Origin of the sequence: Ruania alkalisoli (assembly GCF_014960965.1) — a bacterium.
Classification (GTDB): domain Bacteria; phylum Actinomycetota; class Actinomycetes; order Actinomycetales; family Beutenbergiaceae; genus Ruania; species Ruania alkalisoli.
Map to the genome: position 1 here is coordinate 3,797,240 of NZ_CP063169.1, position 56,008 is coordinate 3,853,247.

Consider the following 56,008-nt stretch of genomic DNA (forward strand, 5'->3'; position numbering starts at 1 on the left):
TGCGCCGGTCGCCGTCGGCCAGCAAATCCGGATCCAGCCGGGGATCGTCGGGCCACTGCTCCGGCCCGCCGGGCCACGGGCCGACGCCCACCTCGGGTTCCATCAGTCCAGTATCGCTGGTCCTGACCGTCGCCCTCATGGGCCGAACAGTCGACCCCTGAGCCCCTCAAGGGCCGAAAGTTCGGCCCCCTCTCCGGGTTGACCCCGAGTTTCGGACCCGAGAACAGCGGTGAGCTGATCACACCCGGGCGCCATACTGGAGCCATAGCCCCCTCTCACCCACCACCAGTGCCGGAGAACACGATGCCCGAGATCACAAACTGGCTCACTGATATGGACGGCGTGCTGGTGCACGAGGAGGAGGCGCTCCCGGGCGCAGCCGAGTTCGTCGCGGCGTTGCGTGAGAAGGAGATCCCGTTCCAGATCCTCACGAACAACTCCATCTTCACCCCGCGCGATCTCGCCGCCCGACTGCGCGGCTCCGGCATCGACGTGGACGAGTCCTCCATCTGGACCTCAGCCCTGGCCACGGCCACCTTCCTCTCCGACCAGGTGCCCCAGGGCAGTGCCTTCGTGATCGGCGAGGCTGGGCTGACGACAGCGTTGTACGAGCAGGGTTACACCCTCACCAGCGCCAACCCGGACTACGTGGTACTCGGGGAGACCCGCACGTACTCCTTCTCCGCGATCACGAAAGCCATCCGGTTCGTGGCCGCCGGTGCCCGGTTCATCGCCACCAACCCGGACGTCACAGGACCTTCATCGGAGGGTCCGCTGCCTGCCACAGGATCGGTGGCCGCGATGATCACGGCCGCGACCGGCCGCAAGCCGTACTTCGTCGGCAAGCCGAACCCGGTGATGATCCGCACCGCCCTGAACCGGATCGATGCCCACTCCGAGAACACCGCCATGATCGGCGACCGGATGGACACCGACGTCGTCGCCGGGATGGAAGCCGGGCTGCGCACCTACCTCGTGCTCAGCGGCTCCACGAAGGCCGACCAAGTCGAGGACTACCCGTACCGGCCCTCCCACGTGGTCAACGGGATCGGCGATCTGCTGGACCTGCTCGACGGCTGATCACCTGCGAGCCACCGACGCCATGATCGCCCAGCCCCACCCTCGCGCGCACCCAGACGCGCATCCCCAGACACGCCAAAGGCCGGGTTCGTTCACAACGAACCCGGCCCTGCGCCGTCCATGGACTCCGCGAAGCGGAACCCTCAGGGCTGCTGCGGGGGCTGCTGACCGTACCCCTGCCCGGGCTGCTGCGGCGGTGCCGGCGGCTGCTGACCGTAGCCGCTCGGCGGCGGCTGGTACCCCTGCGGCTGGCTGCCCGGCTGCACCGGGGAGTCGGTCGGCATCGGTGCACGGGTGGGCTGCTGCTGGTTGTAGACGCCCACGTGGCCGGCCTGGTCTTGGAACGACACCTGCGGCGCCGTGCGCACCGCCGGGTCGGTGACCTCGAAGTACTCGGCCCGGGAGAAGTTGAACATCCCGGCGATGATGCTCGGCGGGAACGTCTCCACCTTGGTGTTGAGCGAGCGCACGTTGGCGTTGTAGAACCGGCGTCCGGCGGCGATCCGGTCCTCGGTGTTGGTCAGTTCTGCCTGCAGCTGGGTGAAGCTCTGCACCGACCGCAGCTGCGGGTAGTTCTCCGCGACGGCGAACAACCGGCCGATCGCACCGGAGAGCGCGTCCTCCTGCGCCGCCTGCTGAGCCGGCGTGGATCCTGGCTGGGCGGCCTGAGCACGCGCCCGCGTGACCTCGTCGAAGACGGCCCGCTCGTGCGCGGCATAGCCCTTGACGGTCTCGATCAGATTGGGGATCAGGTCATAACGCCGGTGCAACTCGACGTCGATCTGACGCCACGCCTCCTGCACCAGGTTCCGCAGCTTCACAAAGCCGTTGTACGTTGCCACCGCCCAGATCAGGACGATCACCACGAGCGCCAGGACGATGAGCAGGATCACGATGCCGACATCCATCGCGCACCTCCGTTCTTCCTCGTTCCGGGCGGGTGTCTCCCTCCCCGGGTGGGGCATGGGTGGCCCCGGTCCGGTTTGAGCCTACTGGTGTGTCAGGCCGAGGTCAGTAGCGGAGAGCACCCACAGGTAGGGGAGTTCTGCCCCTTCCACCGCTTCGCGTGCGCCGGTGTCCCGGTCCACCACCGAGGCCACGGCGGCCACCTCGGCGCCAGCGTTGCGTACCGCCTCGACTGCAGTGAGCGCACTGCCACCGGTGGTGGAGGTGTCTTCGAGAATCACCACACGCTTGCCTGCGACGTCGGGACCCTCGACCTGTCGCTTCATCCCGTGGCCCTTGGCTTCCTTGCGCACAAGAAAGGCATCGAGGTCCAGGCCGCGGCTGGCGGCGGCATGCTGCACGGCGCACACCACCGGGTCCGCACCGAGCGTGAGTCCCCCGACGGCGTCGATCTCCCCCGGGCCATAGCCCGCCTCTTCGAGCCGGTCCAGCAGGAGGTGCCCGATCAGCGGGGCCGCTTCGTGATGCAACGTCACCCGTCGCATGTCGACGTAGTAGTCGGCCTCCTTGCCGCTGCTGAGAGTGACGCGGCCGTGGACGACGGCGTGGGTGTTGACGAGCTCGGCGAGGCGCTGGGCGGGGCTGGATGCGTTGGTGGTCACGGCCGTCAGGGTAGCGCCCCTCACCCCGGCCGCTCGGCCGCGACCGCCGGGTACTCTGCCGGCGAGCGCTGAGATATTCGGCGTCCGGCGCCTCAACGCCGAACAACTCAGCGCTCGGCAAGGCCCAGGGGCCCGTGGCGGTCCGGTGGGAGCGGACCCCACGCGGCGGGTTACGGTGTCCGGCGTGCGCATCGCCAGCTGGAACGTGAACTCCGTCCGCGCCCGTGCCGAGCGGGTCGTCGCCTGGCTCGAGCGCGCCGACGTCGACGTCCTGCTCATGCAGGAGACCAAGGTCAAGGACGAGGCGTTCCCGTACCTGCCGTTCGAGGCGGCCGGCTACGAGGTGGCCCACCATGGCGTGAACCAGTGGAACGGCGTCGGGATCTGCTCACGGGTGGGCCTGGAGGACGTCGAACGTTCCTTCGCGGGACAGCCCGAGTGGAAGGACCAGGTCGAGGCTCGCGCCATCGGAGCAACCTGCGCGGGGATCCGGCTCTGGAGCGTGTACGTGCCGAACGGACGCACGCTGGACGATCCCCACTACGCGTACAAGCTCCAGTGGCTGGCGGCGCTGCGCGAGGCCGCGAGCGCATGGGCCGGCGACGGGTCACCAGTCGGACTCCTCGGCGACTGGAATGTGGCACCCCAGGACACCGACGTCTGGGACATCGACGTCTTCGACGGCGCCACGCACGTCTCCGCCGCCGAGCGCCAGGCGTTCGCCGCGTTCGCGAGCGCGGGGTATCGCGAGGTCACACGTGAGCATGTCCCGCAGGCGTACACCTACTGGGACTACCAGCGGCTACGTTTCCCGAAGAACGAGGGGATGCGGATCGACTTCGCCTGGGCGTCGGTGCCGCTGGCCGAGCGAGTGCGGGGCGTGAGGATCGACCGGGACGAGCGCAAGGGCAAGGGCCCTTCCGATCATGTGCCCGTCGTGCTTGAGGTGGAGTGATCGTGGGTCCGCACCTCGGCGGGTGAATCACCGCTTCATGGGTCGAACATTTGCCCCTTGAACCGTTCAAGGGTCGAAAGTTCGGCCCCTGGAGGGTGACGACGCCCCAGCCAGCACCCACGACGGTGGCCTGAGTGTTGCAGACACGCGCGTCCGCGACACTCGGGCCGCCCTCGTCGGGCCGGGTCGCTCAGGCCCCCATCTCCGCACCGGTCTCGAGCAGGGTCTTGAGACCGGAGAGGCACCAAGGCCATCCGCCGCCACCCTGCGCCGGTTCCCCACCGCCGGCCACCTCGGCCGCCAGCTCGGGGGCCGCGGTCAGGTCGTGGGTGAGCACCACCTGAGTGAGACCGGAGGGGTATTCGGTCAGCTCCCAGGTGAGGCGGGTGGGTGCCTTGTCCGGGTGCCAGGCCGGTGACCAGTCGAGTACGAGCCGGGTCGGCTCGTCGGCCTCGATGACCGTTCCGGTGACGGCGACCTCTCCCATCCCCATCTGCTTCATCTCATCTGTGGTCAGGTTGCGATAGGTGCCGCCTGGGCGCAGGTCGTACTCTGACTCGCCTCCGTAGCCCCAGCGGGTGGTGTATTCCGACTCGGTGATGGCCTTCCAGATGGTGGCGGCCGGAGCGTTGATGTAGATGCTGTAGACCTGGATCAGGTTGTCACTCATGACTCGTCTTTCGGTTCGTGGCCGGGCCGTTTCGGCTCGTCCGGAGATTGCTCGAGGTGTTCCTTCATACCGAGCAGGACGGAGGCGATGCCGGCCCGCTCGGTGTACTTGCCGATCCACCGCTGGTGGATCTGCTGGATCGGCACGGGGTTGAGGTAGTGGTGCTTGGTCCGCCCGCGCTTGCGCGTGAGGACCAGGCCGGCGTTCTCCAGCTGTCTCAGATGCTTCGACACACCGAACCTGGTCATCTCGGTGTGCTCGTTGACCGCCGCGTCGAGCTCACCGAGGGAGCGCCCGTCCTGCGCAAAGAGCAGGTCGAGAAGGAGCCGGCGAACAGGATCCGCCAGCGCCTTGAAGACTGGGTCGTCGTCGAGCACGATTCGTACAATAGGTGACTATTTGGTCACATGTCAATCAATGGTCGATCCCGGCTATCGTCGTGGCCATGAGCAATCCCGGTGACCACCCACCGGCACCGGGCACACCGCCCGAGCCGGAGCCATGGGCCGCGCCCAGCGCCTGGGGCGCGCCCACGGGACAGTCGCCCGCACCGTGGCAGACGCCAGCACGCGGCCCGGACGGGACGACACCCGCGGTCCCACCGCTGCCCGCACCGCCAGCGCACACCCCCCAGCCAGGACCGGTCGGGCAGAGCATGTACGGCTCCCGCCCAGCCTCACCCCAGCAGGATCAGGGCTCCTACGGCCAGTTCACCTTCCCGGTGATGCAGCGCGCCAAGGTGGAACCGACAGCGGTGGCCTCCGTCGCGACCGCACTGCTCGGGCCCGTCGCCATCTTCCTCGGCGCACTGGCGCGCACGCGGATCAAGCGCAATCGGCGCCGCAGTATGGCGCTCGCCTGGACCGGGATCGGCTTGGGTTCGCTGTTCACGATCGCGTGGGTGCTGACCACGGTGGTGCTGGCCGGGAATGGCACGATCGACCGCCTCACCGAGAGCCCTCAGGCCGGGGACGTCGAGACCGCCCGGACCGTCGGCGCCTCGAACGTGGCCGTGGGCAACTGCATCGAGTTCCTCCCACCGGGCGAGCAGGTGGGAGAGGTCCGGCTGGTGCCGTGCGCGCAGTCACACATCGCGCAGGCGATCTCCAGCCACGAGCTGACCGGCGACTTCCCCGGGGCGGAAGCCGTTGCCGAGGAGGCGCTGGCCACCTGCGAGGCGGACGTTTCGGCAATGGAGAACGACAGCGTGCCCGAGTCGGGGTTGACCGCCTGGTACCTGGCTCCCACCGAAGAGGCATGGGACCAGGGCACCACCGCGATCTTGTGTCTCGCGCGCGGCAGCACCGGACCGTTCGACGGAGACCTGCTCGGCGGATGAGGTCTGCCTGCCCGGCCCCGGGGGAGACCCGGAGTGCGCACGCCGTCATGGCTCGTTCTAGGGTCAGCGCATGAGTACTCCGGACCCGAGCGCGCCCCGGCGCGATCGTCAGCGTGGCGATGGCCGTCGCCTGGCGCCTGCTCGGGGGCGGCACGCAGGTTCATGGGCCGGCTTCGGGCAGAGCCCGGGGGCCGATCCCTCCGAACGCTCTCCGGCGGCAGACCGCCGATCGACGACGTCCGTTCCGATGATCGCCGCGGTGGCTGTCGGGCTCGCCCTGGTGCTCATCGTGGGGACCCTAGGCTTCCGCGCCCTGTTCCAGGACGATCCAACGCCGACGCCCCCGGCGACGGACCCTGCCTCGGCCACGCCCACCCCGACGGGAGAGCCTCCCACGCCCACGACCTCGCCCGGGGCGGTGTCCGAGTTTGATCTCACGGTGGGCCAATGCCTGGACGGGTACGAGCTCGGCGACCCGGAGATGCCGCTCGCCGACTGCGCCGACCCGCACCGGTTCGAGGTGTTCGCCCAGGATGAGTCCGCCGAGGAGGACTACCCGGGAGAGGGCGAGATGACGACGGCGGCAGACGAGTTCTGCCGAGAGTCGCTGCTCGCAGAGCTGCCCGAGGATCTCGATACAACGCCCGTGGTGTACCGGACGATCGCCCCCTCCCCCGAGACCTGGGAGACCGGCGACCGGACTCTGACCTGCATCGCCGGCGTGGATGAGGGATACACGATGACCGGCAGCTTCACGCGTGGGGACGAGGTCGTGGTCGCCGGATCGTGAGACCGGCTCGACCAGTTCGACCGGTTGCGGCCAGTTTCGGACGCAAACCCTCGCAGAACGCGCTGGCGCCACGGTCGAGCGGGCTTCTAGAGTCGTTGCCATGAGCGCACCGTGGGATCCTCACCAACAGCCCGGCCCTCCGGGCCCGGAACAGCCCGGCTACGGCCAGCAACCAGGTCAGCAACCCAGCTACGGCCAGCAACCGGGGCAGGGTCAACCCGGCTACGGCCAACAGCAGCCTGGCCCGCCGACCCAGCCCGGATACAGCCAGCCTGGCTACGCTCCACAGGGCGGCTACGGGCAGCAGCCTGGCTACGGAACACCCCAACCAGGCTATGGCGGCCCCGGGGCCGGCTACGGGGCCGGAGGGCAGGCACCATTCGGGGCGCCGCCGTCGAAGAACAGGGCCCCGCTGATCATCGGGATCGTCGTGCTGATCGCGGTGGTCGCCGTCGGTGGCTTCTTCGCGCTGCGCCTCCTAGATGGCGGGAACGAGCAGCCGACCGCCGGCCAGACGGCCGATCCGCTGAGCCAGCCGGAAGAGGTGGCCGATCTGAACCTGCTGCCCGGGCACTGCCTGGAGGTGCTGGAGTACATCTACACCGACGACAACCTGCTGCCAGCGGTGCCGTGCGCGGATCCGCACGCGCTGGAGGTGTACGCCGAGGAGATCCTTGACGACGCGGAGTACCCGGACTTCCCCGGTGAGGACGTCTTCGGCGACGCCTCCGACGAGTTCTGCTTCGCCGAGCTCGACTCGATGTTGCCGGCCTCGTTCGACACCACCAACATCGGCTACCACTCGCTCTACCCCACACAGCAGACCTGGGATGCCGGCGACCGGAAGTTCACCTGCCTGATCTCCGCGAATGACGGGTACAGCCTCACCGGCAGTTTCATCGCCGGCGACGACGTCTCCATCTCCTGACCCCTAGCACCGAAATCGCTCGTCGATTTGGCCGTGCGTCAACGACCAGATCGACGAGCGATTCCGTGAGATGAGTGTCAGGGGGCCGGGGCTCAGGCGGCGCGTAGCACCAGTCCCGGCTCCTCGAGCGACTCCGGCCGGTCGACCGTCACGGATCCGCCGTCCGCCACCTCCCCGGCGAGCAGCATCCGGGCGAGCCGGTCTCCGATCTCACGCTGCACGAGGCGGCGCAGCGGCCGGGCACCGTAGGCAGGATCGTAGCCCTCGATGGCGAGCCACTCCCGGGCGGCCGCGGTGACCTCGAGGTCAAGGCGGCGGTCGGCGAGCCGCGCGGCCATCCGCTCCAGCTGCAGGTCAACGATCTTGCCCAGCTCGTCCAGGTTCAGGGCGTCGAAGACGACGATCTCGTCCAGGCGGTTCAGGAACTCGGGCTTGAACGACGCCCGCACGGCTTCGAGCACCCGATCACGCTTGACCGCGGCCTCCAGCGAGGAGTCCACGAGGAACTGCGAACCGAGGTTGGAGGTGAGCACCAGGATCGTGTTGCGGAAGTCCACGGTGCGCCCCTGACCATCGGTGAGCCGGCCGTCGTCGAGCACCTGCAGCAGGATGTCGAAGACCTCCGGGTGCGCCTTCTCCACCTCGTCGAGCAGCACGACCGAGTACGGACGGCGTCGCACGGCCTCGGTCAGTTGCCCGCCCTCTTCGTAGCCGACATAGCCGGGAGGAGCCCCGACCAGCCGGGCGACCGAGTGCTTCTCGCCGTACTCGCTCATGTCGATGCGCACGATCGCGCGCTCGTCATCGAAGAGGAAGTCCGCGAGCGACTTCGCGAGCTCGGTCTTGCCCACACCGGTGGGCCCGAGGAACAAGAAGGATCCGGTCGGCCGGTCCGGGTCGGAGATCCCGGCACGCGAACGCCGCACCGCATCGGAGACGGCACGCACGGCCTCGCGCTGACCGATCAGCCGCTCGCCGAGCACGTCCTCCATGTGCAGCAATTTCTGTGTCTCCCCCTCCAGCAGCCGGCCGGTGGGGATGCCCGTCCAGGCGCCGACCACCTCGGCCACCTCCTCGACACCGACGTGGTCGGCGATCATGGGAGCCTCGCTCGCGGACTCCACATCGTGCTCGGCGGCCTCCGCCTCGGCGATCTGGCGCTCGACGGCGGGGATCTCCCCATACAGCAGCCGCGAGGCCTTCTCGAGGTCACCCTCACGCTGGGCACGTTCGGCGTCGGTGCGCATCGCATCGAGCTGAGCCTTGAGGTCACCCACCCGGTTGTGGCCGGCCTTCTCCGCCTCCCAGCGGGCATTCAGTCCGGCCAGCTCCTCCGAGCGGTCGGCCAGGTCGGCGCGCAACTTCTCCAACCGGTCCCGCGACGCATCGTCGGCAGACTCCGACAGGTAGGCCTCCTCCATCTTCAGCCGATCCACGGCCCGGCGCAGCTCATCGATCTCCACCGGCGAGGAGTCCAGTTCCATCCGCAGCCGAGAGGCCGCCTCGTCGATCAGGTCGATCGCCTTGTCGGGCAGCTGCCGGCCGGGGATGTACCGGTCGGAGAGCTGCGCGGCGGCCACGAGTGCACCGTCGGCGATGGTCACCTGGTGGTGGGCCTCGTACTTCGGTGCGATCCCGCGCAGGATCGCCACCGTGTCCTCCACCGAGGGCTCCCCCACGAACACCTGCTGGAACCGGCGCTCCAGTGCGGGATCGGACTCGACGTGCTCGCGGAACTCGTCCAGCGTGGTCGCCCCGACCATGCGCAGCTCACCGCGGGCGAGCATGGGCTTGAGCATGTTCCCGGCATCCATCGAGCCTTCGGAGGCCCCGGCCCCCACCACGGTGTGCAGCTCGTCGATGAAGGTGACGATCTCGCCGTCGGAGCTCTTGATCTCGTCCAGCACTGCCTTGAGGCGCTCCTCGAACTCGCCTCGGTACTTCGCCCCGGCCACCATCGCGGCCAGGTCGAGAGAGATGAGGCGCTTGTCGCGCAGCGAGTCGGGCACGTCGCCGTCCACGATGCGCTGGGCCAGACCCTCCACGACGGCGGTCTTGCCGACACCGGGATCACCGATCAGCACCGGGTTGTTCTTCGTGCGACGGGAAAGCACCTGCACCACACGGCGAATCTCGGAGTCGCGCCCGATGATGGGGTCGATCTTCCCCTCGCGTGCTGCCGCGGTGAGGTCCAGGCCGTACTTCTCCAGCGCCTGGAAGGTTCCCTCCGGGTCCGGGGACGTCACACGTGCAGACCCACGCACCTGCGGCAGCGCGGCGAGCAGCTGGTCCCGGGATGCCCCCGCTCCTCGCAGCGCCTCGCCGACGGCACCGGCGTCCTTGGCCAACCCCAGCAGCAGGTGCTCGGTGGAGACGTACTCATCACCAAGCGCCTTCGCCTCGTCCCCGGCAGCACCGGTCACGGTGAGCATCGCCCGCGACATCCGCGGCTGACTCACCGAGGATCCCGCGGCCGCGGGGAGGGCGGTCTCGATCCCCTGGGCCTGCTGGGTCAGGTGGGCACGGTCGGCGCCTACGGCACCGAGCAGGGCGACGGCGACCCCGTCCGTCTGCGCGAGCAGTGCACTGAGCAGGTGGACCGGTTCGAGTTGCGCGTGCCCGGCACGCGCAGCGGCCTGAACGGCCGTCGAGACAGCCTCTTGCGACTTGGTGGTGAGCTTGGTGTCCATCGATCCTCCGGGTTGGTCGGTCACTGACCAGTGCAACCAGATCAAGGTTGAGTCTATTCCACTCAACTTTGGGGCATCAGCTTCAGATGCGCAACCAGATCATCGACAGACTCCGGCGACGCGTCGAACTCGCTGGCAGGTGACCAGGCGGTGAACTCTTCGCCCGATCCCACGCAACCTGCGCCGTCGGGAACCCTCCGGGCTGCGCACGTGCCCGAAGTGCGACAAACTCGGGTGGCGTAGGGCACATCCGTGCGGTCAACCACGAGAAGGAGAAGCACATGGTGGGATTCGACGACCTGAAGAACAAGGCCTCCGAGGTGCTGAAGGACGAGGAGAAGACCGATCAGGGTCTCGACGCCGCCTCGGACTTCATCAACGACAAGACCGGTGGCCAGCACGCCGACAAGATCGAGCAGGGCCGCGACTTCCTCGACGGCAAGGTCGGCGACGAGCGCTGACGGACGATCTCGGACGGCCGGCCCTGCGCGGGGTCGGCCGTCCGCCATGTCCGAGTGCACGTTCTGCAGGATCGTCGCCGGTGACCTCGAGGCGCAGGTGGTGATGGATGAGCCCGACGTCGTCGCCTTCCTCGACACCAGGCCCCTGTTCGCCGGCCACACGCTGCTCGTACCGCGCCGCCACGTACCGACCGTTCCCGACCTTCCGGCCGAGATCGCGGGTGCGTTCTGGTCTGCCGGTCAACGGCTGGCCGCGGCGATCCCGGAGGCCCTCGGCGCGCAGGGCACGTTCATGGCGGTCAACAATGTGGTGAGTCAGTCCGTGCCGCACCTGCACCTGCACGTGGTGCCGCGCACGAAGGGCGATGGGTTGCGCGGGTTCTTCTGGCCGCGCACGAGCTACTCGGGCGACGAGGCCGGCGCGGCGGCCGCATCGATCCGGACCGCACTCGGCGGGTAGCCCTCGGGTCTCGAGCCTTGTGGTGTGATTCCGACGCACCGTGTGCATCGACATCACACCACAAGGCCGTGAACAGGCATCCAGGTGATGCTGGCACACTCTGCTGCGTGAAGCTGCTGCTGCGTCTACTCCTCACGCTCGCGAGCCTGCTGCTCCTCGCCGGCTGTTTCCGGGTGGAGGGCGATCTCACCATCGCCCCCGACGCGGCAACAGTCTCCGGGGAGGTGACGGTCGTCGTCAGCAGGGCGTGGGCGCAGGAGAACGGCGAGGACCTCGACGCGATGGTCTCCGGGATCGAGTCCGATCTCGCGGCCGCCCCGGATCAGGGGGTCACCGCGGAGCCCTACGACGACGGTGAGTACGCAGGCGTGCGGCTCACCCTGACCGAGACGCCGGTCGACCGACTGGAAGCCGCCACGAGCGGGGCATTGAGCATCACCTCCGACGATCAGGAGATCGCCGTGGTGGCCGGTCTGGGCAGCCTCGCCGAGGCCGATGCCGACGGCTGGGAGACGGACCTGTCGATCACCTTCCCCGACGGCGTCACCCGCCACGACGGGGAACGTGAGGGTTCCACGGTGACCTGGCACCTGAACGCCGAGGACTCCGCATTGCGGGCGACCGGCCCGATGCCCGGTGCCCGGGCTCCCTTCCCCTGGGTGACGGTGTCCGCAGGGCTGGTGCTGGTCAGTGGGGTGTCGTTCGCGCTGATTCAATGGCGGCAACGACGGCAGCGCGGATCGGCTCCGGTCGAGCGGGACTGAGGGATTCCCGGCGCCAGGCACGGGCGCAGCTCAGTCGACGGGGTCGGCCTCGCGACGAGCATCGCGCATCCGCCGGCTCGCCCCTTCCAGGTGGCTGTCGAGCTCCGCCAGCGCACGATCGAGGCGCCCGGACCGCAAGTCGCGCAGGATGACCGCGTGCGACTCAGCCGAGGGGTGCAGGTCGTCGTCGCGGGCTGTGGTGAGCGTGAGCAAGGTCAGGAATGTCGGCTCGTTCTCGCGCCACAGTGCGTGCAGCCGGCGATGCCCGGACATCTCGTAGAACAGGGAGTGGAACTCCAGGTCGGCCACGGCGAACGAACCAGCATCTGAGGCGTCCGCCGCTTGCCTCATCCGCTCCAAGGGCCGGTCGAAGGCGGACCAGTCCAGATCCTCCGCCTCCGAGCACAACCGCAGCGCGAACGATTCCAGCGTCCGGCGCAGGGAGAACATCTCCGCGACATCCTCCTCGGTGAGCCCCACGACGAAGGTGCCGCGCTGACGCGTCTCGACCAGCCCTTCCACTTCGAGCTTGCGCAGCGCATCCCTGATCGGTCCCCGGCTGACGCCGAAGTCGCGCGAGAGGTCCGCCTCCACCAGATGCACCCCACGAGTCAGGCGCCCGTCGACAATCAGGACGCGCAGGTCCCGGGCCACCTGCTCGCCGAGACTGGTCTGCTTCAAGGGCGTGACATCGAGCCCCATGAACGCACCCTTCCAATGTCACCGGTTGACGGAATACCGCGACTCTACACCGCCAAGCGTGCTCGCGATGCGGTCTCGGACCATCGCACGCTTCACGGTTAACCGACGACAGTTGACAGATAGCAATCAACGCCTAGGATGACTGCGAGGCCTACGGGTGACTACTGACCGATGACGGTCATACCGAGGAGCACCATCAACGATGAGGGAGCCGAAGCACATGAGAAGGAACCGACGAATCGCAGGAGCCGGCAGCGCTGTCGCAGCCTTGGCTCTGATCGCCGCCTGTGGCGGCGGAACCGGCGACGACCCCGAGACCAACAGTTCGGGTGCAACCGACGACGAGGTCACCATCAGCGTGATGGGACTGCCGCCCGAAACCAAGCCTGAGGAACGGGCACAGTTCCAGGCGGACATCGAAGCGTTCGAGACCGAGTACCCCCACATCACGATCGAGGCCTCCGACTACGAGTTCTCCACGGACACCTTCTCCGCCCGGCTCGCCGGTGGCGACGTCGATACCGTCCTGCGGGTGCCGTTCACCGAGGGCAACGCGCTCATCCAGCGCGAGCAGGTGGCCAACATCCAGACCGAGATCGACGCCCTGGAGCACGGCGATGATCTCAACCCGGCCGTCATGGACCTGATGTCAGACTCCAACGGCGACGCCTTCGGTCTCCCTGAGCGGGCCTACGCCGTCGGACTCCTGTACAACCGTGACCTGTTCGAGCAGGCGGGCCTGGATCCGGACGCCCCTCCGACGACGTGGGACGAGGTGCGCGAGGCAGCCCTGGCCTTGAAGGAGGTTGTCGACGTTCCCTACGCCGAGCTCACCGTCGACAACCAGGGCGGCTGGCACATCACCATGCTCACCTACTCCTACGGCGGCGTGCTGCAGGAGCAGCAGGGCGAGGAGTACGTGGTCACCTTCGACAATCCGGCGACCACCGAGGCGCTGACCATGCTGAACGAGATGCGCTTCGACGACGACGTCATGGGCACCCAGCAGCTGCAGGGACAGTCCGACGTGCTGCGCGATTTCGCCGCCGGTGAGATCGGGATGTGGATCGGCTCCCCGGACACCTTCAACGGCTACGTCAACAACTTCGACGGCGACCCGGAGCACTACGGCGTCGGGGCGATGCCGCAGGCCGGGGGCAATGCGACGCTCAGCGGCGGGTGGATCACCATGGTCTCCGCCACGGCCACCGACGCCGAGCGCGCCGCGGCGGTGACGTGGATGGACTACATGAACCTGCGCCCCCGCTACGACGTGGAGGTCGCCACCGAGCAGGCCGAGGCCGACGCCGCGGCCGGGGTCCCCGTGGGCGTGCCGGAGGTGCCGCTCTTCGACGAAGAGACCGCCGCCACCGTGAACGACGCGATCGCGGAGTACGCCACGTTCCCGGAGGGCAATGCCGACGGCTACGTGGAGGGCAACGCCACGATCGAGTACCGGCCCGAGCCGGCACTCGGCGGGCAGGAGCTGTACGCCGCGCTCGACCCGGTGATGCAGGCCGTGCTCACTGAGGAGGACGTCGACATCCAGGCACAGCTCACCGCTGCCGCCGAACAGGCGTCCGCGGCCATCCGACGGCTGCAATGACGACCACAGCCACGAACCGGGCCTCGGTCGACGGCGGGAGCTCACGCCCCGCCGTCGGCCGGCGGCCCCGCCGTCTGATCCGGTCACCGAAGCACTCGCTGCAGACGCTCGCCTTCTTTGCGCCGGGCGTGATCCTGTTCGGCTACTTCGCCTGGTGGCCGATGGTCAGCAGCGTGATCCTCAGCCTGCAGGAGACCAACCTCGTTGCCGAACCCAGCTGGGTATGGCTGGAGAACTACGCGTTCATCTTCACCGACCCGCTGCTATGGAAGGCCGTTCAGAACACCCTGCTGTTCGCGGGGATCTCGATCGTGCTCGGGTTCCCGCTCCCACTGTTCCTGGCCACCGTGATGTCCGAGTTCCGCCGGCTCGGCGGACTCTTCCGGGTACTGGTCTATCTGCCTGCGGCCGTCCCCCCGGTGGTCGCGGTCCTGCTCTGGAAGTGGTTCTACGAGCCGACACCGGACGGTGTCTTCAACACCATCCTCGGGACCATCGGCATCGGCCCGCTCCCGTGGCTCGAGTCGACCTCGTGGGCGATCCCGTCGTTGGTGCTCGCCGCCACCTGGAGTGCCGCGGGAAACACCGTGCTGATCTATCTGGCCGCGCTGACCTCCATCCCCACTGAGCTCTATGACGCAGCCGAGGTGGACGGTGCCGGCATCTGGCGCCGGGTCTGGCACATCACGCTGCCGCAGATGCGCGGGGTCATGCTGATCCTGCTGCTCGTTCAGATCATCGCCACGATGCAGACCTTCATCGAACCGTTCGTGATGACGGACGGCGGACCCCAGAACTCGACCGTCACTGTGCTCCTGCTCATCTATCGCTACGCCTTCAACTACGGCGACTACGGCGGCGCGGCAGCGCTGAGCGTGCTGCTGGCGATCGTGCTCGGCATCATCTCGGCGATCTACCTGCGCGTGACTCGAACCTGGAGCACCACATGACCACCACTTCCGACCGGCCGCAGGCCGACGAGCTCGCCGGGCAGGCGGCCCCGGCGCCGAAGAGCCGGCCCGGCAAGCGCCGGGCCCGCGCGATCGACGCGGACCTGCCCGACCGCGGGCTGCTCTCGGCGAGCGACCGCAGGCGCCCGTTGGTGCGCTGGACCATGACCCCGTTGCAGTGGGTGATGTTCATCCTGGTCACCGCACTCTCGGTGCTGCCGCTGCTGTGGCTCGCCAAATCGGCACTCTCACCCACTCAGGAGATCCTGCGCGAACCGTTCCGCCTCTGGCCCAGCGAGGTGCAGTGGAGCAACTTCAGCGAGGCATGGACCACGATGAGCGTGGGCCGGTACATGTGGAACACTCTCGTGCTGACCGGAGGGTCGGTCTTCTTCCAGGTGTTCGTGGCGGCCACGCTGTCTTTCGGCATCGCCGTGCTGCGGCCGGTCTACTCCAAGGTCGTCTACGCGCTGGTGCTGGCCACGCTGCTGCTTCCCCCGACCGTCTCGCTGATCGCGCTGTATCTGACGATCCTGGACCTGCCGTTGCTCGGGCTGAATCTGCAGAACACCGTCTGGGCAATCTGGCTACCGGCCGGCGTGCACGGCTTCAGCGTGTTGCTCTGCGTGCGGTTCTTTCAAGGCATCCCCCGCGAGCTGTTCGAGGCTGCACAGATCGACGGCGCCGGCCCATGGACCTTGTTCCGCCGCATCGTGCTTCCGATGTCACGGCCCATCCTCGCGGTGGTCTCTCTACTGGCGGTCATGAACTCGTGGAAAGACTTCCTCTGGCCACTGATCGCCGTCCCCGACACCGACCGCCGCCCGATCACAGTGGCACTGTCCATCGTGGCTCGGTCCGTCGAGGAGAACCTCCTCTTCGCCGGTCTCCTGATCGCCACGCTGCCGCCGGTACTGCTGTTCATCATCTTCCAGCGCCAGATCGTCCGCGGGGCCGGATTCACCGGCCTGAAGGGCTGACACCGGCACCGCCCGGGATGCGCACACCGACGCATTCCGCCACACCATCGAAGGAGGAAGCGCGTGTCCGCACCGCTGCGCACCGGGGACGATCTCACCGGCGTCTTCTGCCCCCTGATCACCCCGTTGGACCACGACGGCGCCCTCGATCGCCCCGCTTTGGAGCGGCACGTCGACCGTGTGGTCGCCGCCGGTGACGCCGTGATGGCGCTCGGCACCAGCGGGGAGCTGCCGATCCTCCCGGCCGTCGTGGCCGAGGAGGCGCTCGAGGTGATCGCCGCGCAACTGGACGGGCGCACCGCCCTGGTGTGCGGCGTCGGGGACGTGGGCACCGAGCGGACGCTGGCGAATGTGCGCCGGGCGAAGGCGGCCGGGGCTGACGTCGTCGCCGTGACCACTCCGTTCTACTACCCGGTGGGTGAGCCGGAGATGATCGCGCACTACCTCGAGGTGGCCGAGCACTCCGACCTCCCGGTGGCGATCTACAACATTCCGGTCAACACACACCTGCCGGTGACCCGTACCGTGGTGGAGCGGGTGGCGGCTCACCCCAACGTGATCGCGATCAAGGACTCGGGCGGGGACGCCGATCTGATGCGGTGGCTGCTCGAGACCCGCGCCGAGACGGGGTTGCGGGTGCTGCAAGGAACCGACGAGGCCCATGCCACGCAGCACTGGGCGTCCGGGATCGACGGGTATGTCTCCGGGCTGGAGAACCTCGCCCCGGGGACGATGCTGGATCTCGCCGACGCGGTGCGCTCCGGGGACGAGGCCGCGGCAGCGAGCGCCCAGCAACGCCTGGACACCATTCTGGGTGTGATGGAGCACGGCTTCTGGCTGAGCGTACTCAAGGAAGGGGCGGCGTTGCAGGGGATCGGCTCCGGGCGGGTGAGCCCGCCGCTGCCGCTGCTCAGTCTGACCGCACGCGCTCATCTGGACGAAGCGATCGCCACGCTCGGGTCGGAGGAGGCGGCGACGGCTCACCTCGCCTGATCTTCGTCGCCTCGATCTCGGCCTCCGTCGGACTGCCCCTGGCAGAGCACCCATCCTGCGATCTCTTATTGAAGGTTGTGAGCCTAAACTTCAATAAGGAGGTGAGAGTGAATAGTTCGACACCACGATTCCGCGGCGAGTGGCCAGCGCTCACGTACGAGGTTCACGACTGGAGGCCAGCCGACGCGACGCTGTTCTCCCACCGCCGGCGCCGGGCCGCGAGTGGGCCCTACGAGTCCGCTCTGATCCCGTCGATCGCGGACTTGCCTGTCCACCTCCCGTCCGAGCTGGCCACGGAGGCCGAGGAGGCGGCGGTAGAGATCGCGCGCTTCGACAACGCAGCCTCCGAGGTTCTCGGAGACCGGGAGATCGCCCCGATCAGCGCGGTGCTGATGCGCTCGGAGTCGGCGGCCTCGTCACAGATCGAGAACATCACTGTCGGAGCACGCCAACTCGCCCTCGCCCAGCTCGGTGAGGAGGCCAACGTGAACGCCCGCTTGGTGTCGGGCAACGTCTCTGCTATGCAGGCCGCGCTCAATCTCGCCGGCGAGATCTCCACGGGGACGATCCTGGAGATGCACGCTGCCCTCATGTCCAGGCAGTCACACCACGCCGGGGGCGAGTGGCGGACACAGCAGGTGTGGATCGGGGGTGACGCCGCAGGCCCACACCGAGCCGCTTTCGTCCCCCCTCATCACAGTCACGTCCGGGCTGCCATGGACGACCTGGTGACCTTCACGGCTCGCACCGATCTTCCCGCACTGGTGCATGCGGCGATCGCACATGCCCAGTTCGAGACAATCCACCCCTTCACTGACGGAAATGGACGCACGGGGCGGGCTCTCGTGCACGCCATGGTCCGGCGTTCAGGGCTCTCACGTCGAGTGACCGTGCCCATCTCCGCCGGACTGCTCACCGACACTGAGGCCTACGTTGCATGGCTGACCTCGTATCGCGAAGGCGAGCTGGCTCCCCTACTCGCAGGGATGATCGAAGCGACGTTCCGAGCACTGGCCAACGGGCACCGCCTTCTCACCGAGATCCATGAGATCAGCGCCCGGTGGCGGGGAGCGATCACCGCGCGTCGTGGCGCAGCCGCCTGGCGCACGATCGATCTGCTCATCGGCCAACCGGTCGTGACCGTGCGGTTCGTCCAGGCACAACTCGGCGTGTCCGCGCACACCGCGCAGACAGCCATCGACACGCTCGAATCGGCCGGCATCCTCACCCAGGCGGTCGCGGGGCGCCGTCGCAATCGCACCTGGCACGCGCGCGAGGTGACCGAAGCGCTCGACGCCTTCGCCGAGCGGGCGGGCCGGCGCAACTGAACCGCTCACAACGTCCACGCGGGCACCTCCACGGTGTGTCGGCCCGTGGCCACGGATAGTCGCGCCGTCCAGCCGCTACCGGAGGCGAGCCGCCCAGCATCCGGGCATCCCAGGCCCCTAGCCCCAGTCATCACCGAAGATGACAGGACGTTCGGCCGCCTTGCCATGGGGGCTCCTCAGCCAGGGTCCTGCTCGTCGTGGTGGGCGGCGCGGAACCGTTCCAGTCGGGCACGCGCCCCTTCCAGGTGGTCGACCAGCTCACGCTCGGCCGCCGCAACGTCCCCGGCCCGGACGCGCTCCAGGATCAGCCGGTGCGAATCGGCCGACGGATGCAGGTCTCGGTCCTGCGACGTGGCCACCTCGAGCAGGGCGGCGAATGTGGGCCGGTACCCGTTCCACACCCGCAGCAGCCTGCGGTGCCCGGCCACGTGATACAGACTGGTGTGGAACGCGAGATCCGCATGGGCGAAGGCCACGGCATCGCCGTCGTCGGCCGCCTGATCCAGTTCAGCCAGCCGGTCCTCGGCGGGGCTCCAGACAGGGTCGGCGGCGGCTGCGCACTCGCGCAGCGCGAACGTCTCCAGCGTGCGCCGCAGGGAGAACAGCTCGACGAGGTCCTCAGCCGTCAGGCCCACCACGGACAACCCCCGCCCCTGAACGGCCACCAGCCCTTCGGACTGCAGCGTCCCGAGTGCGTCGCGGACCGGACCGCGGCTGACGCCGAAGTCGGCCGAGAGGCTCGCTTCCACCAACCGGTACCCGGCCGGCAACTGACCGGTCACGATGAGCAGCCGCAACCGTGCGGCAACCTGATCGCCGAGTGCGTTGCGCTGCACCGGGGCAATGGTCACGCCAGTGCCGTCCAGGGCGCTCATGAGGTACTGGGGAGCCGGCTGCGGAAGTCGGCGAACCGGTGGAAGGTCAGGTAGTTGCTGTCGTGGAAGTTCTCGGCGCTTCCCTCGGAATCCTCATACGCCGTCCGGGAGACGAAGAGGATGTCCTCACCCTCGACCACCCAGTCCACGTACTGGAAGCCGTGGTCGACGTCGTCCTCATGCTCGAGTAAGACTGCACCCACCTGCCACGTGCGCAGGTCCGGCGACGTCACGTGGCACAGCACATGCCGCCCACGCAGTCCCTTGGCAGCACGTTCGGGGTGAGGCACATGGTTGACCAGCGAGTGGTAGCGCCCAGTGGGCTCGTCCCAGCGGATGGTGAACTTCGAGATGCCGCCGGGCATCGGCACCAAGTCGACCTCCGGGTCGAAGGTCATCGGACTGTCCGGGGTCGGCACACGCAACAGCGCGCTGTAGACGTGGTTCCCGGTACCGGGCTCGTCTACCCGCATCACGTTCATCATCTGACCATCGGACCCGACGACGGCATTGCCCTCCAACCATGCGTTCATCGTCCCGCCGAGCCAGCTCGGGTCGACCGCCTGAAACGGTGTGCTGGTCCAGTTTCTTGCGTCGAGCAGGTCCGAACCCACGGGGGCGGAGAACATCCCGGCACGGAAGGACCGACCCCACCGGCTCGTGTCTGTCACATCTTCGATGGCGCGCCACCAGCGCCCCTCATGCTCGAGGACCGGCGTGGGTGCGGTGTGGAAGGTCCCGGACTTGATCAGGCCGTTCGCCTCGTCGGTGGGCTCGGTCCAGGTGTGCCCGCCGTCGTCGGAGCGGCGGATCACGACGTTCCCGTACTGCCGGCTCGCCCCGATCGTCCAGACACTGCCTCCTGCGAGAAACAGCGTGCTCCAGAACTGGCCGGTTACGGTGGCGCGGTGGGTCCAGGTGGCGCCCTGGTCGGTGGAGCCGTAGATCATCTGGGTGTCGAAGTTCGTCCCCGGCCCGAACAGGTCATGGCCGGCGAGATAGTCGCCGTCGGGTAGCACGACGATCGACGGTGAGCCGACGTAGGCACGGCTGCTGGCCGGCGAATGGCCGACGACGGTTCCGGGGACGGTGGTGGCGACGGTCAACGGATACTCCTGGAAGTCTCGGGTGTGATGGGCTGGGGGTGCGGCGCTGGTCACGCCACGGTGTTGTGGGGACGTCGTTCGCCTCCGCGCGGCCCGGCTCGCCAGTGTTGGCGGACCTGCCAGTCGAGCAACGTGGCCGTGAGGTCGGCCCGGACATCGGCCAACGCCGGGTCCTCCCAGAGGTCGGCGTCTTCGCCTGGATCGGCCTCCAGATCGAACAGCTGCCCGTCGGGCGCGACGGGGTCGTGGTAGCGCACGAGCTTGTGGCGGCCCGAGCGGATCATGGTGGCCAGCAGCGGGGGGTCGAAGTAGGTGATCGATCTCCCGACGGCGACCCCTCCGTTGCGATAGGAGGAGGCCACGAAGGCATGGGGTTCAGTCTCGCCACTGGCGAGCAGGCGCAGGTCGAGCACGTTCTCCAGGTCGCCATGGTCCAAGCCGGCCGCACTGAGAACGGTTGCGGCTATGTCGGTCGGCAGGACAGGCTCGGGCACTCGGACGCCGTCGGGAACCTCGCCCGGATGACGGATGATCAGCGGAACCCTGACGCAGGACTCGTAGAAGAAGGCACCCTTGGTCATGCGCCCGCGGTCACCGAGCATCTCACCGTGGTCGCCGGTGACGATGACCAGGGTGTCCTCGGCAATGCCGAGTTCGTCGATGCGATCCAGCACCCGGCCGATCTCGGCGTCGAGCAGCGCGATGGAGGCGTGGTAGCCAACTCTGGCCGCCTCCAGGTCACCGCCGGCGACGTGCGCGGCCACGGTCTTGGAGTCGATCTCCCGCTGCAGACCACCGGGGATGCGTTCCGGCACCGGACGAACCGGAGGCAGGTCGCCCACGTGGGCGGCGAACTCCTCCGGGTAGTCGTCGAAGGGGTTGTGCGGGTCGAAGAAGCCGAGGTAGGCGAGGAATGGCTGCTGGGCTGCGGTGGTCTCGTCGATGAAGCCAAGGGCGCGATCGGCGATCCAGTGGCTCATGTGCACCTCGCGGGGGTAGTGCAGTACGCCGCGCCCCTCGGTGCGCAGCCGCTCCCGGAACTCCGGGTCCTTCTCGGCGAGCCAGGCGTCATAGGCGTGCAACGGAGACTCCATGTCGAGGCTGGCCTCGTTGCACCATTCATAGACGTCGAATCCGTCGCCCGGGTGGCGGTGTTCAGCCTCGTCGGCGCGGCCGCTGACGTGCAGTTTGCCGAACAGTCCGGTGCGATAGCCGACCTGGCGGAGGCGTTCGGTGAATAGCCCCTCGGACTCGGGAAGTGTGTCGTAGAGCTTCTCCACCCCGTGCTCGGCCACGTGCTTGCCGGTGAACATACTCGCCCGGCTCGGCGTGCACAGTGGCGAGGTGCAGTAGGCGGCGTCGACGACCGCACCCTGCTGCGCCAATCGATCCAAGTTCGGCGTATGACCGGCCTCGAAGCCATAGCAGGCGAGGGTGTCGAAGCGCTGCTGGTCGGTGACCACCAGAACGATGTTGGGACGGTCGGATGCCACGGCGCTCCCTCGCAGTCGACGGTTAACCGAACCGTATCGTCTTCAGTTGATCGTCGCAACGTTGACAGTTAACTGTCATCGGTTATCGTAGGTCGCGTCCTACTTCAACGACGAGGGAGCAGAAACCGATGGACGACCACACGTCTCGGCGCAACATCCTGGGAGCAGGTCTCGCCGGCCTGGCTGCAAGCACTGCAGCCGTCACACTGGGCGCACTACCAGCGGCCGCCGACCCCGGGAACGGCAATGGCAATGGCCATGGGAACGGGAACGGGAACGGCCAGGGCAACGGGAACGGCAACGGCGGAAATCCGCACGCAGGGAACTCCACGACGTCGTCGGTACTCAGCTGGGTGAGCATCCACGACTACAAGGATCAGGTCACCAATCAGGCAGACCCGGAGGAGGACTGGGACTGGACGGCTGCGATCCAGGCGGCGATCGATGAGAACGCCGGCCGTGTCATCTATTTCCCGAACAGCTCACCGCGCTACCTGGTGAGTGACTACATTGCCATGCGTTCGAACACGAGCCTGATCGGCGATGGCGATTCGCTCATCTACTTCACCATCCCGATCGAAGACACCGACGACATCCACGTGCGGGGCGGGTTCTTCCGGCTGCGCGAGCAGGCCGTGATGGACGACCCCACCGGCACCTTCTCCTACGACATCACCGTGCGCTCGCTGAGCTTCGAGTCCCTGGAGCAGCAGCGCAACGGCGTGTTCAAACTGGTCAACGCCCGCCGCGTGACCATCGCCGACTGCACCTTCGTCAACTGCGGAGCGGCGTTCGTCTGCCACGAACTCGAGATGAACAACTCCTACGTCCGCGCCAACGCCGGCGAAAGCGGAGATCCCGCAGTGGAGGCCGGCTTCTCTCCCGATTCCACCGATGACCTCTGCGAAGACATCTTCTTCGTCAACAACCACGTCGACGGCGTCGAGTACTTCGTCATGGCGCTACGCCTGAACTTCGTCAAGCGCGCCGTCATCACCGGCAACATCTGCCGGTTCGGTCAGATCTCCTGGTGGGGCGGCGGGGCCCGCAAGGGCGAGGGCGGAGAGAAGCACTTTCTGCGTCGCTGCCTGCAGTTCACGATCGCGAACAACTACCTGCACCAGAACAACGGCGCGATCTACGGAAACAACGGCTCCGAGATCACCGTCACGGGCAACATGTGCGAATACTCCATCGATACCGCGATCGATATGGAGGGCTGCCAGAATTTCACCGTCGACGGTAATACAGTGAAGTACGCAGGCAACTTCTGCTACAGCGTGTTTTATGGCTGCCGCAATGGTGTGTTCAGCAACAACGTCGCCATTCAGGGCCCAGCCGCAGCCAACATGGGCCCGGTGGGCCAGCAGAAGGGACTGGAGGTCTTCCGTCAGATCGCCAGCTTCGACGATGCCACACCGGAGCAGTACGCGATCCGCGGCAACACGTTCCGCTGGGACGGGGACACTGACTTCGGTGTGGTCCGCCTGGACAACTATGGCGACGTCACCATCTCGGACAACTACTTCGAGAACGTGATCATCGACGGCGTCGCGGGGCACAGCAAAGCGAACCAGTCGTTGGTCAACAACGAGTTCCGGTTCACCAACGCCAGCTCGGCGAACGACGTCTACATCGCGCTCGGCCGACAGTCCGTGGGCGGGCGCAGTTGCCTGGTGCGGGATAATCGCATCCAGATCGAGAACGCCGATGCTGCCGCCATTCCCATCATGGTGATCCAGCACCGGTCTGACTCGGCCGCAATGAGCCTGATCGACCGGAACGTGATCGATGCGCAGACAGACATCGCCATCGCGTACGGCGACCTGCGCACGGGTACCCGCAATGACGGTCAGGCCTTCACGATGCGCGAGAACGTCCTGGCGTCCGGCAGCATCGCCAACCTCAGCCGAGGCGGGAAGACGGATGTGCTGCTCGAGAGCAACCGGGACTGGGACCTCGGGGAGGCCGCCTGGGTCGAGGAGCCGGACACTGAGCGCTACACGAGCCTGAAGACCGGCCTGTCCGTGATGGGCTAGTTCGCGACTGGGGTCGGGCGGGGCGTGGCACCGTACCTCGCCGCCCGACCCCTCGAAAGGAGATGGGAGCACGTCACCAGAGGTCGGTTGGTCGAGGAGTACGCGTACGGGCCCGAGGACCTAGCGATCCGGTCCCACGGGTCCAAGGTTTGACCCTGACAACGCTAACGGGTGCAAACTTTCGGCCCCTGGGATGGTGTGGGGGCCACCCGAGGGTCTCACCCCACCGGCGGCCGCCGGCCGGACCACGGCAGTGCCTCCTCCAACGCCGCCGCGAGCGCGAGCAGCCGCTCCTCCGCACCCAACCCCGCCCCCAGGGCGACGCCGAACGGGAGGTCAGGGCCGCCGTCCGGGGAATCGGGCGCCCAGTGCACAGGCAGGGAGATCGCCGGCCAGCCGAGGATGTTCCAGGTACTGGTCCAGGGCGTGAAGGCACACTGCGCCCAGAAGTCACCCTCGGGGTCGGCGTCGTCACGGATGGACCCGATCGGCGCCGGCGGCTGCGCGAGCGTGGGCATACAGATCACATCGAACTCCACCCACGCGGTCGCGGTCTGCCGCGTGAGCCGCTGCCCGGCGCTGATCGCACCCGCGTAGGCGAGCCCGCTCACACCCCGCCCGCGCTCGCGCATCCACTGGGTCAGCGGCACCAGCAGGTGCTCAGCCTCCTCGGGCAGCGGCGCGCTCGCGGCCATCACCGACCACACGTCCAGGAACGGGGTCCACTCCTCGGCCGCGAACGGCACCGGCGCTTCGCTCACGTGGTGGCCCATCGCCTCCAGCGCCCGGGCGGTCTTCTCGACGGCGGCCCTCGCCTGCTCGTGCACCGGCGCCTCGGGCGTGATGAACGGTGTGGTCACGACTCCCACGCGCAGTCCCTGCTCGCGGCGTTCACAGGCGTCGAGGAAGGAGGTCTGCGGCCCCGGAAGCAGCGCCGAGTCGCCGGGCCACGGGGGGCTGAGGAGATCAAGTGCGAGGGCGGTGTCACGCACGTCCCGGGTGAGCACACCCTGCGTGGCCAGCGCCGGCCCGTCCACCCCGAACGGTCCGGTCGAGACCCGCCCGCGGCTGGCCTTGAGACCAACGAGCCCGCACGCACTGGCGGGGATGCGGATCGAGCCACCGCCGTCGCTGCCGTGCGCGATCGGGACGATCCGTGAGGCGACGGCGGCCGCGGCGCCCCCGGAGGATCCACCGGCGGACCGGGTCAGGTCCCACGGGGTGCGGGCCGGGGGTGCGACCTCGGGCTCGGTGTAGCAGGGCAGACCGATCTCGGGGGTGTTGGTCTTGCCGATCATGACGGTGCCTGCCTCCCGGAATCGGATGACCAGGCCGTCGTCGACGGGGGCGACGAAACCGTCCAGGGCGGCGCTCCCGGCGCGCATCGGCACGCCGGCCACCATCGTCAGGTCCTTGATCGGCAGCGGCACCCCGAGCAGGGGATACGCACGGGCCACCTCCTCGGGTGAGGACTCCTCGAGGAGGCGAGCTGCGTCGTCGGCGTGGGCCCGGGCGAGATCGGGCGCGCGGGTGACGAAGGCACCCACCCGTTCGCTCAGCGCGTCGGCGCGGGCTTCGGTGTGGGCGAGCACCTCGGCGGGCGAGGTCTGGCGGGTGCGGATCGCGGTGGCGAGTTCACGGGCGGTCAGATCGTGCAGATCGGCCATGGCACGAGCCTACGCGCCGAGCCACGTTCCAGGCACGGATGGCGGTGGGAACGTCGGTTCGTGTGCATGGCAGGGTGATCAGGCGATCCCGGGGCGAGATGCACGTGAACGCCGCACGTACCACCAGACCCCGCCACCGACGACCATCCCGACCCCGAGCATCCCCAGTCCGATCGCCAGGAACACTCCGAACACGGTGCCGAACAGTCCGGAGAAGAAGGCAGGCAAGTCGTCACCCTCGGTGACGACGGCGGTAGCCCACGGGGTGGAGTCCGGGTTGGCGAGCTCTGGGACGTCGATCGTGTACTCACCGGCGACGCTCGTACGGAAGGTGTGCACACCTTCCGCGGAGACCCCTCCGATGGTGGAGGTGCTGGCCGGGGCGGGGAGCCCGGGCAAGATCGTGCCCATCGCGTCGGTGACCGTCGGGTCCTCGCTGAGCGCAGCGGTGGCGTTGCTCGGGAACGCGAGGTAGACCGTGTACGCGGTGTCGGTCTCCAGGGTGAGGGTCACACTGCCAGGCACATCGGTGCCGCCGACCGCGTCCGGCCCCGGTGAGCCGTCGGAGTCGACGATCCCGAGCGGGAGCACCGAGAGGAACAATCGCACCACGAACACCGCGAGCACCGCGGTGACGACCAGCAGACCGATGCCACCGAAGGTGAGGATCTTCGGGCCGGTGGTCGAGGTCTTCGCGGGCGGGGCAGGGTAGGTCACTCCTCCACGCTAGCCCGTGCCACTGTCAGCGCCCATGGGTAGCAGTTCCCGACGACAGGATCGTCCACCACCACCCGGCCCGTTCCACCTTCCATTCCCCTGCCTGGCCGGAATCGGACGACGACCCGGACCCTTGATAGCGTTCCACTATCTGGACAACCCAGGAGGAACGCCAAGAATGAAGGCCCTGTACAAGACCGGCCCCCACCCCGGGCTGGAGCTCGTCGAGCGACCCGAGCCCGAGCCCGGCCCGCACGAGGTGAAGATCCGTGTGCACACCACCGGCATCTGCGGCACCGACCTGCACATCCTCGACTGGGATCACTGGGCCGCCTCGATGGTGACGTCCCCGCTGATCCCCGGGCATGAGTTCTACGGTGAGGTCGTCGCGGTCGGAGACATGATCCACGACGTCGAGGTGGGTGAGCTGGTCTCCGGTGAGGGGCACATCGTGTGCGGAATGTGCCGCAACTGCCGGGCCGGCCGGCGGCAATTGTGCATCCGGACCATCTCGGTCGGCGTGCAACGCGAGGGCGCCTTCGCCGAGTACGTGGTGATCCCGCAGGAGAACGTGTGGTCACACACCCGCGAGGGAGGCCACGCCGTCAGCCCGGAGCTCGGCGCGATCTTCGACCCCTTCGGCAACGCAGTGCACACCGCGCTGAAGTTCCCGGTGGTCGGCGAGGATGTGCTGATCACCGGCGCCGGGCCGATCGGACTGATGGCGGCGGCGGTGGTGCGCCACGCCGGTGCCCGCTACGTCGCCATCACCGACGTCTCCCCCGAGCGGCTGGCACTGGCCGAGAAGATGGGCGTGGATCTGGCGCTGAACGTCTCCACCACTCCGGTCAACCGTGCCGAGGAACTGCTGCACCTGCGGGAAGGCTTCGACGTCGGGCTGGAGATGTCGGGCCACCCCAGCGCCCTGCCGGAGATGATCACCGTGATGAACCACGGCGGGAAGATCGCCATCCTGGGGCTGCCGAGCGAGCCGATCGACATGGACTGGTCGCTGGTGGTCACCCAGATGCTGACACTGCAGGGGATCTACGGGAGGGAGATGTTCGAGACGTGGAACGCGATGAGCTCGATGCTGCAGACCTCCGAGTGGCTGCTCGACGCCGTCACCTCGGTGGTGACCGACCGGCTCCCGGCGTCGCAGTGGGAAGCGGGGTTCGCGGCCGCGAAGTCGGCCACGAGCGGCAAGGTCGTGCTGGACTGGACGAGGTTGTGAGGAGCACCGATGTACACGATCGCTGAGGATCTGCGCGCCGAGCTGGACGAACTGCGCTCGGCCGGGCTGTACAAGCACGAACGCGCCATCGCCTCGCCCCAGTCCGCGCACGTGCTTGCTTCCCCTCCCGACGGCGACCCTTCCGCCGTCGGGGATGGCGCACCTGCGGAAGTGCTGAACTTCTGCGCGAACAACTACCTCGGGCTCGCCGGGCATCCGGACATTGTTGCCGCAGCCCACCGGGCCCTGGACGAGCGCGGATTCGGGATGGCATCGGTGCGGTTCATCTGCGGCACCCAGGATCTGCACCTGGAGCTGGAGCGACGGGTCTCGCAGTTCCTGGGCACCGAGGGCACGATCCTGTTCGGCTCCTGCTTCGACGCCAACGGCGGGGTCTTCGAGACGCTGCTCGGTGCCGAGGACGCAGTGATCTCCGACGAGCTCAACCATGCCTCGATCATCGACGGGATCCGGCTGTGCAAGGCGACACGGTACCGGTACTCGAACCGGGATATGGCTGATCTGCGGGCGCAGCTCACCCGGGCGAAGGAGGGTGGAGCGCGGCGGATCCTGGTGGTCACGGACGGCGTGTTCTCCATGGACGGCTACGTGGCCCCACTGGCCCAGATCTGCGATCTGGCCGAGGAATTCGGTGCGCTGGTGATGGTGGATGACTCCCACGCCGTCGGGTTCATGGGGCCGACAGGGGCGGGGACTCCGGAACATGCCGGCGTCTCTGACCGGGTTGACCTCACCACAGGAACCTTCGGCAAGGCGCTAGGTGGCGCATCCGGCGGTTACGTCTCCGGGCGGGCCGAGATCGTGGAGCTGCTGCGCCAGCGGGCCCGACCGTACCTGTTCTCCAACTCCCTCGCCCCGCCGATCGTCGCCGCGACGCTGACGGCACTGGACCTGGTGGCGGCCTCGGGTGAGCTGCGTGAGCGGCTGGGATCCAACGCCGCGCTGTTCCGCGAGCGCATGAGCGCCGAGGGCTTCGACCTGCTTCCCGGGGAGCACGCCATCGTGCCGGTGATGTTCGGCGACGCCGCGCTCGCCGCCCGGATCGCCGACGCCATGCTCGCCCGCGGGGTGTACGTGACAGCGTTCAGTTTCCCCGTGGTGCCGCGCGAGAAGGCACGTATCCGGGTGCAACTCTCGGCCGCACACTCAGCCGAGGATGTCGAGGAGTGCGTCGCGGCGTTCGTGGCGGCGTTCGTGGCGGCGCGGGATGCCGTACAGAACTGACGGGCTCCAGCGATGCTCAGTCGTCCAGGACGAACGTGACCTCGAGGACCACCTGGTAGGCGGTCACCGCGCCATCGGTCACTTCGACCTTCTGCTCCTTGATCCACGCACCGGAGACGTTCCGCAAGGTGGCGGAGGCACGCGCGATACCTGCCTCGACCGCGTCGTCGAAACTGACGTCGGAGCGGGCGCTGATCGTGGTGATACGGCCGACAGATGCAGTCATGGATGTTCTCCTCGTCGAGAGCGACGTCGCGTCAGTGCGACGTCGTCATCTTCACCCGGACTGGTGTGCACCGCAACCGAAGATGGACGAGCACGCACCCACCCTCGCCACCGGGTAGTCACGCACCTGCCATCTCTTAGGCTGAACTCCACCGCCCCCACCCCATATCGCGAGGACCGCACGTGACACACGACCCGTACAGCTGGCTCGAAGACGTCGAGAGCCCCGAAGCCCTCGACTGGGTGCGTGCCCGCAACGCCGAACAGGCCGCCACCCTCGCCGAGACGACGGAGTTCACCTCCACTCGGGACCGGATCCGATCCATCCTCGACTCCGACGAGAAGATCCCGGGTATCTCCAAGGTGGGCGAGCACTACTACAACTTCTGGCGGGACGCCGAGCATGAGCGCGGGATCTGGCGCCGCACCACGCTGGAGTCCTATCACAGCGACGATCCCGAGTGGGAGGTCGTGCTCGATATCGACGCCCTCAACGAAGCCGAGGGCGCCAACTGGGTCTGGCACGGGGCCAGCGTGCTGCGCACCGGTCCGGATGCCTACCGGCTCGCGATCGTGGATCTCTCCCGGGGCGGTTCCGATGCGGACGTCTCCCGTGAGTTCGACCTGCAGTCCAAGCAGTTCGTCGACGGTGGCTTCTACCGGCCCGAGTCCAAGGGCGGAACGTCCTGGATCGACTCTGACACTCTCTTCGTCTTCACCGACACCGGCGAGGGCTCGATGACCTCCTCCGGCTACCCGCGGATCGCTCGCCGGTGGCGCCGCGGCACCGCGCTCGACCAGGCAGAGGTCGTCTACGAGGGCGAGGTGCAGGACCTGTACATCGCCGCGATGCACGACTCCACCCCCGCATTCGAGCGGAACCTGGTCTCCCGGGCCATCGCCTTCTATGAGCACGAGCTCTACCTGCTCGGCGACGACGGCACACTCACACGGATCGATGTACCTCGGTCAGCCAACCCTGGACTTCACCGCGAATGGCTCACGGTCGAGCTGCGCGAGGACTGGACCGTGGAGGACACCGACGAAGCCGGGCGCACGATCACCCAGACCTACCGGGGCGGCTCCCTGCTGGCCCTCGGCCTGGACCCCTTCCTTGCCGGTTCGCGCGACTTCCACGTGCTCTACGAACCCACACCGAGCACGTCGCTGGCGGAGTACACGTGGACCAGGCGCCACCTCGTGCTGAACGTGCTGGACGACGTCAAGAACCGGTTGGTGGTACTCACCCCCGACGGCGGACGCTTCCGGGAGTCGGAGTTCGTAGGGCCCCCGCAGGTGGGCACCGTGGAGGTCAGCCCGGTGGATCCACGCACCTCGGATGCGGTGTGGGTGTACGCCACCGACTTCCTCACCCCGACCACCCTGTCGCTGGCCGAGATCGGTGCCGAGCCGGAGCCACTGAAGGCGATGCCGCAGTTCTTCGATCCCGCCGGCCTGGTGATGGAACAGCATTTCGCCACCTCTGACGACGGCACGCAGGTTCCGTACTTCCTGGTCCGCCCCGAAGGGCTCACCCTGGACGGGTCGAACCCAACCCTGCTGTATGGCTACGGCGGTTTCGAGATCTCCCTGACCCCCACCTACTCGGGCGCGATGGGTAGCGCGTGGCTGGAACGTGGCGGCGTGTATGTGCTCGCGAACATCCGCGGCGGCGGGGAGTACGGGCCTACTTGGCACCAGGCGGCATTGAAGGAGAACCGGCACAAGGCGTATGAGGACATGGCCGCCGTCGCGAAGGATCTGGTGGCACGCGCAGTGACCAGCGCAGAACACCTCGGCGTACAGGGTGGCTCCAATGGCGGGCTACTCACGGGTAACATGCTCACCCAGTACCCCGAGTTGTTCGGCGCCGTGGTCATCCAGGTACCCCTGCTCGATATGAAGCGCTACTCCCACCTGCTGGCCGGCGCCTCCTGGATGGCCGAGTACGGCGACCCGGACGACCCGGAGCAGTGGGAGTTCATCCGCACGTTCTCGCCGTATCACCTGTTCGATCCCGACACCTCCTACCCTCCGGTTCTGTTCACCACCTCCACCCGCGACGACCGGGTGCACCCGGGGCACGCCCGCAAGATGGCGGCGCAGATGATCGCGGCCGGCAAGGACGTGACCTACTACGAGAACATCGAGGGCGGGCACGGCGGGGCTGCGACGAACGCGCAGGCAGCGCACATGAGCGCGCTGGCTTACCGGTTCCTGGCCGAGCGGCTGCGCCTATGAGGTCGTGGGTCGTATCCTGGCGACAGTTCCACAAGGGCAGCAAAGCCTGGACCACCCGAGGACTGTCAGTGGTCGGCGCTACGGTGAGCGCACAGTCTTCAGAAGGGAAAGTGATCCCATGAGTCCGCGAACCATCACAGTCACCAGAGACGAACTCCTCGAGCGCCGCGAGCAGATCCTTCACCACCTCGGGGTGGATCGACGCACGTTCGAACGGCGGGTTGCCGAGGGGGCGCTGGTCGGCGACGAATGGTACGCGGCTCAGGACCTCGAGGAGATCGCCTTCCTACTTGACGATGAGCGAGACGCCTGACCTCGCTGCACGTTCCGCCGCATTCGCCGAGGACGTGCAGCGATTACTCGACGCCGTCCTACCGCACGACAAGCGCATCATCTCCGTCGAATTCGCGCAACGGTACGTGATTCGTCCCGAAGGGGAGGGCGCCTACTCACAGCGGATCCCGCTGTTCATCGACGGCGAGCGCTATGCAGATCTGAGTTTCTCGCTCCATCAGGAGCTCGATCGACGCAACGAACACCTCAAGACCTCGCGCACAGACTTCGCCGTCTACTCAAGCCTGGATCGTCAGCCCCTGGTTCGAATGGAGTACCGCGCGGACATGCGCTCCGATCCGGTGTCTCACTGGCAGTTCCACGCTGAGCGCGGCGCCTTTACCGCCCTCCTTGCCATGGCACACCGACACGACCGGGTCAGCGGACCGCATGACCTGTCGAAGGTACACATGCCGACCGGCGGAGAACGATTTCGGCCCGGAATCGAAGATCTCCTCGAGTTCCTCGTTCGAGAGTGCGGCGTCGACGCTCACCCCGGGTGGCGACAAGCAGTCGCCGATGGACGCGAGGCGTGGCGCCGCCGCCAACTCCGCGCAGCAGTCAGAGACCTCCAGCACGAGGCCGCCGAGACGCTGCGCTCCTGTGGATGGGAGGTCAGTGAACCCTTGGCAGTCTCACCTGACCACATCGGACCCTACCGGCGCTGGTAGTCACTACCCGGGCAGCAGCGCCGAGGGCCACGGCCCCAGCTCAGGCAGCGTTACCTCTTGATCGCCCTGGAGGGCGGTCGGCGGCTCGGCCACATCGCGGCCGGCGAGCCACGCCGTCAGCTCGATGAGCGATCCGGTGATGATGAGGGGCTTCTCGGGCAGCCGCACCAACGGACCCGTCGCAGGCCTCGGCCCGGTGACGGTGTAGTTGAAGCCGTCCGCCGGTGCGTCGAGAGCGATTTCGAGATGGCCGGGCAACCGCACCGAGAGGAAGTCGACCAGGTGTTCGGTGAGTTCGCGGGACCAGACGTCCTCCGGGCGCGCTCCGCAGTCGAGGTCGACCAGATGCACCCGGCTCTCACGCCACCAGGCCAGCGCCACGTCGACCACTGTGCCGTCCCGGAACGAGACCGGTTCGTACCAGACGAGGTCGTCAGCATCAGGGCGGCTGGCGTGATGCCGGTCGCGCAACGTGCGCAGCGCGGCCAGGTGTTCCTCGCGGGTGCGCTCGGCACCCGTCTCGACAGCCCGCTCCAGAGCAGCGCGCCCTCCCTCCAGGAACGGCACCTGACGTCCGCGCGCCGCCTGCTCCACCTGGACCGCGAGCGCCTCCCCCACCACCTCCACGTGGGCGAGCACGTGGCTGCGGGTCCACCCGGCCAGAGCGACCGGCGCCGACAGGTCGGATCCCTCGAATCCCTCGACGGCCCCGATGATCGAGTCGAGCGCGGCCTCAGCCTCGTCCACCGCGCGCACGTGGTCGGTGGTCGGGTCGGTTGGGTTCATGGCCACACCAGTCCTCTCTGCCAGGTCTGTTCGAGGGTGTACCTCAGCCGGATCTGACCGCCGCTCGGCCTGGCGGCCCAGAACTCCACAGTGGTCGCTGCGATCGCATAGCACCGCCATGTGGCAGGCACGCGGCCGGGATGTTTCTCGACGGCGTCCCTCGCCTCAGCGTAGGCGCGATCGTAGGTCTCCAGAGAGTCGAGCGGGGCGCTCTGCTCACCAGTCAGGACCGCGGCACGAGATCCGGGGTGACGAGCGAGGAAATCACGAGCCCCGGCATCCTCACCCAGGTCACGTACCGCCCCCGTCACGCGCACCTGACGTCCGAGCGCGGGCCAGAACGAGGTGAGGGCGGCGCGCGGGTTGCGGGCCATCTGCCGTGCCTTCGGGCTGGCGGCGTCGGTGGCGAACACCCAGTGCCCGCCGCTGAGGTCGCGCAGCATGACCGTCCGGGCGCTGACGTCCCGGTCCGCGGCCGTCGCGAGCGTGACGGCGTGCGGTGCCGGGAGCCCGCGACCAGCGGCGTCGGCGATCCAGCGGCGGTGCAGCTGCGCGGGATCGTCCGGAGCGTTCGCCGGGTCGAACGGTGGCAGGTGGCTGCTCTCGAGCGGGGGGAGGGCGGCGAGCCAGGTGCGCACGTCCATGGTCGCCCATCATGTCATCGACGTGCGCACCCGGCTCCCTGACCGGGACGTCAGTCGTCGGTGGATTCCTCGCGCGCGGCCAGCACGGACGTGTTCTGCGCCGTCTTGATCGTGGCGGCCACGAACTCGAGCCCGATCCGGACGCTGATGAGGAACAGTGCCGGCGGGATCCAGCCGAACAGGATGGCCAGCACACCGAGGATCGCGCCGCCGCCCCCGTTTCTGCCGCCCCCGAAGTCGCTCATCATGCTTCCGATGGCTCCCGCACCGAATCCGCTGATGATCGCTCCGAGCCACCAGAGCGCGGCGATGATGATCGCGATGATGAAGATGACCTTGGCGAATGTCAGGGTGACGTACTTCGAGAATGAGAAGTCGAAAAACGCACCGAAGAAGCCGTTGCCGCCACCGCCTGCCTGCGGGTAGGCGGGCTGGCCATATCCGCCCCCGGGTGGCGGTCCGTAGCCGGCCGGAGGTTGCTGGGCGCCGTACCCAGCCGGAGGCTGCTGGACGCCATAGCCAGCCGGAGGCTGCTGGGCCCCATACCCAGGAACCGCAGTGCCAGGCTGAGGAGGACCGGGCTGTGCAGACTGCTGAGGGGCGGGCTGCTGAGGCGCAGGGGGCTGAGGCGCGCCGTAGGCGGGTGCCCCTGGTTCCTGCGGCTGCTGGGACGCCGACCCGTACGACGGCGGCTGCTGAGATGCGGATCCATAGGACGGCACCTCGGCAGGGGGCTGCTGCGATGATGCGCCGAATGACGGGATTCCCGGCGGCGGGGGCTGCTGCCCGTACGCGGGGTCCTGCTCGTTGGGATCGGGCGGGGGCGGGGTGTAGGACAAGACAACCTCCTCCAGGATGCGGGTGATACCTCCTGAACCCTAGCCACCAGCCGAGCCGACCACGAGTCCCGTTCGAATCCACTGGATTCGGGGATGTCGCACGCCCGGGCCGACCAGCGCCCGCGACGCCCTGCCCGGGTCGGCCCCGCCGGTGCCGGTGCTCGGTCAGCGGTGCGGTCGCCAGAGCACCAGGGCGTTCGATTCCACCCTGCGCAGCCGGGTGCCGAGCGGCACCGCGACGACATCACCGGAGGCATCGGCAGTGAAGACGCGCCGGTTCACCCCGGCCCGCTCACGGAGGCGGGCGTTCTCCACCTCCAGGCGCTCGTTCTCGGCTGCAAGTTCGAGGATCCTCTTGATCCCGGCGAGATTGATGCCCTCCTCCTGCGAGAGGCGCTGGACCTCCCGCAGCACGTCGACATCGCGCTGAGAATAGCGGCGGCCCCGCCCCTGAGCGCGCCGGGGCACCACCAGACCGAGGCGGTCATACTGCCGCAAGGTCTGGGCATGCATCCCGGCGCGCTCTGCGGCGATCGAGATCAGGAAGACCGGTGCGTCATACCCTGCCGCCACGAGGCCTCACGCCTTCGCTGCGGCGGCGAGATGCGCGCGTGGATCGGTTCCGTCGCTCGCCTGAGCGAACGCCTCAAGTGCCTCGGCTGCCTGCTTGGTGAGGTTTCTGGGCACGGCCACCTCGATCGTGACGATGAGATCGCCGGTCCCAGCCTTGGTCGGAACGCCCCGACCCTTGGCCCGCAGCCTGGTCCCCGACTGTGTCCCCGCGCGAACCTTGAGGCGAACTTCCTCGCCGGAGAGCGTGGGCACAGCGATCGTGGCGCCGTTCACGGCCTCCGGGAAGGTGACCGGCACCGTGATGGTGAGATTCTTGCCATTCATCCCGAAGACAGGGTGCGGCTCGACGTGAACGGTGACGATCAGGTCGCCCGCTGGTCCTCCGGTCGGCGACGGCTGCCCCTTGCCGGCGAGCCGGATCTTCTGCCCGTCGCGCACCCCGGCCGGTATACGAACCGTCATCGACCGGCTGCCCTCGAGCGTCAGCGTGACGGTGGCACCTTCGACGGCGGAGCGGAATGGGAGCGAGGCGGAGGTGCTGATGTCGCCACCTTTGGTGGGAGCATTGCGCTGGAAGCCTGCGGATCCCGGACCCGCCGGACCCGCGCCTGGCATCCCACCGCCGAACAACCCGCCAAGCAGGTCCTCGAATCCGCCGCCGGGCATGCCGCCACCGGTCGAGCTGTAACGCACCCGCGAACCGCCTGGCCCGCCGGCGCCGGTGAACATGCCACCGAACAGGTCCTCGAACCCGTTGGCGCCAGCCGCGCCGCCGGGGCCGGAGGCGAACCGGGCTCCGCCTCCGGCCATGGCGCGCAGCGAGTCGTACTGCTTGCGCTGCTCGGGATCGGAGAGCACCCCGTAGGCCTCTCCGATCTCCTTGAACCGCTGCTCAGCCTTCTCATCCCCGGGCTTCTGGTCCGGGTGCCAGGTGCGGGCCAGCTTGCGGTAGGCCTTCTTGATCTCGGCGGCGTCGGCGTCCTTGGACACGCCCAGCGTCGCGTAGAAGTCCTTCTCCAGCCAGTCCTGTCCGGTCATCGCGCCACACCTCCTTCGATCATTCTTCCTCCTGCATCCGGGCTGGTCCCGCCCCTCGGCAACTGCTCGGTCACTGTGGTCCGGTCACCGCCACGCGGGCCGGGCGCACCACTCGCTCGCCCACCCGGTAACCGGGCTGAAGCACCTGGGAGACGGTCTCGGCCTCAACGTCCTCGCTCGTGGAGTGCATGAGCGCCTCGTGCACCGTCGGGTCGAACTCCTCCCCCGCCGCACCGAAGCGTTCCACCTCGAAGCGAGTGGTCAGCGTGGATTCGAGCTTGTCCACCACGGACGCCAGCGGACCCTCGAGCCCGCCGTGCTGACGTGCGGCGTCGACATCGTCGAGCACCGGGATCAGCGCCTCCACGACCGACTCGACACCGCGCCCCTTCTCCGCCTGCGCTTCCACACGGGAGCGCTTGACGAACTGGTTGAACCGCTGGTCGAGGTTGTACAGGTCGGCCTTCGCACGCGCGAGCTGGTCCTGCAGGTCGGCGGCCTCCGCCTTGGCAGCAGCGACCGGGTCCTCAGCCTGTCCGCCCTCGGAACCATCGGGAGTGGTGCCGTCAGAGGACTCGGAGGCTGCGCCGTCGGGAATCTGCTCCGCGGCGGTGGCCGCAGCCTCGGCTGCGGCCACCTCCTCCGGGGTACGGAGCTCACCCGTGGTCGGGTCCAGGCGGCGCTTGTCGCGTACGACCGGTTGCTCCTCAGATGGTTGAGACTCGGTCACTTCTTCTCATCCTCGTCCACGATCTCGGCGTCGACGATGTCCTCGTCCTCGCTGGAGGACTGGTCGGCCGAGGCGCCCTCGGCACCCTCACTACCCGGCGCACCCTCACCCTCAGCAGCCTGCTGGGCGTAGAGCGCCTCACCGATCTTCTGGCTGGACTCGCCGAGCTTGGTCTGGGCGGCCTTGATCGCCTCGACGTCCTCACCCTCCAGGGCGGACTTCAGGGCGTCGACATCCGCACGAACGTCGGAGGCGACGTCCTCCGGGAGCTTCTCGGAGTTGTCGTTCAGGAGCTTCTCGGTGGAGTAGGCGAACTGCTCGGCCGAGTTGCGGGTGTCGGCCTCCTCGCGGCGCTTGGCGTCCTCGGCGGCGTGGGCCTCAGCCTCCTTGATCATCCGCTCGATCTCCTCCTCCGGGAGGGCGGAGCCGCCGGTGATCGTCATGGACTGCTCCTGGCCGGTGCCGCGGTCCTTGGCGTTCACGTGCACGATGCCGTTGGCGTCGATGTCGAAGGTGACCTCGATCTGCGGCATCCCGCGCGGGGCGGGGGCGATACCGGTGAGCTCGAAGGTTCCCAGCGGCTTGTTGTCGCGGGCGAACTCCCGCTCACCCTGGAACACCTGGATGAGCACGCTCGGCTGGTTGTCCTCGGCGGTGGAGAACACCTCGGACTTCTTGGTCGGAATCGCGGTGTTGCGCTCGATCAGCTTGGTCATCACGCCACCCTTGGTCTCGATACCGAGGGAGAGCGGGGTGACGTCGATCAGCAGCACGTCCGTGCGCTCACCCTGGAGCACACCGGCCTGCAGCGCGGCGCCGACGGCGACGACCTCGTCCGGGTTGACGCCCTTGTTGGGCTCCTTGCCGCCGGTGAGCTCCTTGACAACCTCGGTCACGGCGGGCATGCGGGTGGAACCACCCACGAGCACCACGTGGTCGATCTCGGAGATGGAGATCCCGGCGTCCTTGATGACGTTGTGGAACGGGGTCTTGGTGCGGTCCAGCAGGTCCGAGGTCATCTGCTCGAACTGGGCGCGGGTGAGGCGCTCGTCGAGGTGGATCGGGCCGTTCTCGCTCATCGAGAGGTACTGCAGCGAGATGTTGGTCGAGGTGGCCGAGGAGAGTTCCTTCTTGGCCTGCTCGGCGGCCTCACGCAGACGCTGCAGCGCGATCTTGTCCTTGGACAGATCCACACCACTGCTGTTCTTGACCTGCTTGACCAGCCAGTCGACGATCCGCTGGTCCCAGTCGTCACCACCGAGGCGGTTATCACCATTGGTGGCGCGCACCTGGATCGTGGAGAAGTCGTCCTCGTCCTTACCCACCTCGAGCAGCGAGACGTCGAAGGTACCGCCGCCGAGGTCGAAGACCAGGATCAACTCGTCCTCCTTGCCCTTCTCCAGCCCGTAGGCGAGAGCGGCGGCGGTGGGCTCGTTGATGATGCGGGAGACGTTCAGCCCCGCGACCTGGCCGGCGTCCTTGGTGGCCTGACGCTCAGCGTCGTTGAAGTAGGCCGGGACGGTGATGACGGCGTCGGTGACCGGCTCGCCGAGATAGGACTCGGCGTCCTTCTTCAGCTTGCCGAGGATGCGCGCGGAGATCTCCTGGGCCGAGTAGGACTTGTCGTCGATCTCGGTCTTCCAGTCCGTGCCCATGTGGCGCTTGACCGAGGTGATGGTCCGGTCGACATTCGTGACGGCCTGCCGCTTGGCGACCTCACCGACGAGCACCTCACCGGTCTTGGAGAATGCCACCACCGACGGCGTCGTACGGGCGCCCTCAGCGTTGGCGATGACGGTGGGCTCGCCACCTTCGAGGACCGACACCACGGAGTTGGTGGTGCCGAGGTCGATACCAACGGCTCGTGCCATGGTCTGTTACTCCTTCCGCTCCGGGATGCCGGAGGCGACTAGTTGAGTCTTCCGCACTCAAGTGTGTGACGGTCCGATCCGAAGATCAAATCCAGTGGCTCAGACTTGAGTCTGTTCGGCTCAACTGTGGGGTAGTGGATTCTATTCCCGACGGCGCCTCTCGCCTCACGCTGGACGTGGCGCAGGTAGCGTTCGCACTGATGTCGGATGGGGGCGGCGGTAGGCGTGGCGGTGGTATTGGCACCTACGCGGTTGTGAGCAGTCAGCGGGCGACCGCCCACAACCGCGTAGCTGACGACAGGCGCTCCACAACCCCCTGCAGGCACGCACTCACCGATGGGGCGATCTCACCAGGATCGGCACATGGCCGACCCCGCGGTGACACCGGACCCCGCTCTGACCTTGATCGCGTCGATGCTCGCGCAGCAAGAGGGCGTGATCAGCCGCTGCCAAGCCCACGCATGCGGGCTCACCGACAACGACCTACGCCGACTGCGGCGACGACGTCTCCTGACCTCAGTGCACACCGGCATCTACGTCGATCACACCGGGCCACGGACGTGGGACCAACGCGCATGGGCCGCCGTTCTTGCATACTGGCCGGCAGCACTGGCCGGCGAATCGGCGCGACGGGCCGTGGCAGGTACGCGACGAACAGGACGTGGCGACGACGACGCCATTCACCTCGTGGTGGACCGACACCGGCACCTCTACCCTGACGAAGGAATCGTCATCCGTCGCTCGGCACACCTTCGCAACTCCTGCCTCTGGAACACCTCGCCGCCACGCCAGCGAATCGAGTACGTCGCGTTGGAACTGGCGGCGACCGCCCAGTCCGATGTCGACGCAGTGGCGCACCTCGCCGACGCCCTGGGCGCGCGCATCACGACACCGGAGCGACTGGCCGCAGCCCTGGCGCACCGGGAGCGGTTCGCTCGACGGGCCTTCCTGACCGGCATCATCGACGATCTCTGCGCGGGAACCTGCTCCACGCTCGAGCATGGCTACTTCACCCGGGTCGAGCGGGCACACCGCCTCCCCCCTGCCAAGCGCCAGTTCCGCGAGTCACTCAAAGGATCGCTCTACCGAGACGTGTACTACGAGGACCAGGCTCTGCTCGTTGAGCTGGACGGACGGCTCGACCATAGTTCCACGAGGGATCGCGACCGGGACCACGAGCGTGATCTCGATGCGGCCGCCACGGACCGGCTGACCCTGCGACTCGGGTGGGGGCAGGTGTTCGATCGATCGTGCGCGACCGCGATGCGGATTGCCGCCGGATTGCAGGCACGCGGATGGAACGGATCACCGCGGCGCTGCCCGGCCTGCCCAGCCTCACTCGCAGTCCCCTTGCGCGGTTGAGGACAGTCACCCGGTGACCGGACGCAACCGCACAGTGGGACGACTTAGGCAGTTGGACGGCAGCCCCGGCCGCGCGGAGATTGACTTCCAGCCCACACCGTGTCACTGTATTAAGCACCTAATACAGTGACACAGGAGATGCCCGCCATGGAGTTCGACACCAGCTCCCCCATCTGGGGCCAGCTCGTGACCGAGTTCTCCCGGCGGATCGTGACCGGCGAGTGGCCGGCCGGGGGCCGGATCGCCGGCGTGCGCGATCTCGCCAGTGAGCTGGGCGTGAACCCGAACACGGTTCAGCGCGCCCTCGCGGAGCTGGAACGCCGCGAGCTGTGCCGGTCCGAACGCACCTCCGGCCGGTTCGTCACTTCCGAGGAGAGCCACATCGACGCCCTCCGGGCCGAGCTCGCCCAAGACGCAGCCGATGACTTCATCCGCCGTGCCAGCGGACTGGGGATGCCCCCCGCGCAGGCCCGGCGACTGATCGAGGAGAGATGGAATGACCACGACCACCAGCACACGCAGAGAGCGTGACCCGGCGATGACCGAGAACGACTCCCTCATCAGCGTCCGCGACCTGACTGTGCGCTACGGCCAGCGCCGAGCCGTCGACCACCTCGACCTCGACCTCGCCGGAGGCCAGATCGTCGGGCTCCTCGGTGAGAACGGTTGCGGAAAGTCCACGTTGCTGAAGACGCTCGCCGGCGTCTACGCCGACCACAGCGGAGAGATCCGCATCGCCGGCCACGCGCTCGGCCCGCAGACGAAGGCGATCGTCTCCTACCTCCCCGACCGCAGCGCCCTACCCGAGCGCTACCGGGTCCACTACTTCCTCGACCTGTTCGAGGACTTCTTCACCGACTTCGACCGGGCAAAGGCCGCCGAGCTCATCGGGGGCTTCGGGCTGAAGGAGTCGATGAAACTGAAGGAGATGTCCAAGGGGATGCGCGAGAAGGTGCACGTCGCCCTGACCATGGCGCGCCGCGCCCGTGTGTACCTGCTCGACGAGCCGATCTCCGGCGTCGACCCCTCCGCCCGCGAGGGCATTCTCGAGGCGATCCTGCGCACTCTTGAACCGGACTCCCTCTTGCTGATCGCCACGCACCTGGTGCACGACCTCGAGACGTCGCTGGACTCGGTGGTGATGATGCGCCACGGCGGCGTCCTACTCACGGGACAGGTCGACGATCTCCGCGCCGAGCACGGCACCAGTCTCGAGCAGATCTTCCGAAAGGTGTACCGCTCATGATGACCCTCCTCAAGCACGAGTTCATCCAGACGCGCGCCATGCTCGCGCTCACGGCCGGGGCGGCGCTGCTCGTCACCCTGGCAGGCAGCCTGCTTGCGGCCACCGGATGGCCCGCCATCTCCCAGATCGGGATCGCCGTCGCGGTGATGGCCGTGCTCGGACTGGTCCCGATCGCGCAGATCCTGCTCGTCGTGCGGTACTGGCAGTCCAGCTACGGCCGCGGCGGCTACCTGACTCAGACACTGCCTGTGAAGGGCTCGCGCATCTACTGGGCCAAGATGACCTGGGCATGGCTCGTCTCGCTCGTCGGCACCGTCCTGAGTCTCGGCATGGGCCTGGCAGCCTCGCCGTTGATCACACTCAGCACCGGCGAGCCCCTGACGGTCATCACCTCGCTGCGCGAGGGGTGGGCGCAGCTCACGCAGGTGACCCCAGCCTGGGGCGTGGCCGCCGCAGTGGTGACCTTCGCCGTCATGATCCTCATCTGGCCGACGCAGTACTTCTTCGCGGCCTCCATCGGCAGCCAGGCGCCCCTGAACCGCTGGGGAATCGGCGGCCCTGTGGTGATCTACTTCGCGGTCTACATCGCCGTTCAGATCGTCACGTTCGCCTCCTTCGCCGCCCTGCCGCTGGCGATCGGGATGGAGGGAGACCGGCTCGGGCTGGTGCGCTTCGACCTGTTCGCCGAGATGGCGGCCGGTTCGAGCCCGGCCCAGGTGATGCCGATCGGGTTCGTGCCGGCACTAGTGCTGACCACGGCCGTGTGCCTGGTGTGGAGCGTGCGCTCCTGGCAGCGGCGCGTGTCGTTGGTCTAGAGGGGCGAGGATCGACACCTGACCCGGCGGTATCCCTGTTGATACCGCCGGGCCATGTCGATGACCTTGCGACTGTCAGATGCCGAAGCGGAAGCGCTGCGACGCCGAGCAGCGCACGAGTCTCGCTCGATGCAGGATGTCGCCCGGCAGGCGGTGCGTGAGTACGTCGAGTATCACAGTCGCGCCGAGTTGCTCGACCGCGTTCTCGACGAAGAGCTCCCGCGCTATGCGGAGGCGTTGGAGCGGCTGGGTCAGTGATCTTTCTGACCGTCGCTGAGTTCCTGCACTCGCTGGCCCGCGACCACGCCTGGTGGATGGGAACAAGCGCCTCGCTCTGGCCGGCAGCATCGCCTTTCCGGGGATGTACGGATCCCGGCCGATCCTGTCCAACAGCGAGGCATACGAACTGATCATGAACGTCTCGGCCGGCGAGCTGGATGACGTTGCCCTGGTCGCCGAGCAGATCCGGGCAGCCACAAGGTCTTGGTGATGGCCGTCTCGTGACGGTGGCGCGCACGGGCAACGAAGCCCGCTGTCGAGGTGTGCCGTCTCTAGCGCCTCGCCGCTGGTTCCTCGGCCAGCGAGACCAGGTGGGCGTGCGCGTACTCGCACACCAGCGCGTGCCGGTAGACGAGCTGCGGGACATCCACATTGGTGTCCATCCACAGACTCAGGCCGCCCATCTTCCAGTGTTTGAAGGTCTCATCCTTGGTGAGCACGGCGAGGATCTCCAGGAACGAATCGTCGAAGCGCAGCGAGTGGATCGCCCGCCGGAACTCCTCCAGGCTCAGCGCGATGCAGAAGGGGATGTTCATCAGGCACAGCGCGGTCTGGATGTCCAGGCGCATCAGCCGGGGGTGCTTGCGCTCGGGGTCGAGAGGCGGCACGTCGAGGTGGGAGACGTCCAGGTGTTCCGGCGCTTCGATATCCACGCCCTCCAGCGCGATCAGCACGTCGTAGACGTTGATGTCGTGCTCGACCACCGCATTGTCGCCCAACCCGGCCAACGTCGTCGGGCGGAGCGTGACCGGCTCGATGTCCGCCGGGGTGTTGCGGATGATGAAGTTCACCAGGTTGGTCTCCACCACGAAGTGGCGGATCAGCAGCTCCACGGCATCTGGCGCCACGAAACGGCGCAGGAACCACAGGCACAACGCGTCCATCGTGCTCAGGGGCATCCACCGGCCGGGGACCAACCGCTTGAGGATGGAGATCACGGCCACGAGAACCCGCGAGACGATGCGTGCGATCGGGTAGAGGTAGCGCCGGGACACCCGCCGCTGGTCCTTGATGATCATCCGCACCAGTGGGCGATCGAGGGGGATGGAGGGGTCGGCGTAGATCGCCTCCCACATGCTGGGGTCGGACTTGACGAACTCCGGCGGCATCGTCAGATCACGTCCAGCTCGGTCAGTTGCAAGGCGTACAGGCGGGCCACCACCCGGGCGCAAGAAACGATCGCGTCCGCCGCCGCGGCGTCGATGCGGTCGGAGGTGAGGATCGCATCGAGCTTGCCGGTGTGCTCGGCATCGGCCTCCTGGTGATAGGTCATGAAGTGGACCTGGTTGTCCGCCAGGCCCAGCACCTCCTGGAACTGCTGCGCCCACTCCGCGGCCTTCTGCGCACCCAGCCCTTCGATGATGAACATCGCCCCCAGGCACGCGATCGGGTTCGGCTGGTTCGCCTGGTGAAACATGTAGCCCGAGAGCGCCTGCGAGCCGACGTTCTTCCGCCCCGACCTCAGTTGGTCGAGCGACCCGCCGACGGCCACGTAGTCCCGTTCCAGCAGCAGGTGGTCGCGATGCTCCTCCAGTGCATGGGAGATCGCAGCCGAGCGCAGGTCGAAATGGTCCATATCGAAGTTCGACGCCGCCCGCGCGATCCACAGCGACCCGTCCACCACCTGCTGGCGCAGGTTGTGCAGCAGGCACTGGTAGTCGGCCACGGTCACGTCGCCCTCGCGGAGCGCCCGCAGGATCGGCACCACGAGCAACCGCTCCTCGAACTCGGCCCACACATCGGCCAGCCGGGCCAGCAGACTGGTCTCGTCGTGCTCGGGTGGGCGGTATCCCTCAACGGTGGCGCTCATCGGCTGCTCCTTCGTGGTTCAACAACGGTCAGGTGGGCGAATCCGAACGAGAACCGCCCGGACTCGGGGACTGCGAGCAGGATTGTCTCTCCCGCGGAGAACCGCCCGGTACGCCAGGCCTCCTCCAGGGCGATGAAGATGCTGGCCGCGCCAGTGTTGCCGCAGGTCTCGAGGTTGGAGAACCAGCGGTTCGTGTCCAGTCCGGGGACCCGGGTGCTGAGGGCATCGAAGACGACATCCCGGAAGGCGTTGGTGCTGTAGTGGCAGATCACGTGGTCGAGCTTTGTCAGATCCACCAAGCCGCGATCCACCAATTCCTCGAACTGGGCCAGCCCGGCCGCCGCGAGCTCATCGAGCACCTTCGTCTCCTGCCGGATCTGCAGCAGCCCCGCCTTCTCGGCGGTCGCCACGTCGGCGTAGTCCTGCCATGTGCTCCCCGCGACCGCGGAAGGCCCGTCGAGGCCAGCACGCATACACACCTCATGCTCGTGGGCGAGAGAGACCTGGCGCACCCAGTCCACCCGGAGCGAGGGCCGATCCGGACGAGGCTGGAACTCCACGATCGCAGCACCTGCGCCGTCGGAGAGCATCCACCGCAGGAAGTGGGCATCCAGATGGTCGGTGACGCCATCAAATCGCCGCTGGTGCAGCCAGCGGCTGGCCAGCTCCGAGCCCACGACGGCGGCCCGTGGGTGGTCTCCGAGCCTCACCTTGCTTACGGCCGCGTCGAGCGCAGCGATGCTGGAGGCGCACACACCGGCGGCAGTGAGTACCTGCATCGGGCCGCCGCCGAGCCGCCCGTGCACCATCGAGGCGAAGCCGGGGACGAGCAGATCACCCTGGGTGGTGGCGCAGGCGAGCATGCCGAGATCGGCGGCGGCGATGCCTCGATCCGCCAGCGCAGCCTCGATCGCGTGGACGGCGAGCTCTTCGTTCAGCTCGGTGGTGCGCCCGTCGGTGTCCATCGCGTAGTACCGCTGCCGGATGCCGTTGGCGTTCTGGATGCGGGCGCGGATCCGCTCGGTGCGCTTGTCGACGCCGCCGAGTCGGCTGGCGACCTGGTCATTGGAGACCGGCTCGCCGGGGAGGTACCGGCCGAGTCCGGTGAGGTATGCGGTCGCTGGCATGGGTTCATTCAGCCACAAGTCCCGCGACCTGACCACGGCGTCGGCGCAACCTGTGGACAATTGGACGACGCTGCTCTCGATCGGCAGGCGAGGGCGTCGGCGGCACAGTGCAGCGCCACGTGCGCGCCGACCCGGTACACCTGCTGGACCTGCCGGCAGCGGACTCAGCCCAGCGGATCCCGCCCGATGAACCCCAGCAACCGCGTCTGCACGTCTGAGCCTTCCGGCACGTCCACCCGCGGACCGTACTGGCCGCTCGCGCGGATCAGCTCCTCGATCGGCTCCATCCCGCGAAGCAACTCCCGGCACTTCTCAGGATCCAGCCTTTCGTCCTGCCCCGTCGCACGCGCCAGGTCCCACGTGTGCATGAAGACGTCGGCGGTATAGAACCGATCGATCGCCTGGGCGAGCGGAAGGTCCCCGGTATGGGGATCGGAGAAGGTGAGCTCCGCCGTCGCCGGATCATCGAGCAGTTCCTGCACGCCGTCGGCGTGTACCTGCCAGGCGGCCACAGGATCGGCATCCACATCGCCGGCGGGCAACTCGATCCCGGCACCCGCCTTGAGGAATCCGGGAAACCAGGTCACGAGGTGACGCACCACGTCCCGCGCCGCCCAGCCGTCCACCGGCGCCGGGGCATCCCAGTCCCGGGTGCCACGCACCCGGTCGGAGAACACCCCGGCGATCCGGCGATGCTCCTCGGCGGGAGTCACACCGCGCCCTCGGCGAGCAACTCGTCGAGCTTCTCGTAGCCCTCGTTGATGCCGACCTCCATACCGCTGGCGAGCATGCCCTGCTGCGCCTCCATCGACTCCACGATCGACTTCGAGACGATCCGGCACCGGCCACCCTCGAGCGGCTCGAACGTCATGATCTCCAGGGCCACGGCCTCGCGCATCTCCTCGAACCCGAAGGTCTGTACGAGCTTCTCGCCCGGGATGGCGTCATGGAAGCAGCCGAAGAAGTGCGCCACCACCTCACCGTTCTGGATGGCGTTGTAGCGGTAGCTGCCCCCGGTCTGGCAATCCCAGGTCGCGATATCCATCTCGACCGACCGCGGACCCATCCACCGCTTGACCAGCTCCGGCTCGGCCCAGGCGCGGTAGACCCGCTCCGGCGGGGCGTCGAACTCGCGGGTGATCGTGATGACGGGGATGTTGGGGTCGGCCTCGATCTGCGCTTCCTTGCTCATGATGCTGCTCCTTCGTTGTTGATGACCCTGGGGGTCGTCGGGGTGGGATTCTCTTCGTCGGCCATGTCGGCCAGTACTGCGTCCAGGCGTTGGAAGCGTTCCTCCGCCTCGCGCCGGTAACGCTCGATCCACTTCGTCATCAGGCTGAGCACCTCGGCTTCCAGATGAACCGGCCGCTTCTGCGCTTCGCGGCGACGGCTCACCAGCCCGGCATCCTCGAGCACGCGCACATGCTTGGACACCGCCTGCAGGCTCATCTCGTACGGCTCCGCCAGGTCGCCAACCGTCTTGTCGCCCGAAGCAAGGCGCGCCACCAGGTCCCGCCGCGTCTCGTCGGCCAGGGCCTGGAACACCCGGGACAGCTGATCCGCCACAAGACTCGCCTCCTCAACTGATTGGTTGAATACGACGAGCGTAGGGGTGGACTCGACCACTGTCAACCTTTTGGTTGAATACAGGTGATCGACTGACACAGGTTCGGCAGACGTCCCCGGGCACGGGGTACGTTGACGTATGCGTTCCGCCGAGCACACCATCTGGTGGCACGTCTTTCCCCTGGGTTTCCTGGGAGCGGACACCACTGGCACCGACCGCACGCCGGCCACGCGGCTGCCCGCATTGATCAGCTGGCTGGACCACCTGCTCGAGCTGGGGGCGAACGGGCTCGCACTGGGCCCGGTGTTCGACTCCTCCACGCACGGCTACGACACCATCGACTACTTCCGCATCGATCCGCGCCTGGGCACCGAGGCCGATCTGGTCGCGCTCATCGATGCCGCCCACAGCAGGGGAATCCAGGTGATGCTCGACGGCGTGTTCAACCATGTCGGCCCCGAGTTCCCTGCGTTGCTCGCCGCCCGCGAGGACCCCTCCTCCCCCGAGGCGCGCCTGTTCGCACAGACTCCCGACGGCGGACCGGTCACCTTCGAGGGTCACGGCGGCTTGATCACGTTGAACCATGGTGTACCCGAGGTGGCCACGTTGGTCACTGATGTCATGACCTTCTGGTGCGACCGGGGTGTGGATGCGTGGCGTCTCGACGCCGCCTACAGCGTCCCGGTGGAGTTCTGGACCACGGTGCTGCCCGCCGTCCGCGAGCGCCACCCGCAGGTCTACGTGATGGGCGAGGTACTGCACGGCGACTACGTCGCATTCACCCGTGACGGCGGTCTGGACGCCGTCACCCAGTACGAGTTGTGGCAAGGCATCTGGCACTCCATCGCCGACCACAACTTCCACGAACTCGACCACGCACTCGGCCGGCACAACACCTTCCTGGAGGCGTTCGTGCCCTACACCTTCGTGGGCAACCACGACGTGACGCGCATCGCCAGCCAGATCGACGACGAGCGTCACCTCCCGCACGCGCTCGCGCTGCTATTCACGCTGGGTGGCACGCCGTCGGTCTACTACGGCGATGAGCTGGGCCTGCACGCGGTCAAGGAGGAACGGTTCGGAGGGGACGATGCCATCCGGCCCGCATTCGGTGCCAGCCGCGACGAGATCGACGGCGCGAAGCCGGAGGTGTTCACCCTGCACCAGGAACTCATCGGCCTGCGCAGGCGGCACCCCTGGCTACACACGGCGCGAAGCCGGACGGTCGCCGTCGGCAATGACACGATCGCCCTGGAGGTGGCCGGGCCGGAAAAGGCGCTGATCGTGGTGCTGAACATCGGCGACGGCGAGGTACGTACCTCCGGCGCAGGCACCTTCCTGGCCGGCCGCGACGCCGGGCTCGATGGTGAGGACCTGGTCGTCGGCCCGCACGGCTGGGCGATCGCGGAGGCGACTGCCTAGACGAAGGGGTGGCGACGCCTCACACCCGATCGCGGCGACGCGTCCGCAACTGAGCCGCCGCCACGAGCGCCACACCGCCGGCGATCAGCGTGAGGCCGACCGTTGACGCGGTCACCCCATCGATCCATCCGCCCGTGTCAGGCAACGTGCCGGAGCCGTCGTCCCCGCCGGGCTCGGAGGGCTCCACCGGCCCGGGGGATGCCGAGGGTCCAGGGGTGGGGCTGGGTACCGAGGTCGGGGTGGGGGTGGGAGTGGGAGTCGGCGTGGGTGTCGGCGTCGGCGTCGGGGTGGGCGTGGGGCCCTCTTCACGGCAGGTCAGCTCAGCGGCGAACGGGAAGTCATGCACTTCGCGCGGCACCCCCGGCGGAGCCTGGGCCGGGATGCCATGGATGAACGATGCGGCGATCACGTTCCCGGCGATGTTCTGAGTGACCTGCCAGTTGAGCTCGGCGTGGGGCGCATAGATCGTCCCGTTCACGCTGTCGCCCCCATTGATGACGACGGAGGTCGCGTCGACGAAGTTGTAGAGGATCGACGGCGCATCCGCCTCTCCGACTCCGGCCTGGTTCGGGAACGCGCCCGCGAACGAGGTGCCGAAGACGTTCACCAGCAACGGTGAGGATGCGGTGGGCGGGTCCGGAAAACTGATCTCCGCGGTGTTCGCCAGGTCATCGGTGGTGATGTTCAGGACGTTGGTCTGGTCGGGCTCGATCGGCAGGCGCACGTTCGCCCCGGGGGCGAGGGGGGACGTAACCGGGGAGCCGTCGTCGCGGTTCAGCAGTTGCACAGTGGAGGCGCATTGACCGAGCAGCGTGGATGTCGGCCGGTAACGCTCGAACGCCGTCTCGATGTCGACCAGGTCCGCTGGGACTGGAGCACTGATGGAGGCAGGCGACTGCGGCGAGGTGAGATCGATACGTGGCGGGTTCGACTCGTAACTCCCCCCGGGCGGCACGACACGGGCGTTCACGTTCGCCCCGTTCGAGTCGGTGTTGAAGGTGTCGTAGGTGCTGGTGTCAGCGATCTTCACGTACCCGCCGCCGAGCACCGAGAGCACCTGGGGCCCGCCGGACCAGTCCACCCCTCCCCCGACGAACAGGGCCACCGGAACAGTGTCGCCGGGCGCCGTGAAGGTCTCGCGTGGGCTCATGACGTTGTACGAGGACGCAAACAACAGATCCCCACCGAGAGCCAGTGTTCCTTCGGCTTCATCGGCGTTCAGCTGCACATCCCCTTCGACGAACACCAGGAAATCGCTGTTTGCGGGGCGCTCGGACGTCGACTGCCCAAGTGGATAGGTCACCGGGTTCAGCGGTCCGATGGTGTCCCCTGGTGCGGCCACGGCCGATGAGGTCGCCAGGAGTATGGCGCCAACAGCAGCCAGGAGCCCTCCGGCCATCGTCGTGCGGTGACGTGGCTTGTGCAACATACCTGCATCCTCGCTCACGAGTCGGCGAACTTCTAGTCCCCTTCGATCGACGTGCAACCGAATGCGACTTCCTCGTTGTGCTTGATCGAGGCGTACGGGAGCGCAAGACTGTTGCCGTCGGGGGCACACCATCTGCGCCCTGCGCCTGCATCGACCGGAAGGATCCCGTGATGTGCACGAGAGTCGTCTACCTGGGTGAAGGTGACCGCATCATCACGGCGCGGTCGATGGACTGGAACGTGGATCTGGGCACCAATATCTGGCTGTTCCCCCGGGGGATGAAGCGCGATGGCGCCGCCGGCCCCCACTCGATCACCTGGACCTCTCGCTACGGCAGTGTCGTCTCCAGTGCCTACGAGCTGGCAACCGCCGATGGCATGAACGAGAAGGGACTCGTCGCCAATGCTCTGTGGCTGGTCGAGTCGAAGTACCCGGATCTGCACGCGAATGAGCCCACACTCTCGATCGCTGCATGGGCACAGTACGCCCTCGACAACTTCGCGACCGTCGCCGAAGCGGTCACGGAACTCTCCGCCGAGACATTCATCGTCGCCACCTCCACCGTGCCTGGTCAGGACCGGGACGCCACGATGCATCTGGCCTTGTCCGATTCGAGCGGGGACAGCGCCATCTTCGAATACCTCGACGGTGAGCTCACGGTCCACCATGATCGGTCCTACCAGGTGATGACGAACTCGCCGCCCTATGCTCAGCAGTTCGCGATCAACAGCTACTGGGACGAGATCGGCGGCACCGTGATGATGCCCGGCACCAATCGTGCCGCCGACCGGTATGTGCGGGCGAGTTTCTACGTCAACGCCGTCCCTCAGGTCGAGGACCGCACTATTGCGACGGCCGCCGTGTTCGGCGTGATCCGCAACGCTTCGGTGCCCTACGGAATCTCCACACCGGGCCAGCCGAACATCTCCTCCACGCGGTGGCGCACCGTGGCCGACCACAAGGACGGCCGCTACTACTTCGACTCGGTGCTCTGGCCCAGTGTCATCTGGGTCGACCTGAGCGACCTCGACTTCTCCGAGTCGGCACCACCACAGAAGCTCGACCTCACCGGGGGTCTGCCGCCGGCACGCGGCGGCGACGCGTCGGCGCTCTTCGAGCCTGCCGCACCCTTCCCGTTCGCCGGCCCCGAGTGAGGCACCCTTGCGGAACGGTTCGGGCAATCTCCGGCGCAGGTTCTCCTACCCGACCATGGTGGCCATCCGCCGCACGAGCGCATCGAACGCCCGGTCCGGCAGCACCCGTCGCAGCCCGATCAGGGGCTTGGCCCCGAAACCGATGGCGTATCTCGTGCGCGGCCGGGTGGCCGTGACGGCCCGCTCGACGGCGTCAGCCACCACGTCCGGGGACGAGTCCCGCTCCCCGCTCGCAGCGAGCATCCCCGCCACGGCGCTCGCCTGCCTCGCATAGGGCCCCGACCCGGAGGTACGGACGACGTTCTCGGCCGCGATGGTGCCCCACTCGGAGCGGATCCCGCCTGGCTGCACGACCACCACGTCCACGCCGAACGGGCCGAGTTCCAGGCGCAGACAGTCACTGAGGCCTTCGAGGGCGAACTTGGTTCCGTGGTACCAGCCGCCGAGCGGGGTGTAGATCTCACCGCCCATCGAGGAGATGTTGACGATCCGGCCCGACCGCTGCTCCCGCATCGTCGGCGCCACCAGTTGAACCAGCCGCATCGCCCCGAAGACGTTGACCTCAAACTGCCGCCGGGCTTCGTCGATCGGCACATCCTCGATCGCCCCGTAGGAGCCGTAGCCGGCGTTGTTCACGAGGACGTCCAAGCGCCCGGTCTCGGCCAGGATCTGCCCGACGGCGTCCCTTGTGGAGTCCTCGTCCGTCACGTCCAGGCTCAGGGTGCGGATACCGACGGCGGCCAGCGGTCTCATCCTGTCGGTGCGGCGGGCGGCGCCGTAGGTGACGTAGCCCTGCTCAGCGAGGCGGCGAGCCACCGCCTCCCCGATCCCGGACGAGGCCCCGGTGACCAGGGCGACCTTCTCGTTCATCGCTTACTCCTCGCCGTCGGGATTCCTCGCTCCCATCGTGCCGTGCACACCGGGTGCACGCCGGTTGCTCGCAGGCTACCCACACTGTCAGGCCGGGACGGCGACGCACTCGTGGATCCCCAGATCCAGCGGTGCGGCGTCGGTGACCAGGCGCTGGTCCCGGTCGTAGCCACCATGGCGCAACGTGCGGTAGTCGATCGGCTCCTCGGCGGGCAATCCGTCCAGCCGCGTCAGGAGGCGGTCACGCTCGTGGTTCAGCCCGCCGAACTCGCGCCGGTCGGTCGCGGCGATCAGGTGTGGGTGCAGCGGCTGGATGCCGGTGTACCAGAGGATGCCGTGCAGCAACGGGAACAGCAGCGCCTCGAGATGCCCGTTCACTCCCCCGGCGGCGAACGACGGCGCACGGTCCCCGGCGGTGACCACGACGAGCGCCCGTTTCCCCTCCAGACCGCCTTCACCGTACTTCAGGGTGCGACCCGCCGCGTTGGTGACGTTGAACGCGAACCCGTTCACGAACACCCGGTCGAACCAGCCCTTGAGGATCGCCGGCATCCCGCCCCACCAGAGCGGGAACTGCAGCACCAGCAGGTCGGCTTCCCGCAGCTTGGCCTGCTCGGTCCGGATGTCGGGAGCGAGGGTGCCAGCCAGATGCGCCTCCCGCGTGCGGGTGCCGAAGGTCTGGTCACCACCCACGCCTCCGAGGTCGTCCTCGGTGAGAGCGGCCTGCCAACCCATGGCGTACAGGTCGGAGGTGGCGACGGCGGAGTCCCGGCTCAGGTGCGCCACGCCCGCGGCGCGGAGGGCGCCGTTGAGGGACCGGTCGGTGGGGTGAGCGGAGAGCCAGAGAGCAGATGCAATGTCAGTCATGGCACCATCTGACGTGGTACCACGACCCGACACAAGTACGGTCCTATATTGCATGTACCGACACTTGTGTAAGTATTGAGGTCATGCGCGCATCGGTGATCAATGCTCTGGAGGTCTGCCCGGTCGAGGTCGCGATCAGCGCTGTGGGCGGTGCGTGGAAACTCACCATCGTCAAGCATCTGCTCACCGGCACCCTGCGGTTCGGTGAGCTACGCCGCGCGGTCGGCCCGGTGAGCGAGCGGACGCTGGCGCGCCAGCTGCGGGAGCTGGAGACCGACGGGCTGGTGCACCGCGAGGTGTACGCCGAAGTGCCCCCGCGCGTGGAGTACAGCCTGACCCCGCTGGGCGAATCGCTGCGGGAGGTGGTCGCGGCGATGGATGCCTGGGGTTCGACGCTCGGCGAGCAGATCGGTGCGGCCGGGGCGAACGACGCCGACAGGACGGCGTAGGAAGTCCGTCAACATGGTGCGCAACCGTGATCCTCGACCAGTTGGACAGCCCCTGCAACGGCAACCGGTCACGGATCGCCCGCCATCGCTCAGTGACCGAGGCGACTCCCAGTCTCCGGATCGAATGCGTGCCGCCGAGCAGCTGTGGCGTCGACGCTGACCGGATCACCCACGCGGAAGGAAGCGAATCCCGGGGTGCGAACGACGAACGTGTGACCGTTCAGATCGATCGAGACGTCCGAGACATTGCCGAGGGGCTCCACCACCCGCACGGTGCCGACCGCATCCCCTTCACCCTCGGCGAGATGGATCGTGCACTCCTCCGGGCGCAGACCGATGGTCAGCTCGTCGGGCTCGGCTGCCAGGTCCACCTCAAGAGCCGAGCCGGCCACAGCAAATCGCCCGCGCTCAGTCCTGACGGCCGGTAGAAGGTTCATCTTCGGCTTGCCGACGAAGCGTGCCACGAACTCGGTGGCAGGTTGGTGGTAGATCTCTTCCGGGGTGCCGTATTGCTCGAGGCGCCCATGGCTCATGACGGCGATCCGGTCCGATAGCGTCATCGCTTCTTCCTGGTCATGGGTCACGTAGACGCTGGTGGCACCCAGCTCGGCGTGGAGAAGCTTCAGTTCACTGCGCGTCTGGTCCCGCAACATGGCATCCAGGTTGGAGAGCGGCTCGTCGAACAGGAACACCTTCGGCCGGCGTGCGATCGCACGGGCGAGTGCCACTCGCTGACGCTGCCCGCCGGAGAGGTTACGGGGACGGTTGTCCAATACACGGGAGATCTCCAGCCGCCGCGCCGCGTCTGCGACGCGGCGCTCGATCTCGGGCTTGTCCACCTTGCGCATCCGCAAACCGAAGGCAATGTTCTCGCGGACCGACATATGCGGGTAGAGCGCGTAGTCCTGGAACACGAACGCGAGGTCGCGCTTGTCCGGCGGGAGATCATCGACGCGCTCGCCGTCGATGAGGATCTCACCGCTGGTGATTTCCTCCAGGCCCGCAATCATGTTCAGGGTGGTGGACTTTCCGCAGCCGGACGGCCCCAGCAGCGACACGAACGCGCCGTCCTCAATGGTGTATTCGAGTTCGTGGACCGCACGGACGGCCTTGCGTCCGTGCCCGTAGTCCTTCTGCACTCCGACCAGTTCAATCTTTGCCATTGCTCAGCCCTTCACTGCACCTTCGACAAGTCCGCGGATAATCCACCGTTGCGCCAGCAACGCCAGGACCAGGACGGGAACCGCGGTGATGACTCCTGCCGTGGCAGCCGACGTGTAGTCCATGGCGAACAAGCCTTGGAAAGACGCAGTGCGCACCGGCAGGGTGATGGCATCGGTGATGGTGAGCACCTTCGCCAGGAAGAAGTCGCTCCAGCTGGTGATGAACGCGAGGATCGCCGTGGCGGCCATTCCCGGAGCGGCCAGGGGGACCGCGATGCGCACCATGATCTGCATGCGGTTACAGCCATCGATGATCGCGGCTCGCTCCAGACTCGGCGGAATCTCCTCGAAGAAGCCCACGAGCATCCATACGACCAGGGGGAGGATGAACGCGCTGTAGGTGACGATCAAGCCGATCAGGCTGTCATAGACGCCGAAGGCGCGCAGGAGGATGAACAGCGGAACAGCGAGCACGATGACCGGGATGGCCTGGACGGTCAGCATGCTCAGCAGCAGCGCCTGACGCCCCCGGAACCGGAACCGTGCCAGGACGTAGGCGCACGCCGAGCCGAGCACCATGCAAATGATGGTCGTGGCGATGCCCACGATCGCCGAGTTCGCCAACGGTCGCAGGAAGGTCGGATCCGACAGCAGCGCGACATAGGAGTCGAGCCGGAGCTGGCGGGGATCGAGATCGGGTGTCAGGGTCTGGAGTGCTGTTGAGGGATACAGACTGTAGACCGTCATCCACACGAACGGAGCGAGCAGGTAGACCAGAAGCACGGCCACCAGGATCCGGTGGACAACCGTGAAGCGTCGTTGGCGACGCTGCCAAGCGGATCTGCGCCGACCCGTTCCAGCAGCATGAGACCGGTTCGACACTGAAGTATCGGGCGCGGAGGTCATCGGCGAGCTCCCTTCGGACGTTCACGGAGCAGGACCACCCAGAGCACGGCGAAGACAAGCACGAGCAGCATCGCGATGACTGCGATCGCTGCCCCATATCCTCGATCGAGATTGCTGAAGGTGACCAGATAGGCGAGGAAGTTGATCGTGGTCGTTCCCTCGGCCGGCCCACCGGAGCCGCCGGTGAGGACGAAGATGGTGTCGAAGACCTTCAGCGACCACATCGTCTGCACCACCAGCGCGAACAGGATCGGCACCCGCAGGTTCGGGACGATGATGCGGGAGAACCGCTGCCATGCGTTGGCCCCGTCGATACGCGCCGCTTTCGAGAGGTTGGCGGGGATTCCCTGCAACCCGGCGAGCATCAGCAGGCACAGGAACGGCAGGAGTTTCCACATCTCGGCAAAGATCAGCACGCTGAGTGTGAGGTCGGGATCGGCCAGGAACTGCACGCGTTCGTCGAAGACACCAAGGCCGAGTCCGATCGCGTTGACGATGCCGGTGGCACCGTCGAAGATCAGCTTCCACATGATGCCGTTCACGACGGGCGGTACGGCCCACGGGACCAGCAGGAGTACGCGAACGACCGTGCGTCCGCGAAAGTCCACGTTCAGCAGCGCACCGATCAGGACCGCGAGCACCACACCACCGATCACGGTGAACGCCGCGAAGACCAGCGTCCGCCCGAGCGCGGCATGCACCTGAGCATCACCGAGAAGCGCGACGTAGTTGCCCAGACCGACGAAGGGGCGGTGACCACCGAGCTTGTCGTTCCAGTCGTAGAGCGACATGTAGAACGCGTAGCCCATCGGGTAGCCAAGCAACAGGACGATGATCGCCAGCGCCGGTCCAGCCATCAGCAGGCCGAAGCGGAAGTCGCGCAGGCGCCGCCCACGCCCCCGGCCCGCGCTGTCGCGGGGCCCCGGGAGCGCCGGGCGCCTCGTGGTGGTC

The 56,008-nt window shown here is 67.6% G+C and carries 60 protein-coding genes (2 of these 60 cut by a window edge); 28 read left to right on the forward strand and 32 right to left on the reverse strand.

Translation table 11 applies throughout. The annotated features are described in order from the left end of the window. On the reverse strand, window positions 1–139 hold the start of the coding sequence (locus IM660_RS16920; protein ID WP_193496950.1) for a TrmH family RNA methyltransferase. The gene continues 533 nt to the left of window position 1, outside the view; the window shows 139 of its 672 coding nt (coding positions 1–139); it begins with the start codon at window positions 137–139; its stop codon lies off the left edge, out of view. A gap of 164 nt (window positions 140–303) precedes the next feature. On the opposite strand from IM660_RS16920, the gene IM660_RS16925 reads away from it, so the two are divergent. Beyond that, entirely contained in the window at window positions 304–1,080 is a 777-nt protein-coding gene (locus IM660_RS16925; RefSeq protein WP_193496951.1) for an HAD-IIA family hydrolase, read from the forward strand. Between the two features lie 143 nt (window positions 1,081–1,223). Here IM660_RS16925 and IM660_RS16930 read toward each other — a convergent pair whose 3' ends face one another. Further along, a complete protein-coding gene (locus IM660_RS16930) occupies window positions 1,224–1,988 on the reverse strand; it encodes a LemA family protein (RefSeq protein WP_193496952.1) in 765 nt (254 codons plus the stop codon). A gap of 81 nt (window positions 1,989–2,069) precedes the next feature. Further along, window positions 2,070–2,648 carry an orotate phosphoribosyltransferase gene (pyrE, locus tag IM660_RS16935; RefSeq protein WP_193496953.1) on the reverse strand — a complete coding sequence of 193 codons (579 nt, stop codon included), beginning with the start codon at window positions 2,646–2,648 and terminating at the stop codon, window positions 2,070–2,072. 184 nt (window positions 2,649–2,832) lie between these two features. On the opposite strand from pyrE, the gene IM660_RS16940 reads away from it, so the two are divergent. After that, window positions 2,833–3,603: an exodeoxyribonuclease III gene (locus tag IM660_RS16940; protein ID WP_193496954.1), complete on the forward strand. Its 771-nt coding sequence runs from the start codon at window positions 2,833–2,835 to the stop codon at window positions 3,601–3,603. 190 nt (window positions 3,604–3,793) lie between these two features. Here IM660_RS16940 and IM660_RS16945 read toward each other — a convergent pair whose 3' ends face one another. Both IM660_RS16945 and IM660_RS16950 read right to left on the reverse strand, forming a co-directional pair. Next, window positions 3,794–4,273: an SRPBCC domain-containing protein gene (locus IM660_RS16945; RefSeq protein WP_193496955.1), complete on the reverse strand. Its 480-nt coding sequence runs from the start codon at window positions 4,271–4,273 to the stop codon at window positions 3,794–3,796. Next, entirely contained in the window at window positions 4,270–4,650 is a 381-nt protein-coding gene (locus IM660_RS16950) for an ArsR/SmtB family transcription factor (RefSeq protein ID WP_193496956.1), read from the reverse strand. Before IM660_RS16950 ends, IM660_RS16945 begins: the two co-directional genes overlap by 4 nt. Before the next feature lie 68 nt (window positions 4,651–4,718). Here IM660_RS16950 and IM660_RS16955 point away from each other — a divergent pair, with 68 nt between their 5' ends. From IM660_RS16955 to IM660_RS16965, 3 genes are all read left to right on the forward strand, one after another. Then, window positions 4,719–5,612 carry a DUF4190 domain-containing protein gene (locus IM660_RS16955; RefSeq protein ID WP_193496957.1) on the forward strand — a complete coding sequence of 298 codons (894 nt, stop codon included), beginning with the start codon at window positions 4,719–4,721 and terminating at the stop codon, window positions 5,610–5,612. A gap of 70 nt (window positions 5,613–5,682) precedes the next feature. After that, window positions 5,683–6,402, forward strand: coding sequence for a septum formation family protein (locus IM660_RS16960; protein WP_193496958.1), 720 nt, complete (start codon window positions 5,683–5,685; stop codon window positions 6,400–6,402). A gap of 100 nt (window positions 6,403–6,502) precedes the next feature. After that, window positions 6,503–7,330: a septum formation family protein gene (locus IM660_RS16965; RefSeq protein WP_193496959.1), complete on the forward strand. Its 828-nt coding sequence runs from the start codon at window positions 6,503–6,505 to the stop codon at window positions 7,328–7,330. Between the two features lie 92 nt (window positions 7,331–7,422). On the opposite strand, the gene clpB is transcribed toward IM660_RS16965, so the two are convergent. Then, entirely contained in the window at window positions 7,423–10,020 is a 2,598-nt protein-coding gene (gene clpB / locus IM660_RS16970) for an ATP-dependent chaperone ClpB (RefSeq protein WP_193496960.1), read from the reverse strand. 281 nt (window positions 10,021–10,301) lie between these two features. Here clpB and IM660_RS16975 point away from each other — a divergent pair, with 281 nt between their 5' ends. The 3 genes from IM660_RS16975 to IM660_RS16985 all read left to right on the forward strand — a co-directional run bounded on the left by IM660_RS16975 (window position 10,302) and on the right by IM660_RS16985 (window position 11,705). After that, window positions 10,302–10,481: an antitoxin gene (locus tag IM660_RS16975; RefSeq protein ID WP_159623088.1), complete on the forward strand. Its 180-nt coding sequence runs from the start codon at window positions 10,302–10,304 to the stop codon at window positions 10,479–10,481. Between the two features lie 46 nt (window positions 10,482–10,527). Next, complete coding sequence (locus IM660_RS16980; RefSeq protein WP_193496961.1) at window positions 10,528–10,941, forward strand: HIT family protein; 414 nt, start codon at window positions 10,528–10,530, stop codon at window positions 10,939–10,941. Window positions 10,942–11,048: 107 nt separating this feature from the next. After that, window positions 11,049–11,705, forward strand: coding sequence for an LppM family (lipo)protein (locus IM660_RS16985; protein WP_193496962.1), 657 nt, complete (start codon window positions 11,049–11,051; stop codon window positions 11,703–11,705). A gap of 30 nt (window positions 11,706–11,735) precedes the next feature. Here the strand turns inward: IM660_RS16985 and IM660_RS16990 are convergent, their stop codons facing one another. Beyond that, entirely contained in the window at window positions 11,736–12,407 is a 672-nt protein-coding gene (locus tag IM660_RS16990; RefSeq protein WP_193496963.1) for a GntR family transcriptional regulator, read from the reverse strand. 220 nt (window positions 12,408–12,627) lie between these two features. Between IM660_RS16990 and IM660_RS16995 the strand changes: the two genes are divergently transcribed. From IM660_RS16995 to IM660_RS17015, 5 genes are all read left to right on the forward strand, one after another. Continuing rightward, window positions 12,628–14,013: an ABC transporter substrate-binding protein gene (locus IM660_RS16995; RefSeq protein ID WP_193496964.1), complete on the forward strand. Its 1,386-nt coding sequence runs from the start codon at window positions 12,628–12,630 to the stop codon at window positions 14,011–14,013. Continuing rightward, on the forward strand, window positions 14,010–14,963 hold the full coding sequence (locus IM660_RS17000; protein ID WP_193496965.1) for a carbohydrate ABC transporter permease: 954 nt from the start codon (window positions 14,010–14,012) through the stop codon (window positions 14,961–14,963). The genes IM660_RS16995 and IM660_RS17000 overlap by 4 nt, the downstream gene beginning before the upstream one ends. Then, window positions 14,960–15,943 carry a carbohydrate ABC transporter permease gene (locus tag IM660_RS17005; RefSeq protein WP_210769009.1) on the forward strand — a complete coding sequence of 328 codons (984 nt, stop codon included), beginning with the start codon at window positions 14,960–14,962 and terminating at the stop codon, window positions 15,941–15,943. The genes IM660_RS17000 and IM660_RS17005 overlap by 4 nt, the downstream gene beginning before the upstream one ends. Window positions 15,944–16,006: 63 nt before the next feature. After that, entirely contained in the window at window positions 16,007–16,936 is a 930-nt protein-coding gene (locus IM660_RS17010) for a dihydrodipicolinate synthase family protein (protein ID WP_193496966.1), read from the forward strand. 107 nt (window positions 16,937–17,043) lie between these two features. Further along, window positions 17,044–18,264, forward strand: a complete 1,221-nt coding sequence (locus IM660_RS17015) for a Fic family protein (RefSeq protein ID WP_193496967.1) — start codon at window positions 17,044–17,046, stop codon at window positions 18,262–18,264. Window positions 18,265–18,440: 176 nt separating this feature from the next. On the opposite strand, the gene IM660_RS17020 is transcribed toward IM660_RS17015, so the two are convergent. The 3 genes from IM660_RS17020 to IM660_RS17030 are packed head-to-tail and all read right to left on the reverse strand — an operon-like array spanning window position 18,441 to window position 21,738. After that, window positions 18,441–19,139: a GntR family transcriptional regulator gene (locus tag IM660_RS17020; protein ID WP_210769010.1), complete on the reverse strand. Its 699-nt coding sequence runs from the start codon at window positions 19,137–19,139 to the stop codon at window positions 18,441–18,443. Then, complete coding sequence (locus tag IM660_RS17025) at window positions 19,136–20,245, reverse strand: sialidase family protein (RefSeq protein ID WP_193496968.1); 1,110 nt, start codon at window positions 20,243–20,245, stop codon at window positions 19,136–19,138. The genes IM660_RS17020 and IM660_RS17025 overlap by 4 nt, the downstream gene beginning before the upstream one ends. 50 nt (window positions 20,246–20,295) lie before the next feature. Then, entirely contained in the window at window positions 20,296–21,738 is a 1,443-nt protein-coding gene (locus IM660_RS17030; RefSeq protein WP_193496969.1) for a sulfatase family protein, read from the reverse strand. Window positions 21,739–21,866: 128 nt separating this feature from the next. On the opposite strand from IM660_RS17030, the gene IM660_RS17035 reads away from it, so the two are divergent. After that, window positions 21,867–23,777 carry a right-handed parallel beta-helix repeat-containing protein gene (locus IM660_RS17035; RefSeq protein WP_193496970.1) on the forward strand — a complete coding sequence of 637 codons (1,911 nt, stop codon included), beginning with the start codon at window positions 21,867–21,869 and terminating at the stop codon, window positions 23,775–23,777. Window positions 23,778–23,995: 218 nt separating this feature from the next. On the opposite strand, the gene IM660_RS17040 is transcribed toward IM660_RS17035, so the two are convergent. Further along, complete coding sequence (locus IM660_RS17040) at window positions 23,996–25,444, reverse strand: amidase (RefSeq protein ID WP_193496971.1); 1,449 nt, start codon at window positions 25,442–25,444, stop codon at window positions 23,996–23,998. Window positions 25,445–25,522: 78 nt separating this feature from the next. Then, complete coding sequence (locus IM660_RS17045; RefSeq protein ID WP_193496972.1) at window positions 25,523–26,161, reverse strand: hypothetical protein; 639 nt, start codon at window positions 26,159–26,161, stop codon at window positions 25,523–25,525. A gap of 178 nt (window positions 26,162–26,339) precedes the next feature. Here IM660_RS17045 and tdh point away from each other — a divergent pair, with 178 nt between their 5' ends. Both tdh and IM660_RS17055 read left to right on the forward strand, forming a co-directional pair. Further along, a complete protein-coding gene (tdh, locus tag IM660_RS17050) occupies window positions 26,340–27,395 on the forward strand; it encodes an L-threonine 3-dehydrogenase (protein WP_193496973.1) in 1,056 nt (351 codons plus the stop codon). Between the two features lie 9 nt (window positions 27,396–27,404). Continuing rightward, window positions 27,405–28,640 carry a glycine C-acetyltransferase gene (locus tag IM660_RS17055; RefSeq protein ID WP_193496974.1) on the forward strand — a complete coding sequence of 412 codons (1,236 nt, stop codon included), beginning with the start codon at window positions 27,405–27,407 and terminating at the stop codon, window positions 28,638–28,640. 16 nt (window positions 28,641–28,656) lie between these two features. Here the strand turns inward: IM660_RS17055 and IM660_RS17060 are convergent, their stop codons facing one another. Continuing rightward, window positions 28,657–28,866: a dodecin family protein gene (locus IM660_RS17060; RefSeq protein WP_193496975.1), complete on the reverse strand. Its 210-nt coding sequence runs from the start codon at window positions 28,864–28,866 to the stop codon at window positions 28,657–28,659. Between the two features lie 182 nt (window positions 28,867–29,048). Here IM660_RS17060 and IM660_RS17065 point away from each other — a divergent pair, with 182 nt between their 5' ends. The 3 genes from IM660_RS17065 (at window position 29,049) to IM660_RS17075 (ending at window position 32,110) form a co-directional block, all read left to right on the forward strand. Then, a complete protein-coding gene (locus IM660_RS17065; protein WP_246465012.1) occupies window positions 29,049–31,106 on the forward strand; it encodes a prolyl oligopeptidase family serine peptidase in 2,058 nt (685 codons plus the stop codon). A gap of 118 nt (window positions 31,107–31,224) precedes the next feature. Further along, complete coding sequence (locus tag IM660_RS17070; RefSeq protein ID WP_193496976.1) at window positions 31,225–31,419, forward strand: hypothetical protein; 195 nt, start codon at window positions 31,225–31,227, stop codon at window positions 31,417–31,419. Further along, entirely contained in the window at window positions 31,403–32,110 is a 708-nt protein-coding gene (locus IM660_RS17075) for a hypothetical protein (protein WP_193496977.1), read from the forward strand. Before IM660_RS17070 ends, IM660_RS17075 begins: the two co-directional genes overlap by 17 nt. 3 nt (window positions 32,111–32,113) lie before the next feature. Here the strand turns inward: IM660_RS17075 and IM660_RS17080 are convergent, their stop codons facing one another. From IM660_RS17080 to dnaK, 7 genes are all read right to left on the reverse strand, one after another. After that, entirely contained in the window at window positions 32,114–32,896 is a 783-nt protein-coding gene (locus tag IM660_RS17080; protein ID WP_193496978.1) for a maleylpyruvate isomerase family mycothiol-dependent enzyme, read from the reverse strand. After that, window positions 32,893–33,540, reverse strand: a complete 648-nt coding sequence (locus IM660_RS17085) for a pyridoxine/pyridoxamine 5'-phosphate oxidase (RefSeq protein ID WP_193496979.1) — start codon at window positions 33,538–33,540, stop codon at window positions 32,893–32,895. Before IM660_RS17085 ends, IM660_RS17080 begins: the two co-directional genes overlap by 4 nt. 50 nt (window positions 33,541–33,590) lie before the next feature. Continuing rightward, entirely contained in the window at window positions 33,591–34,379 is a 789-nt protein-coding gene (locus IM660_RS17090; protein ID WP_193496980.1) for a DUF4282 domain-containing protein, read from the reverse strand. 165 nt (window positions 34,380–34,544) lie between these two features. Continuing rightward, complete coding sequence (locus IM660_RS17095) at window positions 34,545–34,952, reverse strand: heat shock protein transcriptional repressor HspR (protein WP_275401920.1); 408 nt, start codon at window positions 34,950–34,952, stop codon at window positions 34,545–34,547. 6 nt (window positions 34,953–34,958) lie between these two features. Then, window positions 34,959–35,990 (reverse strand): DnaJ C-terminal domain-containing protein, encoded by a 1,032-nt coding sequence (locus tag IM660_RS17100; protein ID WP_193496981.1) that lies wholly within the window; start codon window positions 35,988–35,990, stop codon window positions 34,959–34,961. Between the two features lie 70 nt (window positions 35,991–36,060). Continuing rightward, window positions 36,061–36,720, reverse strand: a complete 660-nt coding sequence (locus tag IM660_RS17105) for a nucleotide exchange factor GrpE (RefSeq protein WP_193496982.1) — start codon at window positions 36,718–36,720, stop codon at window positions 36,061–36,063. Then, window positions 36,717–38,591 (reverse strand): molecular chaperone DnaK, encoded by a 1,875-nt coding sequence (dnaK, locus tag IM660_RS17110; protein ID WP_193496983.1) that lies wholly within the window; start codon window positions 38,589–38,591, stop codon window positions 36,717–36,719. The genes IM660_RS17105 and dnaK overlap by 4 nt, the downstream gene beginning before the upstream one ends. A 363-nt stretch (window positions 38,592–38,954) precedes the next feature. Between dnaK and IM660_RS17115 the strand changes: the two genes are divergently transcribed. From IM660_RS17115 to IM660_RS17140, 6 genes are all read left to right on the forward strand, one after another. Then, complete coding sequence (locus IM660_RS17115) at window positions 38,955–39,953, forward strand: type IV toxin-antitoxin system AbiEi family antitoxin domain-containing protein (RefSeq protein ID WP_193496984.1); 999 nt, start codon at window positions 38,955–38,957, stop codon at window positions 39,951–39,953. 138 nt (window positions 39,954–40,091) lie between these two features. Further along, window positions 40,092–40,484: a GntR family transcriptional regulator gene (locus IM660_RS17120; protein WP_246465013.1), complete on the forward strand. Its 393-nt coding sequence runs from the start codon at window positions 40,092–40,094 to the stop codon at window positions 40,482–40,484. Further along, complete coding sequence (locus IM660_RS17125) at window positions 40,450–41,199, forward strand: ABC transporter ATP-binding protein (protein ID WP_246465014.1); 750 nt, start codon at window positions 40,450–40,452, stop codon at window positions 41,197–41,199. The genes IM660_RS17120 and IM660_RS17125 overlap by 35 nt, the downstream gene beginning before the upstream one ends. Then, window positions 41,196–42,014 carry a hypothetical protein gene (locus IM660_RS17130; RefSeq protein WP_193496985.1) on the forward strand — a complete coding sequence of 273 codons (819 nt, stop codon included), beginning with the start codon at window positions 41,196–41,198 and terminating at the stop codon, window positions 42,012–42,014. Before IM660_RS17125 ends, IM660_RS17130 begins: the two co-directional genes overlap by 4 nt. A 54-nt stretch (window positions 42,015–42,068) precedes the next feature. Further along, window positions 42,069–42,272: a ribbon-helix-helix protein, CopG family gene (locus IM660_RS17135; RefSeq protein ID WP_210769011.1), complete on the forward strand. Its 204-nt coding sequence runs from the start codon at window positions 42,069–42,071 to the stop codon at window positions 42,270–42,272. Between the two features lie 52 nt (window positions 42,273–42,324). Further along, the gene (locus IM660_RS17140; RefSeq protein ID WP_193496986.1) at window positions 42,325–42,504 is read left to right on the forward strand and encodes a hypothetical protein; all 180 of its coding nucleotides are present in this window, start codon (window positions 42,325–42,327) and stop codon (window positions 42,502–42,504) included. A 61-nt stretch (window positions 42,505–42,565) separates the two neighbouring features. Here the strand turns inward: IM660_RS17140 and IM660_RS17145 are convergent, their stop codons facing one another. The 6 genes from IM660_RS17145 to IM660_RS17170 form a co-directional block, all read right to left on the reverse strand. Next, entirely contained in the window at window positions 42,566–43,402 is an 837-nt protein-coding gene (locus tag IM660_RS17145) for a DUF6999 family protein (RefSeq protein WP_193496987.1), read from the reverse strand. A 2-nt stretch (window positions 43,403–43,404) separates the two neighbouring features. Then, window positions 43,405–44,103 carry an iron-containing redox enzyme family protein gene (locus IM660_RS17150; protein ID WP_193496988.1) on the reverse strand — a complete coding sequence of 233 codons (699 nt, stop codon included), beginning with the start codon at window positions 44,101–44,103 and terminating at the stop codon, window positions 43,405–43,407. Further along, the gene (locus IM660_RS17155) at window positions 44,100–45,230 is read right to left on the reverse strand and encodes a 3-oxoacyl-[acyl-carrier-protein] synthase III C-terminal domain-containing protein (protein WP_193496989.1); all 1,131 of its coding nucleotides are present in this window, start codon (window positions 45,228–45,230) and stop codon (window positions 44,100–44,102) included. The genes IM660_RS17150 and IM660_RS17155 overlap by 4 nt, the downstream gene beginning before the upstream one ends. 164 nt (window positions 45,231–45,394) lie before the next feature. Continuing rightward, entirely contained in the window at window positions 45,395–45,943 is a 549-nt protein-coding gene (locus IM660_RS17160) for a TIGR03086 family metal-binding protein (RefSeq protein WP_193496990.1), read from the reverse strand. Continuing rightward, window positions 45,940–46,422 carry an SRPBCC family protein gene (locus tag IM660_RS17165; protein WP_193496991.1) on the reverse strand — a complete coding sequence of 161 codons (483 nt, stop codon included), beginning with the start codon at window positions 46,420–46,422 and terminating at the stop codon, window positions 45,940–45,942. The genes IM660_RS17160 and IM660_RS17165 overlap by 4 nt, the downstream gene beginning before the upstream one ends. Beyond that, window positions 46,419–46,796, reverse strand: a complete 378-nt coding sequence (locus tag IM660_RS17170; RefSeq protein WP_193499494.1) for an ArsR/SmtB family transcription factor — start codon at window positions 46,794–46,796, stop codon at window positions 46,419–46,421. Before IM660_RS17170 ends, IM660_RS17165 begins: the two co-directional genes overlap by 4 nt. 139 nt (window positions 46,797–46,935) lie before the next feature. Here IM660_RS17170 and IM660_RS17175 point away from each other — a divergent pair, with 139 nt between their 5' ends. Continuing rightward, complete coding sequence (locus tag IM660_RS17175) at window positions 46,936–48,219, forward strand: alpha-amylase family protein (protein ID WP_193496992.1); 1,284 nt, start codon at window positions 46,936–46,938, stop codon at window positions 48,217–48,219. A gap of 19 nt (window positions 48,220–48,238) precedes the next feature. Here the strand turns inward: IM660_RS17175 and IM660_RS17180 are convergent, their stop codons facing one another. Next, the gene (locus IM660_RS17180; protein WP_193496993.1) at window positions 48,239–49,648 is read right to left on the reverse strand and encodes a choice-of-anchor A family protein; all 1,410 of its coding nucleotides are present in this window, start codon (window positions 49,646–49,648) and stop codon (window positions 48,239–48,241) included. 170 nt (window positions 49,649–49,818) lie between these two features. On the opposite strand from IM660_RS17180, the gene IM660_RS17185 reads away from it, so the two are divergent. Further along, a complete protein-coding gene (locus IM660_RS17185) occupies window positions 49,819–50,802 on the forward strand; it encodes a linear amide C-N hydrolase (RefSeq protein WP_193496994.1) in 984 nt (327 codons plus the stop codon). 45 nt (window positions 50,803–50,847) lie between these two features. Here IM660_RS17185 and IM660_RS17190 read toward each other — a convergent pair whose 3' ends face one another. Further along, window positions 50,848–51,672: an oxidoreductase gene (locus tag IM660_RS17190; RefSeq protein ID WP_193496995.1), complete on the reverse strand. Its 825-nt coding sequence runs from the start codon at window positions 51,670–51,672 to the stop codon at window positions 50,848–50,850. An 87-nt stretch (window positions 51,673–51,759) separates the two neighbouring features. Continuing rightward, window positions 51,760–52,539, reverse strand: a complete 780-nt coding sequence (locus tag IM660_RS17195; RefSeq protein WP_193496996.1) for an NAD(P)H-dependent oxidoreductase — start codon at window positions 52,537–52,539, stop codon at window positions 51,760–51,762. A gap of 83 nt (window positions 52,540–52,622) precedes the next feature. Between IM660_RS17195 and IM660_RS17200 the strand changes: the two genes are divergently transcribed. After that, window positions 52,623–52,988, forward strand: a complete 366-nt coding sequence (locus tag IM660_RS17200) for a winged helix-turn-helix transcriptional regulator (RefSeq protein WP_193496997.1) — start codon at window positions 52,623–52,625, stop codon at window positions 52,986–52,988. Between the two features lie 89 nt (window positions 52,989–53,077). Here the strand turns inward: IM660_RS17200 and IM660_RS17205 are convergent, their stop codons facing one another. The 3 genes from IM660_RS17205 to IM660_RS17215 form a co-directional block, all read right to left on the reverse strand. Next, window positions 53,078–54,151 carry an ABC transporter ATP-binding protein gene (locus IM660_RS17205; protein WP_193496998.1) on the reverse strand — a complete coding sequence of 358 codons (1,074 nt, stop codon included), beginning with the start codon at window positions 54,149–54,151 and terminating at the stop codon, window positions 53,078–53,080. Window positions 54,152–54,154: 3 nt separating this feature from the next. Further along, window positions 54,155–54,940, reverse strand: coding sequence for a carbohydrate ABC transporter permease (locus IM660_RS17210; protein ID WP_193496999.1), 786 nt, complete (start codon window positions 54,938–54,940; stop codon window positions 54,155–54,157). Window positions 54,941–55,053: 113 nt separating this feature from the next. Beyond that, window positions 55,054–56,008, reverse strand: the 3' portion of a protein-coding gene (locus tag IM660_RS17215) for a carbohydrate ABC transporter permease (RefSeq protein ID WP_193497000.1). The gene runs 5 nt beyond the window's last position; the window shows 955 of its 960 coding nt (coding positions 6–960); its start codon lies off the right edge, out of view — the gene reads right to left on this strand; it ends in the stop codon at window positions 55,054–55,056.

Coding starts and splice junctions, on each gene's coding strand:
- IM660_RS16925 (WP_193496951.1), top strand. CDS start 304: ATGCCCGAGATCACAAACTGGCTCACTGATATGGACGGCGTGCTGGTG.
- IM660_RS16930 (WP_193496952.1), bottom strand. CDS start 1,988: ATGGATGTCGGCATCGTGATCCTGCTCATCGTCCTGGCGCTCGTGGTG.
- IM660_RS16945 (WP_193496955.1), bottom strand. CDS start 4,273: ATGAGTGACAACCTGATCCAGGTCTACAGCATCTACATCAACGCTCCG.
- IM660_RS16955 (WP_193496957.1), top strand. CDS start 4,719: ATGAGCAATCCCGGTGACCACCCACCGGCACCGGGCACACCGCCCGAG.
- IM660_RS16960 (WP_193496958.1), top strand. CDS start 5,683: ATGAGTACTCCGGACCCGAGCGCGCCCCGGCGCGATCGTCAGCGTGGC.
- IM660_RS16965 (WP_193496959.1), top strand. CDS start 6,503: ATGAGCGCACCGTGGGATCCTCACCAACAGCCCGGCCCTCCGGGCCCG.
- clpB (WP_193496960.1), bottom strand. CDS start 10,020: ATGGACACCAAGCTCACCACCAAGTCGCAAGAGGCTGTCTCGACGGCC.
- IM660_RS16975 (WP_159623088.1), top strand. CDS start 10,302: ATGGTGGGATTCGACGACCTGAAGAACAAGGCCTCCGAGGTGCTGAAG.
- IM660_RS16980 (WP_193496961.1), top strand. CDS start 10,528: ATGTCCGAGTGCACGTTCTGCAGGATCGTCGCCGGTGACCTCGAGGCG.
- IM660_RS16990 (WP_193496963.1), bottom strand. CDS start 12,407: ATGGGGCTCGATGTCACGCCCTTGAAGCAGACCAGTCTCGGCGAGCAG.
- IM660_RS16995 (WP_193496964.1), top strand. CDS start 12,628: ATGAGAAGGAACCGACGAATCGCAGGAGCCGGCAGCGCTGTCGCAGCC.
- IM660_RS17000 (WP_193496965.1), top strand. CDS start 14,010: ATGACGACCACAGCCACGAACCGGGCCTCGGTCGACGGCGGGAGCTCA.
- IM660_RS17005 (WP_210769009.1), top strand. CDS start 14,960: ATGACCACCACTTCCGACCGGCCGCAGGCCGACGAGCTCGCCGGGCAG.
- IM660_RS17020 (WP_210769010.1), bottom strand. CDS start 19,139: ATGAGCGCCCTGGACGGCACTGGCGTGACCATTGCCCCGGTGCAGCGC.
- IM660_RS17035 (WP_193496970.1), top strand. CDS start 21,867: ATGGACGACCACACGTCTCGGCGCAACATCCTGGGAGCAGGTCTCGCC.
- IM660_RS17040 (WP_193496971.1), bottom strand. CDS start 25,444: ATGGCCGATCTGCACGATCTGACCGCCCGTGAACTCGCCACCGCGATC.
- tdh (WP_193496973.1), top strand. CDS start 26,340: ATGAAGGCCCTGTACAAGACCGGCCCCCACCCCGGGCTGGAGCTCGTC.
- IM660_RS17055 (WP_193496974.1), top strand. CDS start 27,405: ATGTACACGATCGCTGAGGATCTGCGCGCCGAGCTGGACGAACTGCGC.
- IM660_RS17060 (WP_193496975.1), bottom strand. CDS start 28,866: ATGACTGCATCTGTCGGCCGTATCACCACGATCAGCGCCCGCTCCGAC.
- IM660_RS17070 (WP_193496976.1), top strand. CDS start 31,225: ATGAGTCCGCGAACCATCACAGTCACCAGAGACGAACTCCTCGAGCGC.
- IM660_RS17075 (WP_193496977.1), top strand. CDS start 31,403: ATGAGCGAGACGCCTGACCTCGCTGCACGTTCCGCCGCATTCGCCGAG.
- IM660_RS17080 (WP_193496978.1), bottom strand. CDS start 32,896: ATGAACCCAACCGACCCGACCACCGACCACGTGCGCGCGGTGGACGAG.
- IM660_RS17085 (WP_193496979.1), bottom strand. CDS start 33,540: ATGGACGTGCGCACCTGGCTCGCCGCCCTCCCCCCGCTCGAGAGCAGC.
- IM660_RS17100 (WP_193496981.1), bottom strand. CDS start 35,990: ATGACCGGACAGGACTGGCTGGAGAAGGACTTCTACGCGACGCTGGGC.
- dnaK (WP_193496983.1), bottom strand. CDS start 38,591: ATGGCACGAGCCGTTGGTATCGACCTCGGCACCACCAACTCCGTGGTG.
- IM660_RS17115 (WP_193496984.1), top strand. CDS start 38,955: ATGGCCGACCCCGCGGTGACACCGGACCCCGCTCTGACCTTGATCGCG.
- IM660_RS17120 (WP_246465013.1), top strand. CDS start 40,092: ATGCCCGCCATGGAGTTCGACACCAGCTCCCCCATCTGGGGCCAGCTC.
- IM660_RS17125 (WP_246465014.1), top strand. CDS start 40,450: ATGACCACGACCACCAGCACACGCAGAGAGCGTGACCCGGCGATGACC.
- IM660_RS17130 (WP_193496985.1), top strand. CDS start 41,196: ATGATGACCCTCCTCAAGCACGAGTTCATCCAGACGCGCGCCATGCTC.
- IM660_RS17135 (WP_210769011.1), top strand. CDS start 42,069: ATGTCGATGACCTTGCGACTGTCAGATGCCGAAGCGGAAGCGCTGCGA.
- IM660_RS17145 (WP_193496987.1), bottom strand. CDS start 43,402: ATGCCGCCGGAGTTCGTCAAGTCCGACCCCAGCATGTGGGAGGCGATC.
- IM660_RS17150 (WP_193496988.1), bottom strand. CDS start 44,103: ATGAGCGCCACCGTTGAGGGATACCGCCCACCCGAGCACGACGAGACC.
- IM660_RS17155 (WP_193496989.1), bottom strand. CDS start 45,230: ATGCCAGCGACCGCATACCTCACCGGACTCGGCCGGTACCTCCCCGGC.
- IM660_RS17165 (WP_193496991.1), bottom strand. CDS start 46,422: ATGAGCAAGGAAGCGCAGATCGAGGCCGACCCCAACATCCCCGTCATC.
- IM660_RS17175 (WP_193496992.1), top strand. CDS start 46,936: ATGCGTTCCGCCGAGCACACCATCTGGTGGCACGTCTTTCCCCTGGGT.
- IM660_RS17180 (WP_193496993.1), bottom strand. CDS start 49,648: ATGTTGCACAAGCCACGTCACCGCACGACGATGGCCGGAGGGCTCCTG.
- IM660_RS17185 (WP_193496994.1), top strand. CDS start 49,819: ATGTGCACGAGAGTCGTCTACCTGGGTGAAGGTGACCGCATCATCACG.
- IM660_RS17190 (WP_193496995.1), bottom strand. CDS start 51,672: ATGAACGAGAAGGTCGCCCTGGTCACCGGGGCCTCGTCCGGGATCGGG.
- IM660_RS17195 (WP_193496996.1), bottom strand. CDS start 52,539: ATGACTGACATTGCATCTGCTCTCTGGCTCTCCGCTCACCCCACCGAC.
- IM660_RS17200 (WP_193496997.1), top strand. CDS start 52,623: ATGCGCGCATCGGTGATCAATGCTCTGGAGGTCTGCCCGGTCGAGGTC.
- IM660_RS17205 (WP_193496998.1), bottom strand. CDS start 54,151: ATGGCAAAGATTGAACTGGTCGGAGTGCAGAAGGACTACGGGCACGGA.